The following is a 57,671-nucleotide window of genomic DNA, read 5'->3' as shown; positions in this document are numbered from 1 at the left end:
CCTTCCCGGCATAATGACCTGGATTCGACAAGATTTCCAACACAGCAGGCCCGGTAGCAGTAAGGGGATCCACAAACGGCGCGCGAAAGTCCTTTGGTAAGTAGATAGGGAACACCAGCGTGTCGCCATCTCGTTGCGGCGGGTAAAACTCCATCAGGTTTGTGTAAAAAAAAGCCATATGGATAAACGAGCTTGTCACCGGAAGCGCGCGAATATATTCTTCGATCCTCGCCTTATCTGTAAAATGCGGCGCGAACTTTTTCCCGGCGGTGATGCCATCTACATTTTCCAAACTACTGAAGATGATGTGTTGCACCCCTGCTTTCACAGCCGCGTCAGCCAATTGTTTACCGAGCGCGAGCTCGTGCGTCTGCGGAGGCGCAATACCGGGTGTCATCATGAAAATCCCATCCGAACCGCGAAAGGCTTCCTCGAAATCTTTTTCATACCCCAGATCGAGGGGTAAATTCACGAGCTCAGCTCCTTGTTTGACCAAATCAAGCGCTTCCGGTGAGTCAACCCGTCGCGTAATCCCACGTACACGATAGCGTCCGCTCCGTAACAACGTATGTGCAGCACTACGCCCCTGCTTGCCCAAAACCCCAACGATCGTGATGAGCGGTTTATCGCTGCCGGCCACCTCCTTTGACTTTACATTCGACGCCATTCCCTCGGTGATTTAAGTGAAAAATTCAACTATAATTATTATAGTTGCAAAACTATCTTTAGCAGGCTACGTTTGCAATAACTATCCAGATCGATAGGCCAAAAAAAACAGGATGAAAACAGAATGTATTGGTGACTATGTTAAGCTGAACGGGAAAGTTTATCCGTGCACAGTCAGCCTCACGATGGATTTGGTTGGCGGCAAATGGAAAGCGGTCATCCTATACCACTTAAAGGATGAAGCAAAAAGATACAACGAGCTCCGCAGGGAAATGCCTTCCGTTACAGAAATGACACTAAGCTTACAGTTAAAGCAGTTGGAGAAAGACGAACTGGTTTCCAGAAAAGTCTACGGCAAGAAGCCGCCCATCAAAGTCATTTATAGTTTAACTGATTTTGGTAAAACGTTCATCCCCGTTTTGGAAGCGATTACAGCCTGGGGCAACCAAGTTGCCCGGGAGCGAGGTGAGTTACAACGCGCGTAAGATTGGCCGAAATACCCCCGATAGATTTCGCAAATAGCCGCCCTGTTTGATCCGCTGATCGGCTATTTTTGAGACTATTAAATCATAAAACATTTTGTATATGAAAACAAAAAAGATTTGGGCCAATTTCAGTGTCCAGGATTTAGACCGAACCACTAAATTCTATAAACAACTCGGATTTAAACACAACGGAGCGTCGGACCAACTGACCAGCTTCTTCTTCAGCGACGAGAATTTTATCATCCATTTCTTTTTGAGGGATATACTGGAACCCGCCATGAAGGGACCGATAATCGATTCAAACGTTGGGAATGAAATTATATTTACCCTGTCTGCTGACAGCAAGGAAGATGTTGATCAATGGGAGAAGGAAGTGCGGCAGGCCGGGGGAACGATAGTTTCCAACCCGGAAGAGTTTGGAGAAGGGTATTATGGTTTTGTGTTTGCCGATCCGGATGGGCATAGGTTTAATGTGTTTCAGATGTAGTGTGTTGGCTCTTGGGGGATGGTGAGGCAGTGTTTGCATCCGTAAAAAAAAATAGACCGCTCATGGGGAGCGGTCTATCAAATATTATTATATAAATAACACTTCAGCCCAGGTAGGTCTTAAGTGTGGTGCTTCTCGAGGCATACCTCAATCGCCTGGTGGCCTTTTCTTTTATCTGCCTGACGCGCTCGCGTGTGAGATTGAATTTGTCCCCGATCTCTTCCAACGTCATTGCGCCAGTTTGATTCAGTCCAAAGTACGATATGATCACGTCGGCTTCCCGCCTCGTCAACGTAGATAACGCGCGCTGAACTTCTTGTTCTAATGAGTCCGTCATTAACTGTCTCTCCGGGTTCGACTCATTGATATCATAAAGAACATCCAGCAAACTGCCGTCCTCACCCTGGGCAAACGGTGCGTCCATCGAGACATGCCGACCGGATACCTTGAGATTGCTAACAACTTCCTCATTTGTCACGCCGATCTCGTCAGCAACCTCTTCTGTTGTTGGCTCTCGCTGAAATTTTTGCTCCAGATCCGAAAACGTTTTTGATATTTTACTTAAGGAGCCAACACGATTCAAGGGCAGTCGAACAATACGCGATTGCTCCGCCAGCGCCTGCATAATGGATTGGCGGATCCACCAAACTGCGTACGAAATAAACTTAAATCCCCGTTTTTCATCAAACCGCTTGGCGGCTTTGATCAGACCAAGATTTCCTTCGTTAATCAGGTCACCCAGTGTAAGCCCGTGGTTCTGATATTGCTTTGCCACGGAAACGACAAAGCGCAGATTCGCTTTGGTCAGCTTCTCCAACGCAACCTCGTCCCCTTGCCTGATCCGTTGAGCAAGCTCTACCTCTTCTTCGGAAGTAATCAAATCCACCTTACCAATCTCCTGTAAATACTTGTCGAGCGACTGGCTTTCACGATTGGTGATCTGTTTACTGATTTTCAGTTGTCTCATGGAATAATCTTTAGTTGAAAGTAGACTTCGAAGGCGAAAAATATCCTATAACACCGCTACAATAGAAAACCGAGCGGGAGAGGTGAATTGGATTGCAGAATATAGTGGCTGAATGAGGAATTACTTCAATATAGACATTATTTTCCATAATTCCATGAAATGAGCCATTTTAAGTTGCGATCACCCCATCGCCAACGCTTTCGCTGCTCCTGCCTATTCTGGCCTGGAGCACCGTCCCATCGCCAAGGAACATCCCATACCCTATTCCTACCGACAGCATCAGGCTGAACTCTCCTGTCGAGCGTCGTTGCGGCAGGCTTATCGCCAGCGTCGCCGCTGCACGTACGCCTGATGGCAGCCATGCCGTGGATGCCATCACCGGCGCATACGTGATATCAAACCAGGACGAAACAACATATTTCTCCTGTTGTTCATCGTAGGCAGCATCCGAGAGGCGGGTGGCGCGCCAGCCCAGCTCGTTGGTGGTGGCGCGGCGTTGCACGGGCAGCAGGTAGTATATACTATCGCCGCCGGCGGACGCGGTAGCACCATGGTAAAAAAGTATTAGTCATTAAAAATCAGGAAAGAAACAGAAAGATAAAACCGTTAAATGTTACCAAACAGGATACTACGTGAAAGTTGCCGCCGCGGCAACCCCTACTTTCAATAGCATGAAACGTTTATACATCTTCTTTGCATTCATGATCAGCTTCGGCTGGATCGCCCCGTTCACGACGTCTGCGCAGCAAAAACTTCCTGCGAAGGAAAAGACGCTCGAGGCGCTGCGTGTCACCAACCGTTATTTTATGGACAAGTGGCCCGACGTCGGCCTGCGTATTGTGCACGAGAAGTCACGCGCCAGCAACATCTGGACCCGCGGCGTGTATTACGAAGGCCTCATGGCCCTCTACAAAATCGACCCGCAGCCCGCCTACCTCGACTACGCCACGCGCTGGGCGGACTTCCATCAATGGAACCTGCGCGACGGCGATACCTATACCCGCAATGCCGACAACCAGTGCGCCGGCCAAACGTACATCGACCTGTACCTGCTTGAGCCCCAACCGGCACGCATCGAAAAGATCAAAGCCTCCCTCGACAGCATGCTGCGCACCGATAAGATCGACGACTGGGATTGGATCGACGCCATCCAAATGGCCATGCCGGTCTTCGCACAGCTCGGCGTGCGCTACAAAGACCCCGCCTACTGGGAGCGCGCCCACGCCATGTATATGTATACCCGAAACCAGCACGGCGACCATGGCCTTTTCAACCCGCAAGATAACCTATGGTGGCGCGATAAAGACTTCGACCCTCCCTACCAGGAGCCCAACGGCCAGGACTGCTATTGGGCGCGCGGCAACGGCTGGGTGCTTGCGGCGCTCGTGCGCGTGCTTACCATCCTGCCGCCGAATGCTCCTCATCGCAAACAATACGAGGATGATCTGAAGGCTATGCTTGCGGCGCTGGCGCTTGTTCAGCGTAGCGATGGTTTTTGGAATGTGAGCCTACACGATCCTGCGCACTTCGGGGGGAAGGAGACTACCGGTACCTCGTTGTTTGTTTATGGTATGGCGTGGGCTGTCAACCACAATCTCGTCGATGAAAAGAAGTACAGACCAATTGTTACGCGCGCGTGGAATGCGTTGCTGCAAGATGCGGTTCGACCGAATGGTTTTCTTGGTTATGTGCAAGGTACCGGTAAGGAACCGAAGGACAGTCAGCCGGTGACGCATGACTCGGTGCCGAACTTCGAGGATTTTGGACTGGGGTGTTTTTTATTGGCGGGGAGTGAGGTGTATCAGATGAAATAATATTACACCGCCAGCGATCACAAAAGACCCGGTATAACATCGGGTCTTTTTCATTTTATACATTCTCATCTGTGCACATTGTGTGCAACTTTCTGCGCAACTTCTGCGCAACAATTACCCATAGCAATACCACCTTCATCGCGTCCGCAAACGGTATAGTGCAGGACAGTTACTATTACTTGTAAGAAGTACCTTTAATATACACGGGTGTTTCAACCCTACCGTGCGCAATCTTTATACCAACAGTAACCTAAACTTACCCGTATGTACCAATCTTTATACCCAAAGAGACGGCGAGACACATTGTTACGGATCGCGCTGCTGGCGCTCGTGCTGGCAATAGCCGCGCCGCACGCGCACGCTGCCGCGCTCCAGCAACGCACCGTCACCGGCCACGTTACTTCGCAAGATGACAATCAACCTTTTCCCGGCGCCAGTGTCGTCGTAAAAGGTACCACGGTCGGCACCGTTACGGATACCAACGGCAACTACTCCATCGAAGTCAACTCGGACGAAGCGATACTCGTTATCAGCGCCATCGGGTACGCCACGCAGGAAGTCGTGGCCGGTAAACATTCCACGATCGATGTTGCCCTCATCACCGACCTTACCTCGCTTTCCGAAGTTGTCGTGGTGGGGTATGGCACGGTGAAAAAGAGCGATGTCACCGGCTCGCTGGCGCGTGTGTCGTCCGACCAGATCATGGCCATGCCGGTACAGAATACGTTGCAATCCCTGCAAGGCCGCGCCGCGGGCATTGACGTGACGGCTACCGGGCGACCCGGCGAATTCGGCGCTATTCGCATCCGCGGCAATCGCTCGCTGCTGGCGACCAATGCGCCCCTATACGTCGTCGACGGAATCCCCATTCAAAACGGAAACGATCCGATCAAGACCGGCGGCAGCATCGACATGATTAACCCCAACGATATCGAGTCGATCGAAGTATTGAAAGATGCCTCGGCATCGGCGATCTATGGATCACGCGCGGCGAACGGCGTGGTGCTCATCACCACCAAGAAAGGCAAGCCCGGTAAAACACAGATTACCTACTCCGGCTCGGTGTATGCCGAAAAGATCAATAACCTCCAGGAGATGTTCAGTGCGCGGGAGTATGCCGACTATCGGCGCAATGCCTACCGCGCCGTGACGGGCGCGAACAATTACACCACTCCGTATCCCAACCCCAAAGATGACAAGCGCATCCTGGGCCAGGACGCCTTTGCCTGGGAAACTATCGCCGCCGGATATACCTGGGAAGACAAAGACGCGCTGATACCCGCGATGCGTCCCACCACCGCCGAAGAACAAGCGAAGTGGGGCGTGGATGAAGTACCGGTATATGATCCCAACAACGTGCGCACAACGCCCTGGACAGACTACGTCGAGCAGACCGGCGTCACGCAAGACCACAACGTGAGCATCAGCATGGCCACGGACAAGATCAAAACCTATTTCTCCGCCGGACTGCTGAATCAGAAAGGCACGAACGTGGGACAGGATTACAAGCGATACTCCACGCGCCTGAACCTGGAGGTGACTGCCACGCCCTGGCTGACGCTGGGCGCCAACCTCGCAGCCACCTACGGCATTCAGAACTACGGAGTCTCTACGGGCGGCTCGCGCGGGGCCAAGACTATTTATGCGTCCGCACAAGGCATGTTGCCTTTTGCCGTGCCTTATGATACCGCCGGCCATTACATCTTCAACCCCGGCGCTAACGCCAACATCGTGAACCCCATCCGCGACGGCGAGCTGGTCATCAACGAACGTACGAGCCTGCGCCTGCTCGGCAGTTTCTTTGCCGAAGCGAAGCTCGTCGAAGGCTTACGCTTCCGCGTAAACTTTGGCCCCGAATTCCGGAACTTCCGCAACGGCGAGTTCCAGGATAAACTTTCATCGATCCGTGGCGGTGGCTCCAACTCGTCCACGCACTTCGCCCGCTACCAGCAAGACCAGCAAGTCTCGTGGACACTGGAGAACCTGCTGTTTTACGACAAAGCCTTCGGCAACCATCGCCTGGGCCTGACGTTGCTGCAGAGCGCTTCGCTGTGGCGTCAGGAAAATTCCGACGTGTCGGCCAACAACATTCCCTACAGCAGCCAGTTGTGGTATAACATCGGCTCGACCGTAACCGCCGCGCCCGCAGGCTTTGGCTCCGGTTACCTGAAACGCACCATGTTCTCGTACATGGCCCGCGTCAACTATACCCTGAAAGATAAATACCTGGTTACGGCCTCGAGCCGCTGGGACGGCGCATCGGCGCTCATGAACGGCGCCAGCCAGTGGGACTTTTTTCCCTCGGTGGCACTCGCCTGGAAAATGACTGAAGAGCCCTTTATGCGCGGCGCCACGTGGATCACCGAGCTGAAGCCGCGCATCGGCTTCGGCGCCACCGGCACCTCGTCCGTAGAGCCCTATACTACGGCCGGCGCGCTGCTGCGTCTCCCCTATGTATTCGGCGCCACGCCCGTGAACGCCTATGTACCGTCTAATCCGAAAGGTGCCGCGGATGAACAGGGTGCCATGCCGCCCAGGGACTTGCGCTGGGAACGATCTACGACCACAAACTTTGCCGTAGACTTCGGCTTCTTCAACGATCGGATCACCGGTTCCATCGACGCCTACGTTACCCGCACCACCGACATCCTCATGCCGCAGACGCTCAATTCCGTATCCGGGTATAAAAGCGTTACGACCAATATCGGTGAAACCGAGAACCGCGGCATCGAGCTGTTGATCAATACTATAAACGTAGACCTTCCGAGCTTCCAGTGGACTACCAACGTTACCTTCGGCCGTAACCGCGGCAAGATCGTCGAGTCGTACAACGGCAAGAACGACGACATCTCCAGACTGTGGTTTATCGGCAAACCTTTGCAAGTACTTTATGACTACAAAAAGATCGGCATCTGGCAGGAGGCCGACGCGGAAGAAATGGCGAAGTTCAACGAGCAGGGCGCCACGTATAAGGCCGGCGACATCCGTGTGCAAGATGTCAATGGCGATTACAAGATCGATCCGAACTACGACCGCCAGATCATCGGCTCCACCAACCCGCTGTGGACCGGCGGCATCACCAACACGTTCACGTATAAGCAATGGGAGCTGTCGGCGTTCTTCTATGCCCGCTGGGGAGCAACGTTTGAAGGCGGCGCCGTCGACATGCAAGGACTTTATGCATCGCGCAGGATCGACTACTGGCGTCCGGACAACCCTACCAACGCTTATCCGCGTGCCGACTTCAGCAACGGCGGGCAGCCCATTCACTACAGCGCCATGAACTACCAGGACGGCTCGTTCGTTAAGCTCCGCTATGTGTCGGTGGCCTATGTTGTTCCTGCCGCAGCCCTGGAACGCCTGCGCCTCAGCAACGTGCGGCTCTACGCGCAAATGTTAAATCCGTACCTGTATGCGCGCACCTCGTTCTACGATCCGGACGTTGCCTCCTCCGTCACTTCCCGCAGCTATGTATTTGGCGTTAACCTGACACTGTAACAAACTATTTAAAGAGGATTACCATGAAGAAGATATTCTATACCACCCTGGTGGCCGGGCTGTTGCTGACATCGTGCTCGGATTTCCTGAAGGAAGAAATGGTGGCCACTGTCACACAACAGCGGTATGATACACCCGAGGGTATCGACGAGCTTGTCAACGGCGGGTACGAGGCCTTGCGGTACCACTTCAACGACGAGTGGTCGTACGTACTGACCAACTATGGCACCGACGAGTTCACCCACGGCCTCTCCTATGCCACCGGCACATTTACCACGCAGGCGTACAACACCTATACCGCCACGCTCGCGCCGACGGAAGGGTATATCGGCTCGTTCTTCGACAACCTATATGCGCAGATCAACGTCTGCAACATCGGTATCAAAAAAATACCCGAAGTATTACCGGCCGGCGACCTGCAGAATACCCGCCTGGGCGAAGTATACTTCCTGCGCGGCTTTGCCTACTATAAGCTGGTCACGCAATTCGGCGGTGTGCCGCGCAAGCTTACGCCGTCGGAAACGCTGACGCTGGAGTATACCCGGGCCACCGACGAGGAGATCTTTGCCGTCGTGATCAGCGACCTGCGCAAAAGCGTCGACCTGCTGCCCACAGCTGTCACCCAAAACGGCCGCATTGCCAGCTATGCCGCGCAGCACTTCCTGGCCAAAGCGTACCTGACACGCGCCAGCGAGCTCTACGCCGGTTTCTCCCCGGAGACCGACCTCGACAGTGCGATCTATTATGCCGAAGAAGTGATCAACAACTCTTCGCGCAAACTGGCCGCGGAGTACAGCGACATCTTTAAGTACACGGCTGTAAACGGTCCGAACGAATCCAACCCGGAGATTATACTGGCCGCGCAGTTTGAGAACACCCAAACCGTGCTCGGCCGTTTTGGCAACCGTACACACATGTTCTTCCTGTCCGACTACCGCACCTATCCCGGCATGACCCGCGACCTGGCGAACGGCCGCGAATTCAACCGTCTGCGTCCCACAGACTATACGTTGGACATCTTCGACCGCAAGAACGACTCGCGTTTTTATAAAAACTTTAAAACTGCTTACCTGGCAGGCTACGAGCCGACCTTGCCCCGGTGGACAGAAACCGACGCCCCCACGCCCGCGCTGGTCGGAAAGCTAAAGTTCAACCTGGGGGATACCTCCATCATTTACATCGCCAACAAAAAAGATGACACGCGGTTTACCCCGGAATACAAGCTTCACACGCCCGCCAGGCTCCTGGTGCGGTATAACAGCGACGGCAAGACCGACTTCGGCAACCAGGTATTCCTGTCGCTCTCAAAATATATAGATCCTTTCCGCGTAAGCTTTAGCGACGACAAGGGCACACGCGACGGCATCCTGGCGCGCCTCTCGGAAACCTACCTCATCGCCGCCGAAGCCTACGGTCGCAAGGGCGACTACACCACGGCCCTGAAGTATATCAACGACCTGCGTACCCGCGCCGCCTACAAAGGCGGCGAAACCCGCAGCAATGTCTACTACCTCGCTGAACAAGTACCCTTCGGAGAAACGGGCGGTACCGCGGAGGATTTGCAAGTAACCGAAGCTTCCTTCACCCCCGGCACGCCGGAAGCTGCACGCGAGCTGTATCCCACCGGCGTCGGCTCGATGGAGGCTATGTTTGTGCACTTCATTTTGAATGAGCGCTCGCGGGAGCTGCTCGGGGAATTCCACCGCTGGGTAGACCTGGCGCGGACGAACACGCTCATTGTGCGCGCGCGCGCGTTTAATATGGATGCGAAGGCTAACATCAGGGATTTTCATATACGGCGGCCTATACCGCAGTCCTACCTCGATACAAACCAGAAAAATGGCAAGCCGCTGACGGCAGATGAGAAGGCTGCGGAGCAGAATGAGGGGTATTGAAACATATCACAGAAAAAGTAGGGTAATTGGTAGGCCCTCGGTAGTTGTATAGTGCCTGGCCATAGCGTCTGGCGAGTCTTAGCCCCGTCTCGGGCGGAGACTCGCCAGGCGCCGACGGCCTCTGACTTGCGCCAGCAACCCGTATCGTTCTCCTTTTTTCGTTAATTACTAAAAATATACCTCACAACCCGGCAGTGCCTTTCTAATGCGCCCCTGCTCCGAGGGACCAAAGCGGTTGTTGACGGCGATCAGCGTCTTTAGTTTTTTCAACTTGCCTATCTCCTTCGGCAGATATTCTAATTTATTGTCAGACAACACCAGCAGCTCCAGCGACGTCAGGGCTGTAATCTCATCCGGCAGGCTGGCCAGCTTATTGTGCGTCAGGATCAACGTCTTTAATTGCCGCAGGCCTTTGACATCCGGCGTTAGCCGCTGTAAATAATTATATTCCAGGTTCAACTGTTCCAGGCTTTTGAAGCGGCCCCAGGCAGGATCGAACTCATTCAGCTGATTATAGCCTAGCTGTAGTTGCTTCAGGTGTTTCAACTCGCGAAGCGTTGCCGGTACGTGGCTTAGCTGGTTGTGTGCCAGCTCCAGGACCTCTAACTCCCGGCACTCCCCGATCGACGCAGGAATCGACGTCAGTGCGTTTAGTGATAAATGCAGGAAGCGCAGGTCTTGTAAGCGTCCGATCTCTTCGGGGATAACGATGATGCTGTTGGCGGCGGCATCGAGCTTTACGAGTTTCGACAGGGAGGCAATGTCCGGGGGGACTGCTCTGAGTTTGTTGTTCCGGATGTTCAGTACTTCCAGGCGTGACAACGCAAAGATGTCTTCATCCCAGGTCTCGAAGTGATTGCGCATGACGTTCAGAAACCGGAGGTTGGTCAACCGCGCAAGATCCGATGGCACCGAGAAGAGTGACTGATCGCGCAGGTTCAATTGGGTGGCCGCGGCGTCTTTGGCAAGCGCATCCTGTACGGCATAATATACCGGCGCTTCCAGCGGGTTGGCATGTTGCGCACGGGCGGTATACATCGTCGCTACCAGGACAGACAGGATCAGGCACTTTTTCATGGCATCGCTTTACAACAGTAAAAGCGCCCGGGCTTTCACCCGGACGCTCTGCCATTGCGTTACACAAACTATTTTAACACTTGAATTTTATACTGGCTTTCGCTTTCGTCGATCTTCACTTTGAGGATGACCATCTGGCTCGCCGGTACCACGGCATGCAGATCATACGTCAGCGTCTGCTCACCGCGCTTGCCCTTGCCGGTAGCGAGTGTGGTCAGCTTGCGGCCCATCAGGTCGAACAACTCCAGGGCGAGGTCTTCGCCACCGGCTAAGCTCAACCGCACGGTGATCATGCCGTGTGACGGGTTCGGGAACACCAGCACGTGGCTGTTGCCAGGTCCTTCCGGCAAACCTGTTACCGGATCCGCTTCTTTCTCCACCACGATATAGTCGGCTTTCGTTATGGGGACGCTGGCGCCTGTGGCGTTGATAGTCACGAGTGTTACGTCATATATACCCGGGGTGGCGTAGGTCACTACGGGCGACGTTTCGATCGAAGTAGCCGGCGTACCACCCTCGAATGTCCACGCCCATGCGGTGGCAGCGTGTGTGCTCAGGTCGGTGAATGTTATACTTTCGCCTGGTTTGATCTTCACGCGGTCTGCCGAGAAGTCGGCTACCGGCGGCTGTGCGCCCAGGTCGGCGTTCAATGCAAAGATCACCGTTGCCGAAGCATCAAACGTCACATCGTTGCCGGTCGCATCGGGTTGTGCGGCGTTGTTGCCGTTCGGGTGTTGTACAGAGAAGAAGCCATACTTGAAGTCGGGCGAGAAGGTCAGGCCCGTAGGCTCCGAACCGGCCGGCATCGACGCGAACAGCGCTACTTTCGGGTTGGACTGCGTGTGGTCGGGACGTACTACCCAGATGTAGTAGTTGTCGCCGTCTTGCAGCACCCACAGGTTGCCTTTGTCGTCGAAGGTCAGGTTGTCGTTACCGCCACCCCAGGCTTCGGTTACTACACCTTCTTTGGTATTGATGTTATAAGAAGTGCCGCCTACGAAAGTTTCGAACTCGCTTACGGTTCCGCCGTCACGGAAGCGGTACACGCGGCCTTTGCCTTTTGACGTGAAGTAGATCTTGCCGTCGATCGGGCCGATCTCCACATCTTCTACCCCATCAAAGTTTGTACCTCCCAGCGAAGATGCCAGGCTGATGGTGTTGTTGCGATCGTCTTTGGTCGCGTTCGGCACTTTCACCCAAACTGCTGTACTACCGGTAGGGTCGTTGTTCGACAGCGGTTGATCGAGCTTCAGTACATACAGTGTACCGGCGGTGAGGTTGCCGGCCACGTCGGCGACGAACTTATACACGCAGTGTGTACCACCGTCTTCGCCGTAATATACCGTCTTGCCGTCGGCGTGTACCACCACGTTTTCGTGGTTCATGCGGCCCAGGGCCCACAGCTTATCTTGTTTGCCGTCGCCATCGTAGTCTTTCACTTTCGAGGTGACCGGGTCGATTTCCACGGCCCATCCTACATCGTTGTAGCCATCGCCGTTTACATCGCCACCGTCGAGGCTTTCCTCGCACGTGATCACGGTACCCCAGGGCGTAATACCACCGGAGCAGTTACGGGTTGTTGTCACCAGGGCGTTGTTATACAGGTCTACGGCTTGCGTCGTATCTACCACCCACAGGCTATTGACCTTGTCGAGGTGCAGGTCAACGATCGAGACACCACCGGGGGTGTTCTCGTGGTTCACGGACAGGTGCCCTAATGCGCTACTGCCGTTGATCGGCACATAAGCAGTAAAGTCGTGGTTGCCCGGTACGGTGCCGCTACCCTTCGTAAACGGGGTGCCTTGCTTGAAGATCAGCTGGAAGCGGTGTTGCTCCGGGATGATCATCTTTGTGGTCTGTCCCGTCGGGTGGATCGACGTGAAGCAGGCAATGTGATCGTCGGTACATTGTACCGGTGGGTTCACGGATGGTGCATCTTTGAGGTACAGGTCAAAGCCCAGGTCGGAGCTGCTGCCGTCGCGGTTATGGATCTCTGCCGCCAGCTGGTTGCGGCCGTTGCGGAAGACGGTCTTCGGCAACCGAAAGGTATAATAGGTAGTCTCTGCAGCACCGTCTACGATCGTAGACGAGAATGTCTGCGCGTTGATCGCGCCTTCGGGCATGTTGTCACGGATCACTTCCACGCCGTTGATGTATACCAGTGCTCCGTCGTCGCGGCGCATGCCGATCTCGACCTCGTCGGCAAGGGTCGAGGTATCGACCATGATATCGCGGCGGAAGTAGGTCGTGATATACTTGTTACCGCCGTCGGGACCGTAGGAGATGGTCGTTTTCACGGGGTCGCCATAGCCGAGGGCGCCCTGACCGATGGCCCATGCGCGGTCGTCGGTATACGTGGTGTCTTTCCAGGCTACAGCGTCCAGGCTGATACCGTTGTCCAGGTAGCGCCAGAGTGACTCCTTCACCAGGGGATACGTTGCTGTCGGTAGCGGCGGTTCGGTAAAGCCTACCGCCAGGTCAAAGCTCAGGTCCGAGCTGCTGGCCGAAGCCTGGTGCAGCGCTACGGCGATCACGTTCGTGCCGTTGCGCAGCAGGTTCTTTGTCTTATAGCGATAGTATGCGCGCTCGTCGGCATCGTTCACCGTCGCCGAGGCGAATGTGTTGTAGGCCACGGGGCCTTCCGGCATGTTGGTGCGGAAAGCTTCGGTGCCGTTCACATATACAATCGCGCCGTCGTCGCGCAGCACATCGAAGAGCAGAGAGTCGTACTCCGTGCGATCTTTTACTTCGAAGATATGACGCAGGTAGTACGTCGTACGTTTGTTCTGCGCGTCGCTACCAAAGTTCAACGTTGTGCTTTCGTTGCCGTCGCCGTAGCCAAGGATGGCATTGCCATAGTGCCAGGCAGCGTCGTTGTAGTCCAGCGACTTCCAGTCGGCGCTTGTCAGGTCCGCGCCGCTGTCGTCATATTTCCACGAGGCGCTTTTAGCCACCGGGAATGTACCGTTGTAATAACGATCGGGAATGACGTAGGTCACGATCAGGCGCGGCGCGTTGGCCGGGTTGTTCTCATACGCCTGCGCTACACGCTTGTCGGTGTTCGCCGTATAGCCTTTGATGGCGCGGGCGGCCGGGTCGATCAGGGTAAACAGTACCGAGTTGCCTTCTTTCCAGTTTGGGCGGCTGACGATCTCGTTCAACAGCTCCGCCAGATCGGGGGTGCGTTGGCCTGCTCCCGCGTCGCCGACGTTGGCAAATGGACCGGGCTGCCAGACGATCGTGTCACCGAGGAATTGGATGCGGTGATAGACATCGAAGTCGAAACTGCTCATCTCGTTCGGGCTGTCGGTATCTTCGATGCCGATCAAAATATTCGGCTGGCCGGTTGTGTTCACTTCGTCCACCACGAACTGCAGGTAGGCGTGCTCGATCACCGATCCTTGCGGGATGTTGATACCGTTGAAGCGGACGCCGATCAGCTGATCGCTCGCAGCATCTTTGGTAAACTCGATGTCGCTGCTGGTGAGGTTCATTTTACCCGAAGCAATGTCCTGCTCGGCATCGTCGTTACCGGTATTTACCTGGTACTCTGCCGACACCGGTGCCGCAGCGCCTACTTTCCAGGCCAGATGGTAGATCTCCTCCTGTAATGTCACCGACGCAAACTCCACTTCCTTGCCGTTGAAGGTGCCCTCGGCAGCGATGGTCGGCTTTGCGGCCATGTCACCTTGCAGAAGCAGGAACTTCGTGGCTTTCGCAGCGATCGTGTTGGGGTTTGCAACAAGTTTGCTCAGGTCGATCTTCACCGTGGCACGCGTCAGGTTCAGCGGCCTTACTTGCCAGCCGCCTTTCAGGTATACCGTGTCCGTTGTATTGGGCACCGGAATGATCTGGTTGTTGGCTTCGCGGCCCGCCACCAGGTTGCTATAGTAGTCGGTCACACGGTCTTTCAGCAATAGACCATTGATGTCGGCATTCTTCAGGCTCCAGCTCGCCGATACAGCTTCGTTATACGGCGCGGTGAACGTTCCTACCGGGGTAGTGGCCGGAACCAGGGAAGCCTTTGCGTATGGTATTGAACCGCCTTGCGAACCGGTGTTGATGATGTTCTGACCGGTTGCCTGATCGAAGCTAAAGTGGTACACCAGGTTGTTCTCGCCTGGCGGCAAGGTCTGGTGCATTTGCCGGCGGATCTCCGCTTGTGTCTTCGCTTTATTCCAAATGCGGAACTCGTCGATCGTTACCAGGCTTTCGCTGTTGTTGAACAGGTTCGTCGCAAACGCCATATTATAGGCATTGGGTTGGAACGTACCGGTGGCAACGCTGTCGATCAGCTCACCGTTGATATAGAACCGGAAGTATTTGTTCGGTGTCACAGTCACGGCGGCGTGGTTCCACTCGCCGACGTTCCAGGGTGTGGTCGAGCTGATGGTATTCCAGCCGCCATTCTGACCTTTACCGAGGATCGTCTGCAGCGCATTGTTGCCGCGGAACTCAAATTCAAAACCGGCAAAGTAGCTGTCGCGGCTGCTGCTGAAGCCGATCAGTTTGCCGTACTCGGCAGGATCAGCGTTCAGCTTCGCCCATACCTCGATCGTGAACTCACCCGACAGAGCGTTGTTGACATCCGCATACGGAATCGACACATTGTGACCGGCGGCCAGGTCCAGGGCACCGCCCTGCTTGCCAATGATGCCGTCCATGTCGGTTTCATATCCCAGGTAATACACACCAAAGTCCAGGGCCAGGTCTGTAAACTCGACCAGGTTGCCCGTGCGTTCACCGGTTGCGACAATCTCGTGTTTGCCTTCCGGATCACCTTGTATCAGGTAGAACGATTTTGCCAGCGCCGTCACCGAGTCAGGACGGTGAAAGACAGCCGCCAGGTCGATCAATGCCGTAGCGCGCTCGATGTTCTGCGCGTTGAGCAACCAACCGCCTTTTACATAGTAGTGGTTTGCGTCGCTACCGATGGTGGCCAGGCCATTGTTACGGTCTCTGCCGACGACCACGTTGTCTGCCGGGCTCTTGATGGCATCCTTCAGGTACAGACCGTTCGTGGTTGTATTCTGACGGCTCCAGTTGCCCGTGATGTATTTACTGTATAGCGGTGCTATGTCGGTTACGACCGGGCTGGTCGCATCGACGATGTTCGCCTTCGTATAGGCAATGCTGTCTTTCTTTACACCGCGGTTGATCAGGTAGCCTTTGTCGACCTGATCGGCGGTGTAGTTATAGATCAGCGAAGGATCTTCGTCCGATACGCTCAGGTGCATCTGCTCCCGGATCTCGGCTTCGGTCTTCACGCGGTTCCACACGCGGACTTCGTCCATCATGGACACGGCCTCGCTCTTATAGTTGACACTATGCGAGAGGCCGAAGTTCCAGTTTGTGTTGGTTGCAAACGTATTGAACGCTTTTGTACCGACCAGCACGCCGTTGACGTACATCCTGGCGGTCTTACCGCCCGGCGACACGGTCACAGCAAGATGGTTCCACTCGTCGAGGTTCAGGGGCGTACCGGTATCGATCTTGTTCCAGTCGGCGGTATTTGTACCGAAAGAAGCCGAAACAATTTTATTGCTGTTATATTCGATCACCATGCCGGAGGTGTTGTTATTGATCCGGCCGTGGTTGGAGACCAGCGGCACGTTGCCCCCGGCGGCAGGTGCCTTCCCGACACGCACCCACAGCTCGAGTGTAAACTCGCCGGCAAACACCGGGTTGATGTCTGCAAACGGGATCTGGGCCGAGTGGCCGCCGAGGAACGACACGTTCCCTCCACGGTCGAACAGCGCGGTGGTGTCGGCTTTCCAACCCAGGTAATATACACCTTCTTCCAGCACGGTGTTCCGGAATGTCACTGTGCGGCCGTCAAAGCTGCCTTCGTTCACAACGGAGAACGCCCCCGCTTCATCTTTCTGCATCCAGAAATATTCGCGGGCAATACGACGGATCGAGTCCGCCTTCAACAGGCTCTCGTCCAGGTCGATTGTAAAATTGCCAAACGGATAGTTCTGCGGTTCAAGCTGCCAGCCGCCGGCCAGGTAGTACGTCTGGCTTTCTTTTGCTGTCGGCAGCATGCCCGTATCAACTTGTTTACCCACTACCAGGTTGCTGGTATAGGACGTGATCGGCTCGGTCAGCGCAAAGCCTCCGTTGGACTTGAGCACGCCTTTGCTCCAATAACCCGTAACCGACTGCCGGTAGTCCGGCGCCAGCTCGGCGACAGGCGATGTGCCCGCCGTCAACGATGAGCCCACCAGCGGAAGTGTATACGCAATGTTCCCTTTGCTCGCGACGGTAGTGCCCGTTGCCTCCGAGAAGTCATAGTAAATTTCAAGTCCTTGTTCTTTTCCCGTCAGGGTGTGAAACATGTATTTGCGAATGCTGTCTTGCGGCAGGGCGCGGCTCCAGATGCGGAACTCGTCCAGCTCGGACTGTGTGCCGCCGCCGGTATACGACGGGCTGTGGCCGATGCCCAGACCCTTGGGGTTGGGCGTATACGGCGACGTTACTTCGCCAGCCTTTTCGCCGTTGACATAGTAGGTCCATTTGCCGCCGGCATACGACAGTGCGATGTGGTTCCATTCGCCGATGTTCCAGGCAGCGCCTTTGTCTTGCAGGCCTGTCTGCCAGCCGCCGGTGTTGTTCCCCAGTGTGACGTTGAGCTTGTTCGAGCTGGGATATTCAAAGCCGATGCCGGTTGTATTGTTGTTGGGCAGGCGGCCATTGCTCGCGACGATCTTGGTGTTGTCGCCCGGGTCGGCATTCAGCTTGCCCCAGAACTCCAGTGTAAAGTCGCCCTTCATGGCGGCGCCAATAACTTCTTCCGGTAATGTAGTGGTCGAAGAACCGCCGAGCTTTATCACGTTGCCCCGGGTACTGACAAAATCCGCCAGATCTTTTACGGTGTTGTCGGATACCAGCTTACCATACACGCTCACCTCATCGAGTAAACCGATAAAGTGACGGTTGTTTGCATCATTGCCCAGCATCCACGCGGCGGCCGATGCTACAGACGGATCGACGTTGGACCATTGCTGGACCAACTGACCATTGTAATAAAGCGACAGCTGGCGTTTTACGTTATCGTATTGCCACAGCATGTGTGCCCAGCGATTGACCAGCAACTTTTGCGTGCCGGTATATTGTTTCTTTGATGACAGGTCGGTGTACTGGGGATAACCATCTTTATCAAAGCCCAACGTCACACCGGTGTTGCCGCCGGTGGAGATCAGTGTCGATCCAGTGGTGCCAAACTGCGATGGGTTCACCCAATACCCTACGGTAAACGGACGGTCGTGCAGATCGAGCACGCTCGTGTGTGTCAGTTGTAACGACGAACCCCCGCTGAATTGCAGCGCCCGGCCGGCGACTCCATTTTTATCCGTGCCGTACGAAATGCCGGTGCCCTGTACGTTGTGATCATAGGTTGAAGAATCTTTCAGCACGCCGGCAAAGCTCAGGAACAGCTTGCGGGTGTCGGCATCCACACTCTTTAACATGTCGGCGTGAATGACGCTGGTGAAATACGGCTGCCCTAGCACGTTTACATACTCGATCTTCATGCGACGGTCGTTTGCTTCGCCATACACATTGACACGCAGGTATGTTTGTTTAACACCGCGCAGAATGCGGTCACTCGTGTAATCAATGGTATGCTGACCGTTACCGATGTCGGAGTTCAGGTTGCCGGAGATCATGTCGAACAGCGGATATTTTACATCGCCGTAGCGACCGTAAAATTCCTGCTCGTGAATGTCCGCGCTGAAACACAATACACCGTCGATATTCTTCTCTTGAATATACGCGATGAGTTCGGTGGCTTGTTGGGTGACGGAGAAGTTCCGACCGCCCCAATGCTTTGCAAAAGACGGGGTACCGTTGATCAGTACTTTAAAGGTGGCCTTTGAATTCAGCAGTGCTTGTTTCAGCCATGCCAGCTGTTCGGGGCCGAGGTGCTGCCCGACGCCGTCGCGGTAGCTGCGGTTATCGAGCAGGAAGTACTCGACGTCTTTATATACATACGACGAAAAAAGTCCCTGCCCTTCTTTGGTACGTCCATAGTGCGGGTTGGGCCACCAGTCCATAAAGATCTCTTTCATCTCGCCCAGTGTGGGCAAGGTCTTATTGAATTCGTTGGGGCCAGTATCGTGGTTGTCGGTAATGGCCAGCTGCGGCATGGCGCGCGTCAGCGAGTCGTGGAAGGTACGGTAGAATGCATACCGTGCAAAGGCCATATCTTTATTGGCCCAGTCGTCGATGCCGTCGGGACATTGCCCCATGGCGTGCTGTAAGCCCAGCAGGTACGTTGCGTCGCCTGTCCAGATCATCAGGTCACTTCCTTCGCCCGCCATGCGGTTATACATCGCCGGATCGCCGTTGACGTGTGTCTGTGCTTCCGGCCGGTCTATGCAGCGGCGCAGGTCATAGATCCGTCCGCAACCACCGGTCAGGAACTCGAAGTCGGAGAGCTGCTCGGAGGTGTTGCGGATGGTCGCTGTTCGACCCTTCGCGCGCGTCCCGTTGCGCTTGATCACCGCGGTGTACGTGGCGCCCTGCGTCAGCTTCGGATACACAAACGACCGGAGGTTATACCCCAACCGGTCATCGCTGTTATATACTGTTCCCTCCAACGGGGCCCCCGGGGCCGTTCCGGTCACTTCCAGCGTAATGGCGTCGCCTACGCCCGTGTTCGATTTGGTGACTACCCAAACTCGCACAGAGTCGTGGTAGACCGGACTGAACATCGGGCCGAAGACGATGGAGTCGCCTGGCAGCACCTGACCCATCGCCGTCATGGAGGTCATCCATGCAAACAGCAACAGGGTCCAGATCATCATTCTTTTCATACTTGGGGAGATGTGAGATGTGTGTAATTTTCGATGCGCAAAAATGAGATTCTCAGGGAGACGTAGTATCTGGAAGAGATTAAGGTATTTTTAACAATTCTCTGAATCGACTGAAGAAACTTCATGTTCTGTTCATGCGGAACGAGGCGGGTATAGATAAAGGGAGAAATTTGTTTATTGGGAGTAAACAGGGAGGTAATGCGGATATTTGCTGCATCGTTTGCAATAGGCAGTGAGTGGTAACGGAGGGTTGTGGATGGGTTAGGGCGGATGCACCAGGTAATATTAATTTTAATTTTGTTTAAACGACCTTGACTTCGTCGGAAATATGCGGATTCTGGGTGCAGGTGTTAAGCACCGAAGCGTGGGTGCGTCACCTGTGCCGGGTGGAGTTACTATACCCGAAAAGTTTATTCCTTATTCAAGCTTTCGTCCGAAAGCGATTGCAGAAATGCAATGATGTCGTTGATTTCGCTGCGCGATAAGTTTAATGGTGCGGCGGGCAGCGTTTGATGTGGGACTTCGTCTGTCAGGCCTACGCCTTGTGCGCCGCCCAGATTGTAGAAATCCAGTACTTCTTCCAGTGTTTTATAGCCGCCGTGATGGAAGTATGGGGCTGTGAGCGCTGCATTGCGAACCGATACGGTTTTGAATGAATGCCGGTATATGTCGGCGTCCTCGCTTACCACGCCGTTTGCGGCGCGTCCCGGGTCGCCGTCGGGGATTTTCAGGCCTGGCTTTTCAAACACGCCCAGTACCTCGCTTTCGTTTTCGTGATAGAGCGGGGGCACCAGGCCTCCAAACGTCGGGGCAAAATGACATGTGCCACAGGCTGCTTTGCCCATAAACAAATTGAATCCCGCTCGCACTTTGCGCGGCAATGCCGTCGTCTCGCCGCGCACAAACCGGTCGAAGGGACTGTTGAAAGATTTTAGCGATAGCACGTACGACGCCAGTGCTGCCGAGAATTGGTACCGGGTGATCGGGGCCTCTGCGCTCTTCGGAAAGACATTGTGAAAGGCAGCCGGGTATTCGGGCGCTGCTTGCAGTCGGGCCAGCATGTCCTGGAACGTGGTGTTAAACTCTAAATGATCTTCGATTACGTGCCCGGCCTGATCTTCCAGGTCGAATGCACGCAGGTCATAAAAAAAGCGATCGGAGAAGACGGCGTTGATCAACGAGGGCGCATTGCGCCGCACCAGGCGTCCCTCGGCGTTGGCATGCGAGCGTACTTCGCCATCGGCAAATGCCCGCTTCGGTTGATGGCAACTGCCACAGCTCATCGCGCCACTGTTGCTCAGGCGGGGCTCGTAGAATAATTTCTTGCCGAGCGCGCGCAGCGCTTCGTTGTCCTGCTCCTGCTTTAACAACGTATAATAGTAGGGATTGAGAAAGTCGGCTGAGAAGATATTGTCACTGTAAAAATTCCAGGCGGGCACTTCTTTCGTTACTTCCGCCGACGTACGGGCGCCGAGATGGCGGTGCAGCGCCAGCAGCTTTTTATAGAGGGGATTGATATAGTCGGTCAGGAATGTCAGCCGGTCAAACGTATCAAAGTTGTTGTGCGTATCCAGGTACGTGGCGGCGCTACCAAAGAGCGCAGCCACCCCGGCGCCATCGCCCGGCACGCTGGCGGCATAATAGCCGGTGGCTTGTTGCAACGCGCGACAGGTAACGGCCGCTTCGGGTAACGCCTGCAGCGATCCCGGGGTATCAAATCCGGTGACACCCAACGCAAACATACGGATCAGCTCCAGGCGCATGGCTTCAAATGCCTCGAAGCGCTGAATGTACCGGCGCTTTTCGAATTGCAGTAGTAATATCTGATAGCGGGTTTTCAACTCGCTCACCAGGTTGGCGATCTCTTCGCGGTGATCATTTGCCTCATCGGAATATACTTGCTCGTCGAGTACTTGCAGACCCCGCGGTGTTACCACGGTCGGTAAGTCCCGGTGCGGATACGGGTCGAGGTGATCCAGCGGCGGACCGTTGATATGTTCTTTTATATAGGTCGGATGATAATATTCGAGGATGTACTCGATCGTTTTATAGGCCTTGCGCGTAGCGGAGACTTGTGCCTGGAGGGACGTTAACGCGCCCCTGCCCGCCCGGTAGTCCTGTGCGGCCTGGTATAACCGTTGGATTTCCGTTTCCAGCTGTTTCACGCCCGCGTGTGTCTGCTGCAACATGCTCTCCTCCGGCGTTTCCGGGTGTAGAACAAACCGCAGGGACAGGAACAGAATCGCCACGCTCACGGCAGCCAGCGCCACACGGCGCCCATGGACTCCTGCTACCGGCTGCTTACTGCGGACCATATACGCCGGGGTCTGTGAGCGAACGAAGAAACACCACGAGCGCAGCTTTTTCGGATACCGACAGGTGCAGTGAATCCGGCGCCAACGTCTGATTCTTTACTTCCAGGCCGTGGCCGGCGCCGCCGCCGTTGTTGTAAAAGTCGATTACTTCTTCCAGGGTCTTGTAGGCACCGTTGTGGAAGTATGGCGCCGTGAGCGCTACGTTCCGCACGGTAGTGGTCTTAAACGATTTCCCAAAGATCCACGATTCTTCACTGAACACCTGGTTGTCCCGGCGACCGTTGTCGGGATCGAGCGCCTTGCGACGGGCGGCAGGGTCTTGCAATACACCCAGGATCTCGCTTTCGTTCTTGCGATACTCGGGCGGCGACAACCCCGAGAACACCGGTGCAAAGTGGCAGGTGCCGCAGTTGGCCTTGCCCATAAACAGGTTGAACCCTTTGCGTATAGCGGTATCGGGCAGGGCCGCCTCCCCCCGTACATAACGATCGAAGGGACTGTTAAAGGATTTCAACGACAGCACGTACGACGCCAGTGCCCTGGCAAACCGCTCGCGCGTGACACCTGGCGAAGAAAATGTTTTTTGAAACTGCGCGCGATAGACTTTGTCTTGCTCCAGCTTCCGGAGGATTTCTTCATGAGCGGTATTAAACTCACGTGGGTTAAAGATCACGTGCTCGGCTTGTTGCTCCAGCGTAAAGGCGCGTAGGTCGTAGAAATAACGGTCCGCATAGACGGCGTTGAGCAACGTCGGCGCATTGCGCTGTACCGTCATTCCCTGAATGTTGCTTTGCGAGCGGGGCCGGGCGTCGGCGAAGCCTTTTGCAGGATCGTGGCAGGAGGCGCAACTCATGGTGCCGGTGTGACTAATGCCGGGATCATAGAAGAGCTTCTTTCCCAGGGCGCGCAGCGCGTCGTTGTCTTCCGCGCGTTTTAATTCTGTATAGAAGTATGGGTCGAGAAAGTCCGGTGCAAAGAGATCGGCGCTGGAGGGGTTCCAGGGTTGTGGATATTTACTGCTATAGGATTTCGTTGTTGCGTTCGGGTAAAGGGCCTGTTGCAGGCGCAGCGATTCTTTATACAGCGGATTGATATGATCTTTCAGGAACGTCAGCCGGTCGAAGTCGTCGAACGAGACCGGCTGCTGCAAGTTGTGGATCGCACGGGTAAAGGCTTGTTGTAGTGCGGCGCCTTGCTCACCGGGAAATAGCGCAGCCGCCATTTGCTGCAATGCCGTTAACGACGTGGCGGCTTCTGGTAGTGCGTGTACCGAGCCGGGGGTATCGAAGCCTGTTACGCCGAGTGTGAAGATACGGACCAGCTGTAACCGGAGCGCCAGCGCGGCGTCGGCTGCCGTTACCGGCTGATCGTCGAAGCCCGCTACGAGGGTGTTGTAGCGTGTGTGGAAGCGTTGGGCCAGCGTGGTGATGGCAAGGGTCTGCTCTCGTGCGTCGGGGGCATACACGAGCTCGTCCAGGGTCTGCAGCCCTTCGGGATTGCGTACTACGGGGCGGGTGTCGTAGCGCTCGAGGTGGAGTAGCGGGGCGCCGTTGATATATTCTTCGACGTATTCGGGATAATAATAGGCTAGCAGGAATTCGACTTTTTTGTATTGCCGGCGGGTGTGCGCTACGGTGGATTGCAGGGAGTCGAGCTTGATTTTGCCGGTTTGGAATGCCTGCGCGGTTTGCTCGAGTGTTGATGCAGTCGTTTGCAAGGCTGCGATGTCTTTTCGTGCGACGGTGTCGATCGGATCGGGGGCTTGCCTGAAGGCAAACATTACTACCGCCGCGATTGCGATTAGTATCAGTGTTTTGTCGGCTGCATTCACGGGCGCCCAAATGTAGGATAGCGAACGCAGCGAGGCTTTATCTGAAGGTTAAGTTATTGTTACCGGTAACTAAAAGGAGCCACGAACGTGTATCTGGCAGGTGTTAGTGCTGAGCGTTCACGCTCACGTTGTTTTTCATCCCCAACGCGTGGAGTTCATGATTTCCAGGAGGTCTTTTTCGCGAATGGGTTTCGTCAAATAATGTGTGATGCCGAGGCTTCGGGCGCGGGCGACGTCTTTTTCGTCTTGAGACGAGCTTACGATGACGATCTTTACGCGGTCTTTATTTGGCATGCGGATGCGCTGGAATGCCTCGATGAACTCGAAACCATCCATGACGGGCATGTTGAGATCGAGTAAGATGACGTCGGGGAGGCTCTGCGTGCCGGAGTAATAATCATTGATTAGCTTCAGCGCTTCGGCGCCGTTCATGGCCATGTGGATGCCTTCGGTAAAGCCGAGCTTTTCGAAGAGCCGGCTACTCAAAAAATTAAATACGTGATCGTCATCGACCAGCAACACATTTTTATTCATATCCCTCCCGGTTTAATCTTGCGTCTGTTAAAAAACAAAAATGCAGTGTGCTAATTCCTCGAACGGACCGCGGCCGTTTGCAGTTCTAGTGTGAGTGTGAAGAAAAAACAAAGTGAATGTGTTCGCTCTCGCTCCCACACGCACTCTGTTTTTAGCCGTCCCACCTGAAGAGACGACTCCGCTTACCGAACATCCCTCACCGTACCTTTATGAGCATTAGCATGTGAGCATTTGAAATGTGCCCCGGAAGGAAGGAGCCGCTCCTGACACGTCAGGAACGACTCCCCTACCGAACACCCATACCGAATTACCGATTCAGTATATCTTCTGCGGACGATGCCGCCAGCCTGTTACATTGATGAGCGTGTACCGGGGCTTGCTTCGCTTGCACGACAACATTCAGCAAGATGCTCAACAGCGCGACGATTATAATTCTAACGCACATAGCCTTATCGTTTAGTGATAATGTAATCGATGTTGTTTACGCTATTGCTTCGCCCGGCGGAATAGACAGTAGCCTTTTAGTTGTTTTTAACGTTTCGGGTATCCACGCGCCAAAAAATCATACCGCCGTCGTTTTTTGTGTTAGTGAATATAGCATTCAATGCCGGATTTAGAAAAAGTTTATGGCTAATTTTTTATCATAACAACCAACAACAAGGAATCTACATCATACGTAGTAATACGTATACTATCAACCATCACCAAAAACTATACACACCACCCCCTATCTATACACACAGCGTCCGGAGCTTCCAGTACACTTTTATTTGTTCGTATAAGCTTTAATCGCCCCCGCTGCACGGATCTTTTTCACACGATCCATCAAAATCCTTCACCAAAAACAGTGTCTCCAAAACACTTGACACATCCCATCCTCCTGCCGGAACACTTTTTCACACAGCCTGCATGCCGGCGTATAAAAAACACTTTCATGCCCGTATATATACGTAGGCAGCACGAACCGCCTGCATGTGCCAAGCGGTGCCACGTTTCAGAAAAAAAATAGTCAGGAGCGCCTAAAAGAACCCTTTGCTTTCGCCCGCGGCATTTTCAGACATCCGCTCGGCGTGCTCTTTGCCCAGGTAACGATCGATCATGCCGTGCCCAATATATATCAGCGGTGTGAGCAGTACGGCCACGCAGGCTTTATAAAGATAGTTGGTGATGCCGATGGCGAGAATCTGTTTATTGGAGAAGATGCCCGAAAAAGCAATGTATAGCACCACAAAGCTATCGACAAACTGCGACACGAGGGTCGACCCTGTAGCCCGAAGCCACAGCATGCGGCTACCCGTCATGTTGCGTAAGCGCTGAAACACAAACACATCGACCAACTGTCCCACGATGAACGCTACCAGCGAGGCGAAGATGATACGCTGCCCCTGGCCGAAGATCTTGCCAAAGGCAAAGTCGATGTTAAAATTACTTCCTTCCGGGCCTCTGTTATTGGCCTCTATCCACCAGTCGGCCGGCGGCAGATAAATCGCCACCAGCAACATGACAAACGCATAGGCAATCAGGATCGCGGTGAGGTAGCTGATGCGTTTTACACCGGGCTTGCCGAAGTATTCATTGATCAGGTCGGTTGTGATAAAGACGACCGGCCAGATCACCACCCCGGCCGTGAGGTTAAAATCCATGGTAAACCCGAGGATGTTCAGATGCGCGGGTTGCGAGCCCACCGTCGCCTCGGCAGAAAAGATTTTCACGCCAATCATTTCGGCCAGCAGGGCGTTGGTGATAACAATTCCCGCCAGGACCATAAAGAGGCGGCTGTGTTTTTGTTCGACGGTAGGTTCCATGATGTTTATTCGGCAATACTAAATTCTACGCCTTCCAGCGCCAGGTGTGCTTCGGGAAAAATACGACGAGCTTCGTCCAATATGGGTTCCAGCTCTTTGTAGCGCGCGGAGAAATGGCCCAGCACCAGCTTGCCGGCGTCGGCCTTGAGGGCGATCGTGGCGGCATGGGCGGCTGTGCTGTGCAACGTTTCGCGCGCGCGCGGCTCGTCGTCCATTGTAAAAGTAGCTTCGTGGTAGAGAATGTCGACGCCCTTTATTTGTTCGGCTATTCGCTCGACATACGCCGTGTCGGAGCAGTACGCATAGCTGCGCGAACGCCGCGGCGGCAGCGTCAGGTCGGCGTTGCGATACAGGATATTGCCGGCGTCGTCCACGACATCGTCGCCGCGCTTCAGTCCGGCCACTTGCCGGATCAGCAACCCTTGGGGCAGACGCGTTTTGTCGACGCGCCGGGGCTTGGGTTTCTCTTTAAATAAAAAACCCGAGCTGCGGATCTTGTGCACCAGCGGTATGGTCTCCACGGTGATCGCATCGTCTTCATAGATCACGCCCTGCGCGTCTTTTTCCAACCGGTGAAAAACAATGCGGAAGGATGGCGCCGAGCGCGAATAGCGCAGTTGCGTGGTGATGATCTCGTCCAGGCCGCGGTGACTGTAGACGTGGAGGTCCGCCGCGCGGCGCTGCAGGTGCATGGTAAAGATCAGGCCCATCAGGCCCAGGTAATGATCGCCGTGCAGGTGACTGATAAAGATGTGATTGATGCGGTGATAGGATGCGCCAAAACGCATGAGCTGCATCTGCGCGGCTTCACCACAGTCGACTAAAAAGAACCGGCTTTGGATCTCCACCAACTGCGCGCTGGGGTGGCGGCCGTATACCGGCAAGGCGCCGCTCGATCCGAGAATAGTAATCTTAAAGCTCATAGTACCAGGCGGCGACAACAGGTAAAATAAAAAGACCAAAACTCCGCGGAGCTTTGGTCAGTATATCGGTCACCAGCATACTCCCTCAGCGGGTGTCGCCGGCTTTGAGGTCTTTTTCAATCTCGTGCATATAGACCGTATCGATGGCCTCTTCTACCGTCGGCAGAATGTTGAGCACGCTGTCAAGCTGCGAGATCTTGATCAGCTTCATCGAGTGGTCGGACAGGCTGGCCAGCACAAATATGCCGCCGTCTTCCTGTACAATACGGTTTCCTACCAACAGGGCGCTCAGGCCGGAAGAGTCGGTATACTTCACATCGGAAAGGTCGAGAATGATGTTGCGCACACCTTCGGCGTGCAGCGTGATCAGCTCCGACTTAAGCCCCGGTGCCACACTGCTGTCCAGCTTTTCTTCGTGCAGCTTCAGCATGCAGTACTTCTCCTGCTTATCGATCGTATATTTCATCGGTTCGTATTTACAAAATGGTCTCTCTCGTGTTGGGCCGGTATCGGTATACCCGTTAGTGCTTCTGACCTTCTAAGGTAACGGATTTTATTGAATTGAGAATGCTTTGCTCGATTCTTTCCAGCATCTGCGTATACGCCACGGGTGCCAGGGCCTCGCCGCGCACCGCCTCGTACAGCTCTTTGTAACGCGTGGAGATAGATTCCACCACGGCGTCCGTCATCTCCGGAACACGCTGGCCGTCCTTTCCCTGGAAGCCGTTCTCGATCAGCCACTGCCGCACAAATTCTTTCGAGAGCTGCTTCTGCGGCTCTCCGGCCTGCTGCCGGGCAGCATATCCTTCCCGGTAAAAATACCGCGACGAGTCCGGTGTGTGTACTTCGTCAATGAGGTAGATGGTACCATTGTGTTTACCAAACTCATATTTGGTATCCACCAGGATCAGGCCGCGGGCGGCCGCGAGCTCGGTACCTTTTTCAAACAAACGCAGGGTATAGTTTTCCAGCATGGCGTAGTCTTCCGGACTCACCACGCCACGGGCCAGGATCTCCTCACGGGAAATGTCTTCATCGTGGCCGACGGCGGCTTTGGTCGTCGGCGTAATGATAGGGTGCGGCAGCTTGTCATTTTCGCGCAGGCCTTCCGGCAACGGCACACCGCATAGTATGCGTTTGCCTTCGCGGTATTCACGCCACGCGTGGCCGGCCAGGTAGCCGCGTACTACCATTTCTACCGCAAACGGCTGACAGCGGAAACCCACGGTTACGTTCGGGTCGGGCGTCGCGATCACCCAGTTCGGCACCAGGCCTTTGGTGGCCTCCAGGTTAAACGCCGCGATCTGGTTCAGCACGCGGCCCTTATCGGGAATGGCGCGTGGCAAGATGACGTCGAACGCGGAGATGCGGTCGGTAGCCACCATGGCCATATAATCGCCGAAATAGTAGACGTCGCGGACCTTGCCGCTGTAAAAACCGGTTTGGTTGGGGAATTTGAACTTGGTTTCGCTGATTGCCTGCATGAAAATGGTATTCCAGCCGGCAAGTTAATGGTTTACTTTAAAATAGTCACCACCGCACCGGCTTTGTAGGTGGTGGTGCGGCTCAGCTGGCCACTTTCGTCGTACTCGCGCCAGTCGCGATTCTTTTTATCGCCGGCGTACTCGCCCTGTTCGCGCACTTTTCCGGAGGGGTAATACGCCGTGAACGGGCCATGCCGGCGGTTGGAGCGATACTCCCCTTGCGTGGCTAGGGTGCCCGTTTCGTAATACGTGCGCACTGGGCCTGCCAGCAGATCGAATTTAAACGTTTCTTCCTGCTGCACTTTGCCCGACGGATAATAGGTGTACCGCACGCCCATACGCTTGCCGGCATCATAGGTCTCTTTAATATGTGGCGTGCGCCCGCCGGGATGGTAGTACACCCACAGGCCCTGCGGCTTTTCATTCCGGAATCGCTTTTCGTTTTGCAAGGCGCCGTTCTCGTCCAGCGTCTCCTGGGTCATGTCGATGCCGTTTGCAGCTACCTGCTCTTTTACGTGTATTTTGCCCGACGGATAATACTCCACATTATGGCCTGTCTTCTTGCCATCTTTATAATTGAACCGGTGCTGTACCGAACCGTCCGCAAAGTACGCCGTGTTGGGCCCCTGCAGCTTGCCGTTTACAAAGCTGCCTTCCAATAACGGGCGGCCGGTGCTGTCGTATCGTTTAAAGTCACCATTGCGCGAGCCCTTCTTCATCTCCGAGACCGTCTCTACCTGGCCGTTGGGATAATAGCTTTTAAAGTAGCCCGTCAGAACGCCTTCTTTATAATTCCCTTCTGTCTCTACCTTGCCGTTCTCAAAGAATGTGCGCGTAATACCGTTGGGTTTGCCACGATAATAAACGATCTCCTTGCGCACCGCGCCACTGGGGTAAAACTCTTTCACTTGTCCTTCCGGTTTACCCTTGGCAAAATACGTCTGGCTTTTTACGGCGCCGTTATCAAAAAACAGCTGGATGCTGTCGGCAAGCTTGTCGTTCTGATAATATGCGCGCTGCACCGGTTTTCCGTCGTCATTATAGACGACCACCGGGCCGTGGCGCAAGCCGTTGACAAACCCCAGTGTGCGTGCGGGGCGGCCGTTTGAATGGAACTCGCGAAACTCGCCGGACTTGACGCCGTCGTCAAAATTGCCCTCCAGCATCACCTGGCCGTTTTCATAGTACCGGCGATAAAGTCCTTCCATACTGCTGTTGTCGCTGGCAGATACCGTGTACACTTCCTGGAGGTGTTTTCGGGCAGAGTCGTAATAGGTGCGTACCTCCCGCTGTGCCCAGGCAACGTCGGGGATCATCGTGACTACCCATACAGCCACCGGAATCCAGGCTTTGATTTGTTGTTTCATGCAAAAAATGAATGCGCAAAGATAACGAAGAATGATAATGGTTATTTTTGCCACCTGAAAAACCTGTACATGAGTTTTACTGCCAAGGCAAAGGAAGCGGGTGTTTGGCTCAGGAAGATCGTAGCCGTACTCTTTGTCGCCCAGCTATTCTATATTTTTATCCTCAAATGGGTAGATCCACCCATTACCGTCACCCAATTGGTCAGCTGGGTGACCGGCTACGGCCTGAAGCGCGACTATATTCCCTTGCGCGACATGGGGCCGAACGCGCCGTTTGCGGTCCTCTGCTCCGAAGATCAGCTTTTTCCCGACCACAATGGGTTCGACATCAAGAGCATTCAAAAAGCGCTCGAGAACAACAACAAAGCGAAGGCCCGCCTGCGCGGTGCGTCGACGCTCAGCCAGCAGGTGGCCAAGAATGTTTTTCTGTGGCAAGGGCGCAGCTGGATCCGCAATGGGCTGGAGGCGTATTTCACGTTTATGATCGAGCACGTGTGGGGCAAACAGCGCATTCTGGAGGTATATATGAATGTGACGGAAATGGGCCGTGGGGTGTTCGGCATTGAAGCGGCGGCGCAGTACTATTTTAAGAAGCCTGCGAAGAAGTTGTTACCGGTGGAAGCGGCGCGCATTGCCGCGAACTTGCCGAATCCGAAAAAGTATAAGGTCAATCCGGCGTCGGAGTATATTGTTAGAAGAGGGAATTGGGTGTTGCAGCAGATGGGAAATCTGCGGGGGGATGTGGATGTAGTGATGTTGCTTAATGCGGAGAAAAAGAAATACGATAAGTAAGTTTGTGGGAGACGAAATCTGGCGTGTTAGCGCGTCGCGTGTGCCAGGCATACTGATTTGCTGGCGCAAGTATAAACACCAGGCGTTAGCGTAGGTGTGGTACTTGTGACTGAAACTGTTGCCAGTCTTAGACTGGCGTGTTGGTCTATGGTTGTTTCTACGACTCAATACCGTACCAGCCGATGTTGAAGTACGACCATGCCGCTCTTTAGGAGGCGCAGTATATAGGTGCCCGCGGGGATGTCGTCGAAGGCGATGATTACTTCGTTTTTTGCTGGGATCGATGTTATGGGAACTGTGCGACGTGCGCCGGTCGTGCTGACCACTTCGGCACCGTCGATGCGGAGCGGATCTTGCACGGCCGTGATGTATAGTGTATTTCCCTGCACTGGGTTGGGATGGACCAGGAGGCCTAAGCGCTCCCCTCCTTCTATGCCGACGACGCCGCCTTCGGCCAATATGATAGTAAATTCCTGGCGGAAATCGCCCGCGCTATTCTTCGCTTCGATCGTAACGGTATAAGTGCCCGGCTCCAACCCCTTGCCTACCACCAGTTGGTCACCCTTAATGCTGAACTTGGCATTGTCGGATATACCCGCAGGCAGGCTAAACGTTGTGGGGCGTGCGCCATTGCTGACAATGCGGCCAACCGCTGTGCCGACAGTGGATTTTGTGACGCCGGGCATAGCACTTAGACGGAGCACATTGGGCGCCGTGGCATTCAGTGGCTTCTTGCCACAGGCTTTCATCCATTCAAACCAATCGCCATCCGGGTCGTTTTTGGCCCATTGATAATATGGAGCACCATTTATCGCTCCGGTTACTTGCGCCGTGTTCATGCCCTGCGCGTTATAGACACATTCCCATGCTTCGTGCCCCAGGTCCCGATAAACGGTCAGTCGCGTGCGGGTTGCATCCAGCTTGTAGAGGGCTGTATGAAAGTTGGCTACATCCGCCACGAGGTTGGGCATAACGTCGTCCTCGCCCTGGTGGATCCATACATATTGTTTGTTGTCGACAATCTGCTGCACCTTCGACACGGCGGCCGTCAGGTTGGTCGACATGAGGGTAAACGTCGAGAAGCTCTTGTATACATCGGAATTCGCCACGATCATATCACGGATGGCATACCCGCCGGCAGAAAGCCCGGCCAGGTGCTGTTGTCCGGGTTCGATCACAGCTTTGTAGTGATCTGTCGCCCACGTGATAAAATTGGTAATGCTGGCATTGCCGCTCCAATACCCGCTGGGGTCCTGTGGCACCAGCACGATAAAATCGGTGTTGTGTGTTTTCAGCCACTGGCAGACCTGAACGTTCAGGATCTTGTCGAGTGAGCTCGATGTCCCCATGCCGGCATCGTTCAGACCGTGCAACCAATAGAGCACAGGATATTTTTTTGCGCCGCTGTCGTCAAACCCCGGTGGCAGGTATTCAACATATCCCTTCGGATTCGCATCAACCGTCTTCTCGGGAACTTTCGTGAGAGTGCCTTTTTGTGCAAATCCCACCGTGACCAGCGACAACAGGCTGGCGGTAAGCATTAAATTACGTAACGTCAAGGGTGCAGGTCTTAAAGTCTTTACTTATAACTGAATGAGAAGGGTTCCGAAAATTAGCGAAAGCGTGGAGATTTATCCCCGCGCCTACCAGCATTTAATTTTTCAAACGTTTCCAAACTGCTATTCTGCCATCTATAGACCCCTAATTGGTTTTGACAAGCCTGCTTTGCTGGACCGTGGCCTGCCGGTGAAACAATCGAACAACATAGATACCGGCTGGCAGATCGCCCAGGTCAACGGCTACGATACCGTCCGCCGACTGCCCGACTGTACGGTGTAGTGTGACACCCTGGGTGCTGACCAACTCGATCGCATCGATCACGCCACGATCGCTGCCAGTCCTGACGGAAAGCATCCGCCCTTGCAGGGGATTGGGATATACCGCCACAGCACGCGCGCCTGCGCCTTGCTCATTACCGACAATCACTTCTTCCTCTTTCTTATTTACCGTAATCTCGAAGGTCTTTTCTGTCGCTCCAATGACGTTGGTTGCCTTCACCACCACAGTGTAGGTACCAGGTGAAAGGGACTCCCGCACCGTAAGGGCAGCGCCTTCTACCATAAAGGCATCATTGTCGCCTGTACTGGCCGGCAGCGTAAACGCCATCGGCTCAAGACCGTCGGCGGTAAGATCGCCTACCAGCGTGTCGGCTTTAAAGCCTTCTTCCAGCACATGGTTGCTCAGCGCCAATGCAAATGGGGCCTTGGCATTTACCGGCGCCTTGCCGTGGCGGATCATCCAGGTATACCAGTCCGGATCAGGATCGGCTTCCGTCCAGGGATAGAATGTCGTACCGTCGATGGTGCCCGTGAGCTGCTTCCTCTTTTTCCCGTCGTTGTTATATACATAGATCCAGGAGGCGTGCGCCACATCGACAAACGCCGTAAAGCGCGTACGTGTGGAGTCCAGCGCGTAGAGCTTGTTGTGAAAACCTTCGGCCTCGCTCATCCTGTTCGGGTTAATGTCTTTGTCGCCGTGGAAGATCCATACATATTGGTCGTTGTCCACGATGTTTTTCACATAGCCTTCGGCCGTAGCCAGGTTCGTGGACATCAGTGTAAAGGTTGAGAAAGCCCGACACGCGGGTGTGTTGGCAATGATGTAGTCTTTGATGCCGTAGCCGCCGGAGGAGAAGCCCGCCAGGTGTTGCTGCGTCGGCTGAATGACGCCTTTATACTCCTGCGAGGCCCAGGTCACAAAAGCCTGCAGGTCATTGTTGTCGTTGCCCGTCCAATACCCACTGTGGTCTTGTGGCGCTAATACCACAAAAGGAACATCGTGGGTCTTGAGCCACTGGCAGAGATAGGTGTTCAGTACTTCATCCATTTCTTCATAAGAGCCCCACCCCTTCTCGCCAAGACCGTGCAGAAAGTATAATACGGGATATTGTGTTTTGCCACTATCATCAAAGCCCGGCGGCAGGTATTCCACATACCCTTTAACGTTGCCGTTACGTGTGCGGATGGCATATTTGGTGAGCGTACCTTTTTGGGCAACGGCCGATTGCACCACCGTACAGCATAGCACGGCGGCCCAGAGCAGGAGTAGTAGAGGTCTTAACATGTGTATACGAGCGGTTTGGAGTCGACAAAAACTGTGGGGGAACAGCTTTCTCTCCTGAAAAGTACTAAAACATTGTGCCTTAGAAAAGTGGGTAAAAAAAAGACCGTAGTCACCCCGCGGAATCTGCGGGGTGATTCGGGTTCATATCATTATTGCTTCGCGATCCGCATGGTCTCCATGGGGGCATTGCGGCGCCAGATCTGCAGGGTATACATACCCGGCGTCATATCAAAGGGGAATGTTAGCGGTACTCCTTGCTGGCTTGGCACATTGATGTACCGCGCACGCACCACTCCGGCGGGGTCGAGCACCAAAATGGCATTGAAGAATACATTTTCGACCTGGGGTGTGATGTTGAGACTATTTCCGGCCACCGGGTTGGGCGATACGGTATACGTCGTGCCATTGCTTTGCCCGACGGTAATCGTAAAGGCCTGACGGATGCTGCCCGAACCGTTGGCGGCCTGCAACTGAATGGTATAGCTTGTGCGGCCCGCCAGCGAGCTTGCTACGGTAAGCTGATTGTTCTGAATGGAAAAGCGTGCATTGTCATACGCTCCCGACACCAACGTGGTCGTTACCGGCGCGGTGCCGTTGGCAGCGGCAGTGCCCACGGCGGTGCCCGGGCCGGCCCCACTGCCGACGCTGGTGTTGCTTAGCGCGATTGCCGTGGGCGCAGTACCACTGGCCGGTGGCGGCGCGGCGCCCGTTTTGGGGTGCGAGAGCAGCCAGCCAAACCAGGTGCGGTTCGGATCGCTGGTCGTCCAGTTGTAGTACGTTGTCCCCGACACGGTGCCGGTCACTTGCGGCGACGTTCTGCCCGTGCCGTTATATACTTTGTCCCACGCGCCGTGGCCCAGGTTCAGGTAGGCCGTGAGACGCGAGCGACGCGAGTCAAGCCTGTATACGGCGTTGTGAAAGTTGGCCACCGACGCCAGCTGATTCGGCGTAACGTCGTCTTTTCCCTGATGGATCCATACATATTGGTTGTTCGAGACGATCTGCGACGCACGGCCCACGGCGCCATCCAGGTTGGTGGACATCGGCGTGAAGGTGGAGAACGCTTTATAGGTGGCCGAGTTACCCACGATAAAATCACGAATGCCATAACCGCCCGACGAAAGCCCCGCCATGTGTTGCTGGTTCAGGTCGATCGAGCTCCTATAATATACCTTCGCCCACTCCACGAATCTGGCAATGCTATTGGAGCCGTTCCAATAACCGCTCGCGTCCTGCGGCGCGAGAACAATAAAATCTACATCGTTTGTTTTAAGCCAATTCGATACCTGCTGGCTCATGAGCTTGTCGAGCGAAGCCGACGTACCGCCGCCGACACCTTCCAATCCGTGCATCCAGTATAACACGGGATATTTTCTGGTGCTGACATAATTCGGGGGCAGATACTCTATATACCCTTTTGGGTTAGCGCTCCGGGTGTTGACGGGAACTTTGGTGAGCTTGCCCCGCTGAGCGTGGGCCTCGGTGTAGACGCCGGCGCTGATCGCGACAATCCACAAGAGCAGTAATAAGGGTCTTACCAATCGTTGCATATCTATATTAAGGATAGTTCAAGCTGTAGTGTCACCCGCGGGCGACAACATAACCTGTACTTTTAAAAGATTATGCCGGGGTATGCCTGACGACAAACGGCTCGCCAGCGCGACGAGTGAACATGAAATATAAAAAAAGCCGGCCCATTGGGGCCGGCTTTTGTAGAAACCGTGGTCGGCGGGGGACATTGTTCGTGTGCCGCGGTTCAGAATATGTCGTTAGTTCTTTACGAGGCGTACCGTTTCCATGGACGCATAGCGGCGCCAGATCTGCAAGGTATAGATGCCTGTGGGCAGATCGAAGGGGAACGTCAGTGCCTGGCCTTTCACACCTTGCACATTCACAAAGCGGGTCCTGACAATGCCGTTGCCGTCGACCACCAGGATGGCGTTGAAGAATACGTTGTCCTGGTTCGGTGTAATGCTCAGCACGTTTCCGGTCATCGGGTTCGGGTATACCGAGTAGATACCGCCGGACGCTGTTGCCACTGTGATGGTGAAGGACTGCTTGTAGGTGCCTTTACCGTTTGCCGCTTGCAGCTGTACAGTATACGAGCTCTTTTCGGTCAGCGCGCTGGCCAGTACAAGCTGGTTATTCGTCACGCGGAACTTTGCATTGTCGGAAGCGCCCGATACCAGGGTGATCGTTACCGGTGCTGTGCCGTTGGCAGCAACGTTGCCTACCACGGTGCCGGCAGGAGCGCCCGAGGCTACACCTGTACCGCTCAGGGTAATAGACGTAGGTGCGACGTCGGTGACCGGAGGAGGCGTAGTGCCATTCTTCGGGTGCGACTTCATCCAGCCGAACCAGTCTTTATTCACATCGCTGTTCGTCCAGTTATAGTAGGTGGTACCGGAGATTGTACCCGTCCACTGCGCAAACGTTCGCCCCGTGCCGTTGTACACTTTGTCCCAGGCAGAGTGCCCCAGGTTTACGTAGGCCGTGAGGCGAGCACGTTTCGAGTCAAGTTTATAGACCGCGTTGTGGAAGTTCTGAACAGCGGCGATCTGGTTAGGCGTTACGTCGGCCGTACCCTGGTGAATCCATACATATTGATTATTGGCAACAATCTGCGATGCCTTTCCAATTGCGCCATCCATGTTGGTCGACATTGGCGTAAAGGTCGAGAATCCCTGGTAGGTAGCTGTATTTGCTACGATAAAGTCACGGATACCGTACCCACCTGCCGAAAGACCGGCCATGTGTTGCTGATTCAGGTCCATGGACGACTTATAATAGGTCTTTGCCCATTCTACAAATCTGGTGATGCCGTTGGTGCCATTCCAATATCCGCTGGCATCTTGCGGAACCAACACGATGAAATCTACATCGTTTGTTTTCAGCCAGTTCGCAATCTGGCGGTTCATCAGCGTTTCCAGTGAACCGCTGGTACCGGGACCGACTTCACCCAGGCCAGGCAGCCAGTACAACACTGGATACTTTTGAGTAGACGAATAGTTGGGTGGCAGATACTCGATGTAACCCTTGGGGTTAGCGCTGCGAGTGTTAATGGGTACTTTGGTAAGTTTACCTTGTGCGAAAACTACAACTGCTGAGCAAAACAGCCAACAGATCAGAAACAAAGATCTGAGTTTCATTTTTTACCTTCTCCTCTTTTAACTTATGAGGGGGCCAGTGGCACAGTCCTTTACAGACCAAACTGTCACACTGTTCATAATGGTTGATATTTTTTTTGTGTACGAAAGCAACCCATCTGATATCCGAACCGTTATCCCTCTTACAGTTCGAGTACCCGACGAAAGGCTCTATTGCTTTCGCGATACAAACATACTACAAGGAAGCCCTGGAGTCCTTCCGTTTATCGATGAGCTGAATAATTAGGCATGATACTATCAGAATAGCGCGATGAACTACATCGCGACTCACAACACCAACACCACTCGTGTAAATGGATTTGTCGCTCACAACGCCGTCACAATACGACGGAAATCAACACTTAACAATTTCATCACATCGTCTCGAAACACCGCTATATTCACTGCTAAACAACTGACAGTACAGTGTTTACGAATATGTTCTTAAAGCAATTTACAACACCATTTTTCGCCTTCTGTAAATATACCTTGTGACGAGCGAGGGAAGCCAGACACAAGGTATAAATGTATGTTCACGAGGCACTCCGTCGAGTTATTCAATGAACATGTATACCACCTCATCTTAAAACTCCGTGCCAACCGGTACGATCTGCGCAGCAGCCGTCACGTTTGAGTGAGCAGGTGGTTGACGTGCGTGGAAGTTGTGGAATTTTTCTACATGTATGGTGGAAAACCAGAATCAAAAAGTTAAGAAATGACGTTTAAAAAATCGGGCCGCACGGTGGCCACTCCGGAATTTCCCGGAGGCCAGCCGTGGTAAGATCCAGCCCCTCCGGGAAACGTATGCGATGTTTTTGCGACAGCCGATCGCGAGAGCAAAAACATACAAAACTCGGCCATTCACTTACAGAACAAAATTTACAACGGCAATTGACGCGCATGACAGAATTAATAAACACCGGTCGTCCACTCGTATCCGGTTGGCTACTTTTCTTTATCTTTGCGGCTTGATCTTCCCATAATACATGATCGCAGCAAACAACCTATCGCTCCAATTTGGAAAGCGCGTCCTTTTCGACGAAGTCAATATAAAATTTACGGCCGGCAACTGCTATGGCGTGATTGGCGCCAATGGCGCCGGTAAATCGACCTTCCTGAAGATCCTGGCAGGTGACATTGATCCTACCCGCGGCAAGGTGGTGATCGATCCGGGCAAGCGTATGGCGGTGCTCCGGCAGGATCACCATGCCTACGACGAAGTGCCCGTGCTCGACGCGGTGATGATGGGGCACAGCCGCCTATGGACGATCATGCAAGAAAAAGATGCCATTTATGCGAAGCCCGACTTCTCTGAAGAAGACGGTGTACGTGCCTCGGAATTGGAAGCCGATTTCGCCGAGATGGATGGATGGAATGCGCAATCGGATGCAGCCTCTCTGCTCAGCGGCCTGGGCATTCCCGAAGAAGATCATTATAAGCTGCTGCAAGAGCTCAGCGGTAATCAAAAGGTACGGATCCTCCTCGCGCAGGCACTGTTTGGCAACCCCGACATCCTGATTCTCGATGAGCCTACCAACGACTTGGATATCAACACCATTACGTGGCTGGAAGATTTCTTGCTGGAGTTTAAGAATACCGTGATTGTTGTATCGCACGACCGTCACTTCCTTGACACTGTCTGTACGCATATCGCCGACATCGACTTTAGCGCCATTAAACTCTACACCGGCAGCTACACCTTCTGGTACCAATCGAGCCAGCTGGCGTTGCAGCAACGCTCGTCGGCCAACAAGAAAGCCGAAGAAAAGAAAAAGGAACTGCAGGAATTTATCCAGCGCTTTAGCGCCAACGCCTCCAAGTCACGCCAGGCAACCAGCCGCCGTAAGCTGTTGGACAAGATCAACGTGGACGATATCCAACCGTCCACTCGTCGTTACCCGGCCATCATCTTCCAGCAGAAGCGCACTGCCGGCGACCAGATACTTCAAATCGAGAACCTGAGCTATTCGCTCAACGGCTCCCCGCTCTTTAAGAACCTGGACGTATACGTCAACAAAGGCGACAAGATCGCATTCCTCAGCAAAGAGGGCCTGGCCATCACATCGCTGTTCCGCATTTTAGCCGGTGAGCTAAAGCCTGATACAGGCGAGTTTAAATTCGGCCAGACGATCACCCCGGCCTACCTGCCGGCGAATAACGAAGAGTACTTTAACTCGAACGACAACCTCATCGACTGGCTGCGTCAATATGCCGAGGACGAAAATAAAGACGAGGTATACGTCCGCGGCTTCCTGGGTAAAATGCTCTTCTCCGGGGAAGAGGTGTTCAAAAAATGCAACGTATTGTCGGGTGGTGAGAAGGTACGCTGCATGGTATCGCGGATGATGCTGGCCGGTGGCAACTTGCTGATCCTGGACGAGCCCACCAACCACCTTGACCTGGAATCGATCACGGCATTTAACAACGCTCTGAAAGACTTTCCCGGCGCGGTACTCTTCACGTCGCATGACCACGAGTTCACCAACACCGTGGCCAACCGCATCATTGAGATCTCGCCGAACGGCTTTATCGATAAGCTCATGTCGTACGACGAATACATTGAGAACGACAAGGTAGCCGCACAGAAATTAACACTCTACGCGTAGAATCAGTGTGCGTGTGAGAGCGAAGAGAAACAGAAAACCTGTATTTGCCTGTCGCTCTCACACGAATAAAGTCGTGCACTTCCTTACTGTGCGTGCCATAACCCTATCGTGAATTATTACGCTTAATCTCAAAAAAGCATTCGTCACAGACAATGCGGATCTGGGCGAACGCCTCCGATTTTTCATTCCACTCCCCTTCCTTCCGGCGTTCCAGCTCGCAGGCATCACACCACGCCTGGTAGTCGTCTTCCGGCGCTATGTCGGGATCGGATTCAAACGCCTCATAAAATCCTACATTCGTGTCCGTTCCTAAATGCTGGCAGACAAAGGCTGCCCGCGTTCGCGTGCCGTGCTCTCCACATTCAACCTGTCGTTGCTGGTTCTTTTGTTCCACCAATGCTTCATGTTCTTCTTGTGTCAGCTCGTTAGTGAATATGAAGTAGATATATTGATGCTCGTGCGGGATGCGGTAGACACCGATGCCGCTTATCAACGTGGCGGCTATCGCCGTCAGGGCCCAGCCCATATATTCATCACTCTGCCCGTGAAAGCCTTCGGTCAGGGGCAGGAAGCCATGCGCGTTTCCAAACGCCTGCACCTTCTCAAGACCTTTGGATACATGCCGTGGAGTAGTCTTGTTGAACCAGGACCACATCCAGGTATTCCGCCGCGACGAAAACGATCCTACGTCGATGTATTTGAAATACAAATTCCGACCATCCTCCGAGTAAAAGTGAAACGCGCCGATGTCGTGGTCATAGAACCAGTTTTCGTAGCTGTTCAGGTCGTACAGTTCGATAAAGGTCTTTTGAAGCGACGAGATTTCTTCCAGGCATTGATCTTTGTAGGCGTCGAAGTCGTCTATGTTCATCGGTAGCGAAGTTGGCAGTTCAAATATAATAAACTACTTCCGACCACGTCTGCGCCTGTCATACACGTGTCATTGCGGATATTCGGTAGCAAAACCTTCCTACGCGCTCGGGCAGGTCCCATCAAGCCCGCGACGACGCTCCGCTAAAAAGACGCTTCACCATGGGCCATGCCCCTGTCGACCACAACGCCCAGGCAACGAGCACCGGCTGGAAAAAGAGGCGGGCGAAACGCTTTTCCTCCGTATCGAGGCCAAAGGCGTTGGTGTCGTTGACGTACTGCGCGATGTTGCCTGGAAATACAAGGATGTAAAAAACGGCCAGCGCAATGCCTACCTCTACCCGGAGTTGGCGCCAGAAGATCATGGTGGCTCCCAAAAGCACCTCAACAATGCCTGAAAGTATCACCACCAGGTCTTTACTCAGCGGTACCCAGTCCGGCACCTGGGCCTGGAATTCCTGACGTTGGAAGGTTAAGTGGCCAACGCCGGCCAGGAGCATGAAGGCGCCGAGGGTGATGCGGAAGATGGTTTGAGTGCGGGTTGTAGGTGTTTGCATGAAGGTGTATTTCAGGGGAAACTCCCAAAAAACTATACCTGTGCCCAAATCGGATTCGGGTGTAGGTTTAGACGGGGTACGTGTATGGTTGCCTAAGTTACGTTACCGTTGGGAGTCGGGAGACTCCCCCATTGTAGGCAGCGTTGGATACCTTGTTATACTAAACTTTTATATAAATTTTGTTACGGTCTAATATATATCCGATGGCCCAATTCAGCAGCATGAATGAAATGGCGAAGAGTAGTGAGGCCAGCTTCTCGGGGGTGAAACTCGCAAAGAACAGATAGACGGCGTGTAGCAGGCTGTGATCTCCGACAGGGACAGTGTATAGTATCGTGATCAGCACACCCGCTGAAGCATAGATGAACAACGGGTTTTTGCCGAAAACCTCGAAGAAATATGTCCACCCGCGACGTGCTTGCAGCTCGATGATGTATACCAATGCCGACAGTACCACGAGTGCGATGCCTGTTGTGACCAATGTGAACGAGCTCGTCCAGATCTTTTTGTTGATCGGAAATGCCGGGTGCCATGCCAGTGCTACGGCAATCAATGCGGCGCCTGCCAGTAGAAGTTTCGCAATAGTCTCATAGCTGTTTCCGCGGCGGCGGATGAAGTCGCCGGCCAGGAAACCAATGATGACATTGACGATTGCCGGTAGTGTGCTCAAAATGCCTTCCGGATCAAAGGCAACGCCCTCGCCGTGGTACAGGCGCGGATCGCCGATCAACCATTTGTCCAGGGCGTTCCCCGCATAGCCTGTCAGGCTGTAGGGGTCACCGGGCGTGCCGGCCACGTATAGGATCAACCAATAGGCCAGCAGCAGTATGGCGCCGACGATCACGGTCGTGCGACGCGATGTATAATAAATGATGATGGACGCGATGCCATAGCACAACGCGATGCGCTGCAATACGCCGGGAATACGGGCGTCCGCAGGACTGATAAAAGCTCCCTGGCCAAAATCGTAGAACGGGAACCACGACAACAGGTAGCCGATCAAAAAGATCAGGGCCGTACGTTTGAGTGTCTTCTTCCAAAAGATGGCACTGCCCTGCCCGGTATACTTGTGCATGGCAAAGGCCATGGCATTGCCGACGGCAAAAAGAAAGGACGGAAAGACGAGATCGGTTGGCGTCAGGCCGTGCCACGGAGCATGTAGGAACGGACCGTATACGTGGCCCCAGCTTCCGGGCGAATTGACGATGATCATGAGGCAAACCGTCATACCGCGGAATACATCCAGGGCGAGGTAGCGTGCAGGTTGGTTGGTCATGGTTTTAGCGTAGGTCGATCTGGAATTGTGGGGATAGAATAGTAATTATTTTTGAGTGCCACAAATCTGCCCGCCCGCCAGATCAGTGGTAATGGCCGATTCATAGGCAAAATAGTTGTTCAGTAAAGCTATTCCGGCCGGTTTTTCCGCCTGTATTTTATCCAGCGCAGCAACCGCTGCTGTAGCGCGTATGTGGGAATTGCAAAAGGAATTCTACCTTTCGCCCCTTACAAACCCAACCGACAACAATCTGACTATGGCTACCACCTTTAACGCCGCCCGCTACAGCCAAATGGAATACCGCCGTTGTGGCAAAAGCGGGATCAAACTGCCGGCAGTATCACTGGGCCTCTGGCACAACTTCGGCTATGTCGACACCCTCGAAAACGGTCGCGACATCCTGCGCCTGGCGTTCGACGCCGGCATTACCCATTTCGACCTGGCCAACAACTACGGACCGCCGCCGGGCTCTGCCGAAGAGAACTTTGGCCGCATCCTGCACCGCGACTTTACCAACCATCGCGATGAGCTCATCATCTCTACCAAAGCCGGCTATACCATGTGGGAGGGGCCTTACGGGGACTGGGGGTCTAAAAAATACCTGGTGTCCAGCCTTGACCAAAGCCTGCGGCGCATGAAGCTTGATTACGTCGACATCTTCTACCACCACCGGCCCGATCCGGAAACGCCGCTCGAGGAGACGATGTATGCGCTCGACCTGATCGTGCGCCAGGGAAAGGCCTTATATGCGGGCATTTCCAACTATCCCGCGGCGGAAGCCGCACGCGCCATCCGCATCCTGCGTGAGTTGGGTACACCTTGTTTAATACACCAGCCCAAATACTCCATGTTCGAGCGTTGGGTGGAAGACGGCCTGCTGAGTTTGCTCGATGCCGAAGGTGTGGGCTGCATTCCGTTCTCGCCCTTGGCGCAGGGCATGCTGACCGACAAATACCTCCACGGTATTCCGTCAGATTCGCGTGCTGCTAAACCACATGGTTTTTTAAAGGAGAGTCAGATTACGGATGCACGCCTGCAACAGATCCGCCAGTTGAACGAACTTGCTACCCAACGGGGCCAGAAGCTTGCGCACATGGCATTGGCCTGGCTGCTCAAGGACAAGCGCGTTACCTCGGTACTGGTAGGCGCCAGCCGTCCCGAGCAACTCGCGGACTCGTTGCGTTGCCTGGAGAACACCCGCTTCAGCACCGACGAGCTTGCCGCCATCGAACGCATCCTGGGATAAACAAACTCCAATCTGGGAGAAAATAATAGCCGGCGACAACCGTTATAAGAACCGTGGTGCAGGGAAGAGCAGGTTTTTTACCCTGCACCCGGCCGCCGGGTACGTATTTTTTATAAAATAAGTAGCGACATTTCAATCAAAAGAAATCCTGATCCTACGTGGGCTTTCGGTCCTGCGCAACGCGGGGGCAGGGCGTTTTCTGACGCTTTGGCACCATCCTGCCAAAAAAGCCTATGTCCGTGACTTAACCCCTGTTCAGGGTTCGCTTTCATTTTCGGTGCTTTCCACGTTAACCCTACATGCCCGTTTTACTGCCGTTTTTACCGGCCGTTAAGAATTGGCGCAAAGGTTGTATACCTTGGGGTGTCAGCAATGTTGGTAAAGCCTGACATCCCTTGAAGACCTATCTGAAATGTGCTGGTAAATCCACATATGTTGTGGCAGCACACCGGTTATTCCTCACTTCGGTGGCGCGAACCGTCCACTTTCTACAGGAATTCTTTTTGTCTCTGTGTTGGAAAGAATCACGGAGAATGAAACAGCCTTCTTTATTACCGGTGTACAAGTATACGACGTGGGCCCTCCTGGTGCTTGTGTTGGCATCCTGCCATAAGGACTTAACCCAGGTCCAGCAGTCGCCCAAGACCGCCCTGCCGGTGGTCACTGACACAACTGCCCTGCCGGCGCCAGTGCTCCTGGCTGGGAAAAGCGTGCTCATCGACTCCTTTAAGCACCCCCTGGACAAACGCAAGCTCTTGCTTCCGGTAAAAGACGCTTACCAAAACAAGAAGGTGCAACAGAAGATTCAGGGCTTTTATACCGCCAATGGCTATAAAACCAAATGGTTGGACGACGTCGGCCCGAACTCGTTGTATACAGCCCTTGCCGAAGAGCTCAGTCACGCCGACCGTTATGGCCTGTCACCCGAAGAATATGATATCCGCGAGTTAGACCACCTGCTCGAGGCGGTATACCGCGTGCAGCCGCCGGCCGCGGACCTGATCGTCGAGCTCGACATGCAGATCACCGAGGCGTTTTTCCTCTTTACGACGCACCTCACGGAGGGTAAACTTACCCGCGCCGCCGGTAACAACATCTGGATCCGGAACAACAGTAATAGCATCGCCCGTAAAACGCCCGACCTGGATGTACAAATGCTGGCCGGCATCGCGACTCCCGGCCAACTGGCCGAAATGATCCGCCGCGTACAACCCGCCAGCGAACAGTACGGCCGTCTGCAAAGAGCATTGGAAGAATACCGCGCGTTGGAGAAAACCAACACCACGGCTTTCCCGGTCATTCCGGTAACGGAAAAGATCAAACCTGACGAACGTCATGCGGCGATTCCCGTCCTGCGCCGCAAGCTGTCGCTTACGGACCTGAAAATATATACCATGCCGGTGGATACCACCACGGGCATGGTCGACTCTTTATTGTACGACGCCGAGCTGGTATCGGCAGTGAAATGGTTCCAGCTGCGCCACGGCCTCACCCCCGATGGCATCGTGGGCGAGCGCACGCTGCGTTTCCTCAACCAGCCGCTGAAAGACAAGGCCGACATCCTGGCCCTGAACCTCGAGCGCATGCGCTGGATTCCGGAACGCAACGAAAACAGCTGTATCCGCGTGAACGTGCCCGAGTATATGCTGCGCATCTACGAGAACCAAAAGCCTGAGTTTGAAATGAAGGTGATCGTCGGCGCGCCCAACAAGGCCACCCCGATCTTTGACGACGTGCTGAAGAACATCGTCTTTAGTCCGACCTGGACTGTGCCGACCAGCATTATCCGCGAAGAGATCATTCCGCATCTGAAGAAAGACCCGCAATATTATGCCGAGAAGAACTATGCTTTCTATCGAGGCGGCGTAGCGATCGACCCTTCTACCGAAGTGTGGGAAGGTGAAAATGCCAATCCGTACCAACTACGCGTAGTACAACAACCCGGCGCGGACAACTCGCTGGGACGCGTGAAGTTTTTGCTTACCAACGACATGAGCATCTACCTGCACGACACACCCAACCACCGTTTGTTTAATAAAGACTATCGCGCCTTAAGCCACGGCTGTGTACGGTTGGATGAGCCTGCGCGCTTTGCAGCTTATCTGCTGCGAAACCAACCAGGCTGGAGCATGGCCTCCGTTCAGAAGGCCATGGACGGTAACGCTCCAGCTGGTATACCATTGAAAAAACAATACCCCGTTCACCTGGAATACTTCACAGCGTGGGTGGATGACAATGGTCTGATTAATTTCCGCGAAGATATCTACGGTTTTGATAAGCAACAGCTTCGGGAGCTGTATACGGTAAGAGGCTCTTCTGTAGCTGGCCTGTAAACGTCTCGGCCAGTGGTTCCTGCCGGCGCGCCATCATTTCTTCCGGTTGTATGAGCGCATCGTATGTCTTCAGGTAACGCGACGATGTCAGGTAGTTGATGTCGTCGTAGTACGCAAAGATGGCTGTATGTCCTTTGATCGCATCGATCACTTCCCGCGAAATTTCTTTTGGCAATGCAGGGCAGCCCTGGCTGCGACCTAAACGGCCGTACCGGCGGATCCACGACTCGCTTACATAGTCAGCGTCATGCATGACTACGGCACGCTCGCGCATGTTATCATTATAACCGGCGTCCATACCATCGAGCTTCAGGCTATATCCTTTGCTGCCGATATAGGTCTCTGCGGTAACATAAAAGCCCAGGCTGCTTTGATTCGAGTGCACGGTGTTGGAAAATGACTGCGCAACATTCTCACCGGTGTTGCGACCATGACTGACGTAGGTATAAAATTTCACCGTCAGCGTGCTCATGTCCAGTGTATAAAAACGCTTCTGCGTACTGGGCTTTGTAAAGTCTATGATCGTAAACAGATTTTTGTCGTTGAGCTTGCCTTCGTGCCGCAGGGTGGCGTAGCCAATCATGCCGTACCGGAAGGCTTCGTACGAAAGGTCATATTTAGCGAGGCCAATGGTGCTGTACAGGCTGTGCAGGGAATCTTCCAGATTAAACCGTTTGGTCGGGGCGGCGTCCATGTCGAGGGCCGGAACGGAATCGGGCGCGACCGGAACCGGCGCTGCGTGGGTGTAGAAAATATTCCCTAAAGAGAGGAAGCCAAGAATAAAGTACAGCACGGTATGTTTCATTCAGAGAGAGGGTTATGAACTGAAAAATCGATGATGCGAAGAAAGGCCCCGAACCGGCTAAAAAAAAGCCAATGAACGATCAAACAGTACATTGGAAGAAAATGAGGTCATTTTGCATGGGCATTGACATCTACACTTTCATAAACAGCGCACAAAATTCTACATGTCAAATAGTTATGTAGATTAAAATACCCCTTTCAAGCATCCCTCCCCGGGTTGAGGTGCAGAAACCCCGGGCATAAAAAATTACGAAGACCGCGGCTTTGTCGCAAGTATTTAATTACTTTTACTTTTGTTAAGTATATTATCATGAAGCTTCATCCTCCTGAAAAGCCACTAAAATTCCTGCGTTGGTTTTGCCGGAAGGATTACCTGGAAGAGATCGAAGGCGACCTGGTCGAACTCTTTGAACAGGAATCAGATCAGTCGCCGCGCCGGGCTCGCCGCGCATTCGCCTGGCGTGTACTGAAGTATTTGCGTCCAGGTTTTATCCGTTCGTTTCATTCCCGACCCCTCGCCCCCACTGCCATGCTGAAACACAACCTGCTCATCACCCTGCGAAGCTTTCAACGCTATAAAGCTTCCTTTCTTATCAACCTCATCGGCCTGACGGCAGGCCTGGCTTGCGCCGTGGTCCTTTACCTATGGATACAGGACGAGTTGCACATCGATCGTTACCACGCCAACGACGCACGCCTATACCAGGTGCTGCAACACTCGGACGAGCAAGGTAATATCGCTACCGGTGCCGGTACCGCCGGCATCCTGGCCCGGGCTATCACGGCCGAGCTACCGGAAGTCGAGCAAGCCACCACAGTCGTGCGCGCTCAATGGTTCTCGGAGAAAGGTGTTTTAACCGTTGGCGACACACGCATGCGCCTGGGCGGACAATACGCCGAGTCTAACTACTTCCAGGTATTTACATGCCCCCTCCTCGCCGGCAATCCCGGCAAGGCACTGACAGACAAGTATAGCATATTACTTTCCGAAACCACCGCCCAACGACTCTTCGGCACCACGGAAGACCTACTGGGCAAAGTGGTGGAATGGAAGGTCGGCTTCAGCACAGGGCTGTTTCACATCACCGGCATCTTCGAGGACGTCCCCCCGGCATCCTCCACCCCCTTTGATGTCATGCTGAGCTTCGACGTATTTCTCGACGACCATCCCTGGTTACGCGAATGGGGCAACAGCGATCCCAATACCTTCCTGGTCGTACGGCCTGGCGCCGACATCGACGCCCTGAACCTCAAGCTCACCAAACTGCTGCAGCGCAACCTGAAGGAGTCACGACACGCACTTTCTCTGCAGCGCTATTCCGAACGGTATCTCCACGGCCGGTATGAGAACGGTGTGCCGGCAGGCGGACGTATTCTCTATGTACAGCTCTTCTCCGTCATTGCCGTATTTCTGGTCGGCATTGCCTGCATCAACTTCATGAACCTGTCTACCGCGCGCGCATCGCGGCGCGTGAAGGAAGTCGGAATCAAGAAAGCCATTGGCGCTGCGCGTAGCGCGTTGGTCGTACAATACCTGCAGGAGTCCCTCCTCATGGCATTCTTGTCGCTGGGCGTCGCTACCGCGGCCGTCTGGGTGCTTCTTCCCTCCATTAACGGCCTGACAGGTAAAACACTCATGCTGACGTGGGACATGGACCTGATACTGCCGGCATTCGGCGTCACGTTGCTCACCGGCGTACTGGCGGGCAGCTACCCGGCGCTTTACCTGTCGGGCTTCCGGCCCGCGCGGGTGCTCAAGGGCAAGCCTGTTACACCCACGGGTGGGCTGCTGGCGCGTCGCGGCCTGGTCGTATTCCAATTTGTGGTGTCGGTTATTCTCATCGTGACGGTGCTGGTGGTATATCGGCAGATGGATTATATCCAGTCGCGTAACCTCGGCTACAACCGCGACCATGTCGTGATGTTCGAGCTGGAAATGACAAACCAACCCACGGAAGAATTCCTGGCGGAAGGCGGCACCTTCGAGCACAACGTCGAGGCATTCCTGCAAGAGATCCGGCAGATACCGGGTGTCACACAGGTTGCCAATTCCGCGCACAACATCACGGGCTACCACGGCCGCCTGGGCGGCATTGACTGGCGCGAGGGTGAAGATGATAACGAAATGATGTTCGCCAACCTCGAGGTGGGGTATGATTTTACTCAGGCACTGCGCATACGCATCGTAGAAGGCAAACCGTTCCTGCGCGACTCCGGCACCGGGCGCCGCGGCGTGATCTTTAACCAGGCTGCAATCGACCGCATGGGCCTGGCCGATCCGGTTGGCAAAACGTTGCGCTTGTGGGGGCAGGAAAAAGAGATCGTCGGCGTGGTCGAGAACTTCCACTTTACGTCGCTGTACGAAAAGGTAGAGCCGCTGGTGATGCAATTAGAGCCGCGCGGCACGACGATGATGATCCGCCTCCGCGCGGGCGAAGAACGCGAAACGCTCGCCCGCCTGGAAACGCTCTACCATCGCCACATGGCCGGCCTGACCTTTGACTACCGCTTCCTCGACGACACCTACCAGGCATTGTACGCCGCCGAGCAGCGCATCTCGACATTGTCGCGTTACTTTGCCGGCATCGCTATTCTCATCTCCTGCCTGGGCTTGTTCGGCCTGGCCGCCTTCACGGCGGAGCGCCGCGAGAAGGAGATTGGCATTCGTAAGATACTCGGCTCCGGCGACGCCCGCATTGTATGGTTGCTTTCCGCCGACTTCGCGCACATGGTACTGATCGCCGTCGTCGTGGCCATTCCTATTAGCTACATCGCCGCCCGGCAATGGCTCAGTGGCTTTGCCTACAGCACATCCCTGGACTGGTGGCTCTTCGCCGGCGCCGGTGTTCTGGCCTTGTTGGTCGCCTTGCTCACGGTAGCCCTGCAAACCATTCGCGCCGCACGTGTCAACCCGGTACAGTCACTCACGAAGGAATAGGCATACCGGCACAACACTGTGTCGGGCATTGCCTATATTCGCTGGTAACAAAACGGCATGTACGCCATCCTTCTTTATACTACACTGGTCTGGGGGCCCATAGGCAATGCCTTGTATGCTCCCGACTCCGTGCTGCCGTTAACCCCGGCAGCTTGTCAGGCAATACGCCATACCTTACGGGCAAAAGATCGGCCGTATGTAGTGCTCGATGCGCAAGACCGGGTCGATCGTGCCGCTATCAATCGCCACACGTCCAAAAGCCCGAACTTCCAGGCATTAAAAACACTGATCAACGATACGCTCGTAGTCGAAGTGACGATAGGCAATGACTATCTATACCGCGACACCCATGATTCGATACGGCACGGAAGCCTCGTCGCCGTATATACTAACGAACTGACCGATGCGACGCAATACATGCTGCAATACACCGTAGCGCAACTGAAGAACATGGGCTTTCGCGACGAGATACGGGCCAGTGGACCGTCGGGCATTACATTGCTTCCCGGTGGGGAGCAGGATGTAGAGGGCGATGGTAAGGGTTCTGTGAACGGCCACATTGTCGTGGTGTTATCCAGCGACCTGACGGAACGTGACGCCGCGCGCAAGCTGGCGCACGAGGCGTATGGCCACGCGTTATTTTTTATGCTTCGCAAAGATCCCAATCACGCCGAAGATAAAGCGCGCGGCGGAAATCAGGCACTGGAAGATCAGATCCAAAGGAGTATAGAAGAGACTGAAAGGAATTACGACGATGCTACCCCTTCCTGTCCAAAAAAGATAAAACGTGGTCATTAAAAGCACCGGCATGCTCAACCATGAGCAGGTGCCGGCCTATCCTAAATGTCGGATAATGCGGTGGTAACGGGTGGGGTATAGGGCGACAACACCGTGGGATATGCCTGCTGCAAGCGCCGTTCGATATAGTCAACAAGGTTTTTTTCCGGTGCCATACCGCCCGTGGCGAACGTCCGCAAGCGCGTATCGATGCCAAGATAGTAGTGGTCGCCGGAAGCATCGATCAGATATTCCACGGCACCGTGGTCCAGACTCGCAGCTTGCACCAGCCGTTCCACCTCGCGAACAATATCGTCGGAAGGCCGGTAACCTTCCCCCACGTCCGTATATCCCTGGCGGTATACATCGCCTTTATCGTGCGCATAGCGATGCGCATCTTCCCGGATGCGTTGTGCTGACAATACTTTACCACCCAGCGTCTCCACCCGGTAAATAAAATGGTCTTCCGGATATATATACTCGCGTATCACGGCACTGTGGTCCGTACCCAGGTTGATCCGATAACAGGATACTGCTTCTTCCACGCTGCGCAGTGATTCAAAGCGCAATGCCTGGCCACCGCAGTTGGCCTCGATCACGATCGGAAACCGCAACGACAACGCCGCCGGCACAATTTGCGACAGGTCGTTTACAATACGTGCTTTTGGAAACGGCAGGTTAAGCTGTGCCAGCAATGCGAGTTGCCGTGCCTTACCACTGCCGGCGCGTTGCGCACGCACGTTGTTGATTACCGGTACGCCGGTATGCTCCAGGTGCGCCAGGTAACTGGAAGTGTACGATAGACGCTGTGCGGGTACACCCGGCGCCTCCGCCAAACCCGTCAGGTTTACCACCAAACTATATGGAGTCTGCCGTTCCGCCGGGTTAAATTGATGATGCGCCACGTTGATCCGCACAAAGGGAATGCGGCGCTGCTCGAGCTCAGAAAAGAACGGTTTCAACACCGGAGCATGGGCCTGCTCATACACAATGCCCAGGGGTTTCTTGTAGGAAGCAAATGAAGTCATACCGTTACTGTTTTGGTTGCATTTCTCACGATTCTTTACCGCAACTAACTGGGTGGGAAGTTAATTATCTACCATAATGATAGACAAAATAGTCTATTCTACTTTTCTTATGCAACTTTTCGTAGGAGTTTTATGCGAAAGGTGGATATTCTGAAGGTAAGTCGCTAAAAATTAGTGCCTTAGTCTAAAGACCCCTGAATTTGGGAGATTTATTTTGCTTATCTCTACTTCCCTATGGGTATTATAGATAACTTTGTAAAACAGTCAAAAGTCACTCTCAAAATCCTATCCTATGCTTTCGAAAAAATGTCAGTATGCCCTGCACGCTCTGACCTACCTATCCACGGTAAAAGAGGGCGGCTCGGTCACGATCGGCGAAATTGCCGAAGAGAAAAACATCCCCAAGAAGTTCCTGGAAACAATTCTACTCGACATGAAAAATGCCGGTATTTTGGGAAGTAAAAAAGGTAAAAGTGGCGGTTATTACCTGCGCAAAAAGACCGACCAGATCTCTATCCTCGAGGTTATTCGACTCATCGATGGCGCTGTCGCCATGTTGCCTTGCGTCTCTTTACACTTTTACAACTCCTGCGGTATGTGCGCAAACGAGCAGGAGTGTTCCATCAATCGTATTTTTGGCCAGGTGCGCGATGAAACACTAAAAATTCTCTCGTCTAACACCGTGTCAGACCTGGCCATCAAGACAGAGCTGGCAGGCAAGGTATTCTAGACTTTAAAAACAGATCGGTCCGTTGATTACCGGTATACCGGCGGTCAACGGACCTTTCCGTTAACCCTATTTCTCACAACAACTTTTCGTCTATATATTGTCGGAAAGAAAAGACACGTTGTTATTCTACAAAGTGTAAATCCTTGCCGAACGTCTCCTTCATCTTCCACAACGCCAGCGTGGCAATCAGCAGACTGGCTCCCCCTACCACCCAGGCGCTGAAGATCATGGAGTGACTGATGCGTAACCACTCAAACGCCAGTGTCAGGGGCACCACCGTGCCGCGCACAAAATTCGGCACGGTGGTGGCTACCGTCGCGCGAATGTTCGTTCCAAACTGCTCAGCTGCAATCGTTACAAACAGCGCCCAGTAACCAATCGCAAAGCCGAGGAAAAAACAACGTGTATAAAACGCCGTCGCAGAAAGCACCGTCGATGTTAAGTATATAGCCATCGCGGTAGCCGTCAGGAAGAGAAAAACGAGCACGACCTTCTTACGGCTTTTCAACGCCTGGCTGAGCAGGCCCGAAGACAAATCGCCCAGCGACAGCCCGATATAGCAACACATCACGGCCTTGCCCGCATCAATGGCCTCCGGCAGACTCATGCTCACAGCAAACTCCGGCGAGAACGTCACCAGGATGCCGATCACAAACCAGATGGGCAAACCGATGAGAATACAGCGCAGATAATTGGCCAGCAGCGGGCCGCGCGAAAAGAGTATAAAGAAATTGCCACGTTCGACCTTCTTGTCACGCACCTCGGCAAACATACCCGACTCCGCCACGCTATACCGCAGCAGTAACAGGCATAGTCCCAGGCCGCCGCCAATCCAGTAGGCTACCTGCCAGTCGGTAAGCTCCGCTACAAAATAAGCCAGCACGGCGCCAAAAAGCCCCACTGCCGCGACCAGCGTGGTACCGTAGCCCCGGATATGCTTAGGTAAGATCTCGGCCACGAGCGTAATGCCCGCGCCCAGCTCCCCCGCCAATCCTACACCGGCGATAAATCGCAGAATCGCGTATTGCGGCACCGTGGTAACAAAACCGTTGGCCAGGTTGGCCAGCGAGTATAACAAAATGGAACCGAAGAGCACCGATAACCGGCCGCGCTTGTCACCCAGTATACCCCAGAGTATGCCGCCGGTCAACAGACCGGCCATCTGAATGTTAATGAGAAAAATGCCGTCGCGCAGCAGCGCATCGCCGGTCCTACCGAGGGCCCGGAGGCTTGGCACACGCACAATGCTGAAAAGCAACAGATCGTATATATCGACAAAGTACCCCAGTGCCGCGATGATCACCGGCGGCCGTAGGATTTGTTTGAGTGTATTCATAGACAGGAAAAGAAAAACCGGCCCACCACGCCTTACCCAACATGGCGGACACGGTATACTGAAAAAGAATTTACGGACGGGTATACAGCTGTTGCAACACTTCCCGACGGGTAGTCTGCCCGGGCGTAAAGGTTAGTTTCTTGCCAGAGGCTTTCTCCCACAAAGCCACCGTCTCTCCATCGGCTACGTCTGACAGCCGGGCTTTCCACTCCGGCAAGTAGCCCTGTAAACCGAGTGTCTGTACCATGGCAAAGTCGGCGTCGGCGGGCTTCACATCCTGAAAATAGACAAGCGTCGCGTGCTGCATGATCAGCGTCTTCTGTAATTCTTCTATGGGCACATGGCGTACCTTTACCTGTCGGTCGATGGCAAGTGCCGCCGCAACACCTGCAGCCTGGCCAATGGCCATCCAGCACGGTTCCATACGCAGCGTGGAGAAACCAATGTGGCTACCGGATACTGGCACCGGCAACAACAAGTTGTCGATTTCTTTCGGCACCATTACCCCATAAGGCACTGTATATACCTGTGAGGGATAGCTTAAAAATCCGTCGAGGTGTACGCGCCCCGGCTCGCGCTTGCGCACGGCGTGCGAGTCGAGCGCATAGTGGCTGGCCGTGATGCTGCTGTTGTGAATGACGGGGCGTTGGCCCGGTATGCGGGCGGTGGCGTCCTGAGCAGTGAAAAAGTATATACCTTCAAAGCGCCGGCCTTCGCGCACATAGACCTGGCGCGGAAAGTTTCCGTTGTCGGTGTATTCGTCCTTCGAAAAACCCCATTCTTTGGCAGCTTTGCGGAAGTGCTCGGGCAGCTCCTTGTCATTCTGGGCAAAATATAGCAAGCCTTCGATATAGGAACGCAGGCGCTGAGCGAAGGCATCCCGCCACACCCACCCAGACGTAGGCCAGGGCCAGTTTTCTTCCGGCAGGTCCGTGGAGATGAACGCCATGTGTTGGTTGTTGGCATCTGTTTTGGCATTGGGCAGCTTCACCATGTTGCTGACGCGGGCAATGCCCCACACGTCGCCCGGAATCTGCGAAGGGTTTCCGCGGGCAATATGCTTACGGTTTTCTTCCAGCATGGCGGTCGTTACTTTTTCCATCTGCACACCCGTGTGGCGGCCGGTCCAGACGTCGTCGATCATGGAGGTATACTCGTTCCGGTTATATACCGCCGGTTTTTGCACGGGCACGCGGTTGGCCGGGTTGTTGGTCAGGCACAAGCGATAGTTGTATGACTGTACGGCGTTGTCGCCGAGGAACGTCGTCCCTGCTCCTTCCGGGCCGCCCCAGGATTTATATACCACGCCGGCGCCTGGCTCGTTAAATTCTTCTTTCCCTTCCCGGCCGGTGCGAAACGGAATACGGGCTGCCGCGCCGAGGTCGCCTTCGTAGGTGGCGTCGGCGAAAATTTTGCCGCGGTAGGTCTCGGGCTGACCACTTTCGCGGTTCAGCACTGTGATTTGTTCGATACGGTCGTTGCGCAGCACGATGTTCTCGTCCAGCGCATCGAACTGCCGCATCTTCAGCACCGTTATTTTAGCGGCTTGCCCGGCCAGCATTTGCTCCAGGACCTTTTCCGCCACGGATGGTTCGAAGTGAAAACCGTCAGAGCAATCTTTCACCTGTTGAGAGGCTTCGCCGTAGCGGTCTACATAGTATTGGCGGATGTGGCCGATGAATTCAGCAAACAGACCTGTGGTGGCACCACGGGTGGCGATGTCGGTCGCCCCAAGGCCGTTGGCAGGCAGGCCGCCGATGTGGCTGGTGCGCTCGAGAATGACAGAGGTTTTGCCGGCACGGGCGGCTCCTAAGGCGGTCATGATGCCGCCGGGGGTGCCCCCGACAATGACCAGGTCATATTGCTGCGCATAGGCGCCCGTGATAAAAAAAGCGATCAGGATCGAAAGTAATATCGGTCGTATCTTCATGGTGTTTTCGGTTTGTTCGTGCGTTTGTACACGGTTCATTAGTCGGCTTGTCCAGCCGGTACGCATAGCACGGCATCGGCCACGACGGTGCCTGTCGCGGCGCCGGCAGCAGACACTTCTATATATCCTTTGTTACCGGCCGCGAAGGTATACTTGCCCAGCGATACCCACTCACCCGAGGTCTGGCCTTCGACCACAAGGTCTGCCGGCTTGACGGTAACTTCTTTTTTCTTCTTGCCGTCATGCACGGTCACGGCGACGTTGGCGGGGGCATCCGCCACCTTGGGCAAATACAAGTATACTGTATAGGTTTGCTGCTTTGGCACCACCGGTGTGAAGCGCAAGGTTGCCGCGCTGCCGGCAGCGGTAGTCAGGAACGACGGTCCGTAGCCCCCTTTGGCCTGCGGCTGCCAGGTGCCCGTACGGGTGACGGCTCCAGCCTCCTCGTTGTCCACCAAAATATCGCCCGGCCGGCCGTCGGCCAGGGGGTTTGTTTTCAGCATGGACTGCAGGGCCGCAATATCCAGCGCCTGAATATCTTTCTTTCCGTCGATGGCCAGGACAGCAGCCGTAGCGGCCGATTGCGCCAGGACCATGAACACGGGCTCCATTCGAATTGAGCCGTACGCAATATGGGTCGCCGACAAACATACCGGCACAAAAAGATTGGTGCACTCGGTTGCCTTCGGCACGAGGGAGCCATAGGCAATGGGATATGGGCCGAAGCCGCCGATTTCCACATTGCCTTCATTTTTCACCAACCCGTTTACGACCAGGCGCTGACAGTTGTGCGAGTCCATGGTATAGGCGGCCATGCCTACTCCGTCCTTCACGACTTCCTTTCCTTCGCAGTTTGCCTGGTGCATAACATACTGGCCTACCAGCCGCCGGGCTTCGCGCACATAGAGCTGCGGCGACCAGTTACCGGTGTCGGTATATTCATCCTTCGGGTAGCCGTAGGTAAGCATCTCGTCGCGCAACGGTTTTGGCACGCGGGGATCGTGTCCATAAAAATACAGCAGTCCTTTGGTATAGGCCTCGTGGTCCGCCACGATACGAGCGCGTTGCACATAGCCGGCATCGGGGTAATCATGGTTCATACCGATCATGTCAGTCGAGAATCCACCGCGGTTGTTGATGTCGGTTTTATTGTTCGGCATACGGCTGATGATGAAATAGTCGTTCAGCTTACGCTTGGCCGGCGTGGCCGCGAAGATGCGGAGCAAGAGCTCGTACTTCGTGGAGTCGTAACCGGCGGGCCGGGTGATCGGCAACTGGTTACGTGGATCGGTGGAGAGGCAAATGCGGTAATTATAGGCCTGCACGCTACGGTCGCCTGTACCGTTCGGTGCCAGCACGGCGGGACTTATCCCCCACAGCAACCCGCTGTCGGGGTTGCCAGGTGTTTTATAGGGGTCGATGCTTCCGGGGATTTGGTGGCCTTCCATGACCTGCACGCCGTTGATCGTTTCCCCGTATGCTTTATTATCCTCCCGGCCCACGGCATACGACACGCCGGCTTTGGCCATGAGGTCACCCTCGTAGCCGCAGTCGATGAACATCGCGGCCTTGACGGTGATGTTGGGGGCAGTCCGGTTGATGCTGTTTTCAAGGACGATTTCGGTAATCCGTCCATTGTATTTTTTTACCTCCTTCAGGCGGTATTCATACACCACGCGGAAGCCTCCACGCTGTACATAGCCCTGAAATGTTTCTTCGGCCACGTGTGGCTCGAACGTCCATTGCTCAAATTTGCCATAGTGCTGGCCAATGCGCCGATAAAAATCGCGCGCCAGTCCGGTGATGGCATATTTGTTACCGATGTCGGTATACCCCAGGCCGCCGGAGCTCATGCCGCCCAGGTGCCGGCCGGGCTCGATAAGCAAAGCTTTCTTGCCGAGCTTCTGCGCCGTGTACGCGCCGATCACGCCGGCCGAGGTGCCGCCATACAAACACACATCCGTCTCCAATACAGTTTGGGCAAATGCCGGCGACCACTGCAGGAGAATGATGAATGCTATCGTTCCGAATATCTTTTTTGTGCAGATCATAAATTCTGTTTCAAATGAGGATGAGAAAAAAGGCACCTGTTAAAAACAGTCAGGTGCCTTCGTTTTTTTACTCTTCAGGGGTCGATCGGTAAGTAAACCCAGGCATTTCAGCCTGAGATTCTCGTAAAACGCAACGTGAAGCTCTCGCTTCATTGCGCTTCCAT

The 57,671-nt window shown here is 54.3% G+C and carries 37 protein-coding genes (1 of these 37 running past the window's edge); 12 read left to right on the top strand and 25 right to left on the bottom strand.

Translation table 11 applies throughout. The features are described from left to right. Positions 1 to 640, bottom strand: partial view of an NmrA/HSCARG family protein gene (locus KK062_RS24390; RefSeq protein WP_254086987.1) — the 5' portion only. The gene continues 308 nt to the left of window position 1, outside the view; the window shows 640 of its 948 coding nt (coding positions 1–640); it begins with the start codon at positions 638 to 640; the stop codon falls past the left edge of the window. Between the two features lie 139 nt (positions 641 to 779). Here KK062_RS24390 and KK062_RS24385 point away from each other — a divergent pair, with 139 nt between their 5' ends. Both KK062_RS24385 and KK062_RS24380 read left to right on the top strand, forming a co-directional pair. Next, a complete protein-coding gene (locus KK062_RS24385; RefSeq protein ID WP_254086986.1) occupies positions 780 to 1,151 on the top strand; it encodes a winged helix-turn-helix transcriptional regulator in 372 nt (123 codons plus the stop codon). 100 nt (positions 1,152 to 1,251) lie between these two features. Continuing rightward, positions 1,252 to 1,638, top strand: coding sequence for a VOC family protein (locus tag KK062_RS24380; RefSeq protein WP_254086985.1), 387 nt, complete (start codon positions 1,252 to 1,254; stop codon positions 1,636 to 1,638). Positions 1,639 to 1,741: 103 nt separating this feature from the next. Here KK062_RS24380 and KK062_RS24375 read toward each other — a convergent pair whose 3' ends face one another. Both KK062_RS24375 and KK062_RS24370 read right to left on the bottom strand, forming a co-directional pair. Beyond that, a complete protein-coding gene (locus tag KK062_RS24375) occupies positions 1,742 to 2,605 on the bottom strand; it encodes a sigma-70 family RNA polymerase sigma factor (protein ID WP_254086984.1) in 864 nt (287 codons plus the stop codon). Between the two features lie 169 nt (positions 2,606 to 2,774). Continuing rightward, a complete protein-coding gene (locus KK062_RS24370; RefSeq protein ID WP_254086983.1) occupies positions 2,775 to 3,107 on the bottom strand; it encodes a hypothetical protein in 333 nt (110 codons plus the stop codon). Between the two features lie 169 nt (positions 3,108 to 3,276). Here KK062_RS24370 and KK062_RS24365 point away from each other — a divergent pair, with 169 nt between their 5' ends. The 3 genes from KK062_RS24365 (at position 3,277) to KK062_RS24355 (ending at position 9,812) form a co-directional block, all read left to right on the top strand. After that, the gene (locus tag KK062_RS24365) at positions 3,277 to 4,419 is read left to right on the top strand and encodes a glycoside hydrolase family 88/105 protein (protein WP_438836531.1); all 1,143 of its coding nucleotides are present in this window, start codon (positions 3,277 to 3,279) and stop codon (positions 4,417 to 4,419) included. 264 nt (positions 4,420 to 4,683) lie between these two features. Beyond that, positions 4,684 to 7,917, top strand: coding sequence for a SusC/RagA family TonB-linked outer membrane protein (locus KK062_RS24360; protein ID WP_254086982.1), 3,234 nt, complete (start codon positions 4,684 to 4,686; stop codon positions 7,915 to 7,917). Between the two features lie 23 nt (positions 7,918 to 7,940). Beyond that, positions 7,941 to 9,812, top strand: a complete 1,872-nt coding sequence (locus KK062_RS24355; protein WP_254086981.1) for a RagB/SusD family nutrient uptake outer membrane protein — start codon at positions 7,941 to 7,943, stop codon at positions 9,810 to 9,812. A 168-nt stretch (positions 9,813 to 9,980) separates the two neighbouring features. On the opposite strand, the gene KK062_RS24350 is transcribed toward KK062_RS24355, so the two are convergent. The 10 genes from KK062_RS24350 to KK062_RS24305 form a co-directional block, all read right to left on the bottom strand. Then, entirely contained in the window at positions 9,981 to 10,889 is a 909-nt protein-coding gene (locus tag KK062_RS24350; RefSeq protein ID WP_254086980.1) for a leucine-rich repeat domain-containing protein, read from the bottom strand. Positions 10,890 to 10,957: 68 nt separating this feature from the next. Further along, positions 10,958 to 19,705 carry a LamG-like jellyroll fold domain-containing protein gene (locus KK062_RS24345; RefSeq protein WP_254086979.1) on the bottom strand — a complete coding sequence of 2,916 codons (8,748 nt, stop codon included), beginning with the start codon at positions 19,703 to 19,705 and terminating at the stop codon, positions 10,958 to 10,960. A 410-nt stretch (positions 19,706 to 20,115) separates the two neighbouring features. After that, positions 20,116 to 22,020, bottom strand: coding sequence for a cytochrome-c peroxidase (locus tag KK062_RS24340; RefSeq protein ID WP_254086978.1), 1,905 nt, complete (start codon positions 22,018 to 22,020; stop codon positions 20,116 to 20,118). Continuing rightward, on the bottom strand, positions 22,007 to 23,851 hold the full coding sequence (locus KK062_RS24335) for a cytochrome-c peroxidase (RefSeq protein ID WP_254086977.1): 1,845 nt from the start codon (positions 23,849 to 23,851) through the stop codon (positions 22,007 to 22,009). The genes KK062_RS24340 and KK062_RS24335 overlap by 14 nt, the downstream gene beginning before the upstream one ends. A gap of 135 nt (positions 23,852 to 23,986) precedes the next feature. Continuing rightward, a complete protein-coding gene (locus KK062_RS24330) occupies positions 23,987 to 24,385 on the bottom strand; it encodes a response regulator (RefSeq protein WP_254086976.1) in 399 nt (132 codons plus the stop codon). A gap of 1,019 nt (positions 24,386 to 25,404) precedes the next feature. Next, positions 25,405 to 26,190 carry a queuosine precursor transporter gene (locus KK062_RS24325; protein ID WP_254086975.1) on the bottom strand — a complete coding sequence of 262 codons (786 nt, stop codon included), beginning with the start codon at positions 26,188 to 26,190 and terminating at the stop codon, positions 25,405 to 25,407. A gap of 5 nt (positions 26,191 to 26,195) precedes the next feature. Then, positions 26,196 to 27,113 (bottom strand): ribonuclease Z, encoded by a 918-nt coding sequence (locus KK062_RS24320; protein WP_254086974.1) that lies wholly within the window; start codon positions 27,111 to 27,113, stop codon positions 26,196 to 26,198. Positions 27,114 to 27,198: 85 nt separating this feature from the next. Further along, positions 27,199 to 27,579, bottom strand: a complete 381-nt coding sequence (locus KK062_RS24315) for an STAS domain-containing protein (protein WP_254086973.1) — start codon at positions 27,577 to 27,579, stop codon at positions 27,199 to 27,201. A 55-nt stretch (positions 27,580 to 27,634) separates the two neighbouring features. Then, positions 27,635 to 28,597: a phosphoribosylaminoimidazolesuccinocarboxamide synthase gene (locus KK062_RS24310; RefSeq protein WP_254086972.1), complete on the bottom strand. Its 963-nt coding sequence runs from the start codon at positions 28,595 to 28,597 to the stop codon at positions 27,635 to 27,637. A gap of 32 nt (positions 28,598 to 28,629) precedes the next feature. Beyond that, positions 28,630 to 29,964, bottom strand: a complete 1,335-nt coding sequence (locus KK062_RS24305; protein ID WP_254086971.1) for a toxin-antitoxin system YwqK family antitoxin — start codon at positions 29,962 to 29,964, stop codon at positions 28,630 to 28,632. Between the two features lie 69 nt (positions 29,965 to 30,033). Here KK062_RS24305 and mtgA point away from each other — a divergent pair, with 69 nt between their 5' ends. Further along, complete coding sequence (mtgA, locus tag KK062_RS24300) at positions 30,034 to 30,756, top strand: monofunctional biosynthetic peptidoglycan transglycosylase (protein WP_254086970.1); 723 nt, start codon at positions 30,034 to 30,036, stop codon at positions 30,754 to 30,756. 164 nt (positions 30,757 to 30,920) lie between these two features. Here the strand turns inward: mtgA and KK062_RS24295 are convergent, their stop codons facing one another. The 4 genes from KK062_RS24295 to KK062_RS24280 all read right to left on the bottom strand — a co-directional run bounded on the left by KK062_RS24295 (position 30,921) and on the right by KK062_RS24280 (position 37,028). Beyond that, positions 30,921 to 32,315 (bottom strand): alpha/beta hydrolase family protein, encoded by a 1,395-nt coding sequence (locus tag KK062_RS24295; RefSeq protein ID WP_254086969.1) that lies wholly within the window; start codon positions 32,313 to 32,315, stop codon positions 30,921 to 30,923. A gap of 142 nt (positions 32,316 to 32,457) precedes the next feature. After that, positions 32,458 to 33,879, bottom strand: a complete 1,422-nt coding sequence (locus tag KK062_RS24290; protein ID WP_254086968.1) for a T9SS type A sorting domain-containing protein — start codon at positions 33,877 to 33,879, stop codon at positions 32,458 to 32,460. Between the two features lie 149 nt (positions 33,880 to 34,028). Beyond that, positions 34,029 to 35,429 (bottom strand): hypothetical protein, encoded by a 1,401-nt coding sequence (locus tag KK062_RS24285; RefSeq protein ID WP_254086967.1) that lies wholly within the window; start codon positions 35,427 to 35,429, stop codon positions 34,029 to 34,031. Between the two features lie 219 nt (positions 35,430 to 35,648). After that, entirely contained in the window at positions 35,649 to 37,028 is a 1,380-nt protein-coding gene (locus KK062_RS24280) for a hypothetical protein (protein ID WP_254086966.1), read from the bottom strand. Between the two features lie 983 nt (positions 37,029 to 38,011). Here KK062_RS24280 and KK062_RS24275 point away from each other — a divergent pair. Beyond that, complete coding sequence (locus KK062_RS24275) at positions 38,012 to 39,631, top strand: ABC-F family ATP-binding cassette domain-containing protein (protein ID WP_254086965.1); 1,620 nt, start codon at positions 38,012 to 38,014, stop codon at positions 39,629 to 39,631. A 103-nt stretch (positions 39,632 to 39,734) separates the two neighbouring features. Here KK062_RS24275 and KK062_RS24270 read toward each other — a convergent pair whose 3' ends face one another. The 3 genes from KK062_RS24270 to KK062_RS24260 all read right to left on the bottom strand — a co-directional run bounded on the left by KK062_RS24270 (position 39,735) and on the right by KK062_RS24260 (position 42,334). Beyond that, entirely contained in the window at positions 39,735 to 40,502 is a 768-nt protein-coding gene (locus KK062_RS24270) for a DUF6882 domain-containing protein (protein WP_254086964.1), read from the bottom strand. 121 nt (positions 40,503 to 40,623) lie between these two features. Further along, entirely contained in the window at positions 40,624 to 41,058 is a 435-nt protein-coding gene (locus KK062_RS24265) for a DoxX family protein (protein ID WP_254086963.1), read from the bottom strand. A 160-nt stretch (positions 41,059 to 41,218) separates the two neighbouring features. Continuing rightward, complete coding sequence (locus KK062_RS24260; RefSeq protein WP_254086962.1) at positions 41,219 to 42,334, bottom strand: acyltransferase family protein; 1,116 nt, start codon at positions 42,332 to 42,334, stop codon at positions 41,219 to 41,221. 256 nt (positions 42,335 to 42,590) lie between these two features. Between KK062_RS24260 and mgrA the strand changes: the two genes are divergently transcribed. Next, positions 42,591 to 43,580 (top strand): L-glyceraldehyde 3-phosphate reductase, encoded by a 990-nt coding sequence (gene mgrA, locus KK062_RS24255; RefSeq protein WP_254086961.1) that lies wholly within the window; start codon positions 42,591 to 42,593, stop codon positions 43,578 to 43,580. Positions 43,581 to 44,113: 533 nt separating this feature from the next. Then, entirely contained in the window at positions 44,114 to 45,913 is a 1,800-nt protein-coding gene (locus tag KK062_RS24250) for a L,D-transpeptidase family protein (RefSeq protein WP_254086960.1), read from the top strand. Here the strand turns inward: KK062_RS24250 and KK062_RS24245 are convergent. Then, positions 45,825 to 46,718 carry a murein L,D-transpeptidase catalytic domain family protein gene (locus tag KK062_RS24245; protein WP_254086959.1) on the bottom strand — a complete coding sequence of 298 codons (894 nt, stop codon included), beginning with the start codon at positions 46,716 to 46,718 and terminating at the stop codon, positions 45,825 to 45,827. The genes KK062_RS24250 and KK062_RS24245 overlap by 89 nt on opposite strands. A gap of 309 nt (positions 46,719 to 47,027) precedes the next feature. Here KK062_RS24245 and KK062_RS24240 point away from each other — a divergent pair, with 309 nt between their 5' ends. Together KK062_RS24240 and KK062_RS24235 are read left to right on the top strand one after the other, a co-directional pair. After that, the gene (locus tag KK062_RS24240; RefSeq protein WP_254086958.1) at positions 47,028 to 49,655 is read left to right on the top strand and encodes an ABC transporter permease; all 2,628 of its coding nucleotides are present in this window, start codon (positions 47,028 to 47,030) and stop codon (positions 49,653 to 49,655) included. Between the two features lie 57 nt (positions 49,656 to 49,712). Then, positions 49,713 to 50,453 (top strand): hypothetical protein, encoded by a 741-nt coding sequence (locus KK062_RS24235; protein WP_254086957.1) that lies wholly within the window; start codon positions 49,713 to 49,715, stop codon positions 50,451 to 50,453. 41 nt (positions 50,454 to 50,494) lie between these two features. On the opposite strand, the gene KK062_RS24230 is transcribed toward KK062_RS24235, so the two are convergent. Beyond that, positions 50,495 to 51,460, bottom strand: coding sequence for an ATP-grasp domain-containing protein (locus KK062_RS24230; protein ID WP_254086956.1), 966 nt, complete (start codon positions 51,458 to 51,460; stop codon positions 50,495 to 50,497). Positions 51,461 to 51,752: 292 nt separating this feature from the next. On the opposite strand from KK062_RS24230, the gene KK062_RS24225 reads away from it, so the two are divergent. After that, positions 51,753 to 52,190, top strand: a complete 438-nt coding sequence (locus tag KK062_RS24225; RefSeq protein WP_254086955.1) for an RrF2 family transcriptional regulator — start codon at positions 51,753 to 51,755, stop codon at positions 52,188 to 52,190. 121 nt (positions 52,191 to 52,311) lie between these two features. Here the strand turns inward: KK062_RS24225 and KK062_RS24220 are convergent, their stop codons facing one another. The 3 genes from KK062_RS24220 to KK062_RS24210 all read right to left on the bottom strand — a co-directional run bounded on the left by KK062_RS24220 (position 52,312) and on the right by KK062_RS24210 (position 57,507). Then, positions 52,312 to 53,526 (bottom strand): MFS transporter, encoded by a 1,215-nt coding sequence (locus KK062_RS24220; RefSeq protein ID WP_254086954.1) that lies wholly within the window; start codon positions 53,524 to 53,526, stop codon positions 52,312 to 52,314. 70 nt (positions 53,527 to 53,596) lie between these two features. Beyond that, positions 53,597 to 55,456, bottom strand: coding sequence for an FAD-dependent oxidoreductase (locus KK062_RS24215; RefSeq protein WP_254086953.1), 1,860 nt, complete (start codon positions 55,454 to 55,456; stop codon positions 53,597 to 53,599). 38 nt (positions 55,457 to 55,494) lie between these two features. After that, entirely contained in the window at positions 55,495 to 57,507 is a 2,013-nt protein-coding gene (locus KK062_RS24210) for an FAD-dependent oxidoreductase (RefSeq protein WP_254086952.1), read from the bottom strand. Between the last annotated feature and the right edge of the window lie 164 nt (positions 57,508 to 57,671).

The organism is Dawidia cretensis (assembly GCF_018598175.1).
Classification (GTDB): Bacteria; Bacteroidota; Bacteroidia; order Cytophagales; family Cyclobacteriaceae; genus Ohtaekwangia; species Ohtaekwangia cretensis.
The sequence above is the reverse complement of the archived record's forward strand: the minus strand, read 5'-3'. Positions and strand labels throughout refer to the sequence as shown.

What these genes read in the sequence shown, in the direction of transcription:
- KK062_RS24385 (WP_254086986.1), top strand. Translation starts at nt 780, where the DNA reads ATGAAAACAGAATGTATTGGTGACTATGTTAAGCTGAACGGGAAAGTT.
- KK062_RS24380 (WP_254086985.1), top strand. Translation starts at nt 1,252, where the DNA reads ATGAAAACAAAAAAGATTTGGGCCAATTTCAGTGTCCAGGATTTAGAC.
- KK062_RS24375 (WP_254086984.1), bottom strand. Translation starts at nt 2,605, where the DNA reads ATGAGACAACTGAAAATCAGTAAACAGATCACCAATCGTGAAAGCCAG.
- KK062_RS24365 (WP_438836531.1), top strand. Translation starts at nt 3,277, where the DNA reads ATGAAACGTTTATACATCTTCTTTGCATTCATGATCAGCTTCGGCTGG.
- KK062_RS24360 (WP_254086982.1), top strand. Translation starts at nt 4,684, where the DNA reads ATGTACCAATCTTTATACCCAAAGAGACGGCGAGACACATTGTTACGG.
- KK062_RS24355 (WP_254086981.1), top strand. Translation starts at nt 7,941, where the DNA reads ATGAAGAAGATATTCTATACCACCCTGGTGGCCGGGCTGTTGCTGACA.
- KK062_RS24350 (WP_254086980.1), bottom strand. Translation starts at nt 10,889, where the DNA reads ATGAAAAAGTGCCTGATCCTGTCTGTCCTGGTAGCGACGATGTATACC.
- KK062_RS24345 (WP_254086979.1), bottom strand. Translation starts at nt 19,705, where the DNA reads ATGAAAAGAATGATGATCTGGACCCTGTTGCTGTTTGCATGGATGACC.
- KK062_RS24340 (WP_254086978.1), bottom strand. Translation starts at nt 22,020, where the DNA reads ATGGTCCGCAGTAAGCAGCCGGTAGCAGGAGTCCATGGGCGCCGTGTG.
- KK062_RS24330 (WP_254086976.1), bottom strand. Translation starts at nt 24,385, where the DNA reads ATGAATAAAAATGTGTTGCTGGTCGATGACGATCACGTATTTAATTTT.
- KK062_RS24325 (WP_254086975.1), bottom strand. Translation starts at nt 26,190, where the DNA reads ATGGAACCTACCGTCGAACAAAAACACAGCCGCCTCTTTATGGTCCTG.
- KK062_RS24320 (WP_254086974.1), bottom strand. Translation starts at nt 27,113, where the DNA reads ATGAGCTTTAAGATTACTATTCTCGGATCGAGCGGCGCCTTGCCGGTA.
- KK062_RS24315 (WP_254086973.1), bottom strand. Translation starts at nt 27,579, where the DNA reads ATGAAATATACGATCGATAAGCAGGAGAAGTACTGCATGCTGAAGCTG.
- KK062_RS24310 (WP_254086972.1), bottom strand. Translation starts at nt 28,597, where the DNA reads ATGCAGGCAATCAGCGAAACCAAGTTCAAATTCCCCAACCAAACCGGT.
- KK062_RS24305 (WP_254086971.1), bottom strand. Translation starts at nt 29,964, where the DNA reads ATGAAACAACAAATCAAAGCCTGGATTCCGGTGGCTGTATGGGTAGTC.
- mtgA (WP_254086970.1), top strand. Translation starts at nt 30,034, where the DNA reads ATGAGTTTTACTGCCAAGGCAAAGGAAGCGGGTGTTTGGCTCAGGAAG.
- KK062_RS24290 (WP_254086968.1), bottom strand. Translation starts at nt 33,879, where the DNA reads ATGTTAAGACCTCTACTACTCCTGCTCTGGGCCGCCGTGCTATGCTGT.
- KK062_RS24285 (WP_254086967.1), bottom strand. Translation starts at nt 35,429, where the DNA reads ATGCAACGATTGGTAAGACCCTTATTACTGCTCTTGTGGATTGTCGCG.
- KK062_RS24280 (WP_254086966.1), bottom strand. Translation starts at nt 37,028, where the DNA reads ATGAAACTCAGATCTTTGTTTCTGATCTGTTGGCTGTTTTGCTCAGCA.
- KK062_RS24275 (WP_254086965.1), top strand. Translation starts at nt 38,012, where the DNA reads ATGATCGCAGCAAACAACCTATCGCTCCAATTTGGAAAGCGCGTCCTT.
- KK062_RS24270 (WP_254086964.1), bottom strand. Translation starts at nt 40,502, where the DNA reads ATGAACATAGACGACTTCGACGCCTACAAAGATCAATGCCTGGAAGAA.
- KK062_RS24265 (WP_254086963.1), bottom strand. Translation starts at nt 41,058, where the DNA reads ATGCAAACACCTACAACCCGCACTCAAACCATCTTCCGCATCACCCTC.
- KK062_RS24260 (WP_254086962.1), bottom strand. Translation starts at nt 42,334, where the DNA reads ATGACCAACCAACCTGCACGCTACCTCGCCCTGGATGTATTCCGCGGT.
- mgrA (WP_254086961.1), top strand. Translation starts at nt 42,591, where the DNA reads ATGGCTACCACCTTTAACGCCGCCCGCTACAGCCAAATGGAATACCGC.
- KK062_RS24250 (WP_254086960.1), top strand. Translation starts at nt 44,114, where the DNA reads ATGAAACAGCCTTCTTTATTACCGGTGTACAAGTATACGACGTGGGCC.
- KK062_RS24245 (WP_254086959.1), bottom strand. Translation starts at nt 46,718, where the DNA reads ATGAAACATACCGTGCTGTACTTTATTCTTGGCTTCCTCTCTTTAGGG.
- KK062_RS24240 (WP_254086958.1), top strand. Translation starts at nt 47,028, where the DNA reads ATGAAGCTTCATCCTCCTGAAAAGCCACTAAAATTCCTGCGTTGGTTT.
- KK062_RS24235 (WP_254086957.1), top strand. Translation starts at nt 49,713, where the DNA reads ATGTACGCCATCCTTCTTTATACTACACTGGTCTGGGGGCCCATAGGC.
- KK062_RS24230 (WP_254086956.1), bottom strand. Translation starts at nt 51,460, where the DNA reads ATGACTTCATTTGCTTCCTACAAGAAACCCCTGGGCATTGTGTATGAG.
- KK062_RS24225 (WP_254086955.1), top strand. Translation starts at nt 51,753, where the DNA reads ATGCTTTCGAAAAAATGTCAGTATGCCCTGCACGCTCTGACCTACCTA.
- KK062_RS24220 (WP_254086954.1), bottom strand. Translation starts at nt 53,526, where the DNA reads ATGAATACACTCAAACAAATCCTACGGCCGCCGGTGATCATCGCGGCA.
- KK062_RS24215 (WP_254086953.1), bottom strand. Translation starts at nt 55,456, where the DNA reads ATGAAGATACGACCGATATTACTTTCGATCCTGATCGCTTTTTTTATC.
- KK062_RS24210 (WP_254086952.1), bottom strand. Translation starts at nt 57,507, where the DNA reads ATGATCTGCACAAAAAAGATATTCGGAACGATAGCATTCATCATTCTC.